Genomic DNA, 57,671 nt, shown 5'->3' with positions numbered 1-57,671 from the left:
CAGTCAGTATCATTATTGGTCGCTATATGCGGCGTGCTATTATTGAGTAATTGGGTTGGACAAGGTTTTAATCCGATTGCTGCGTTACCTGGTATGCTCATATTATTTGGCTGTTGTGTCGTTGGCATACTACTAAAACGAGTCATTCCAATTAATGTGCCTGCTATTGCTTGGATATCTATTGTCGCTATTTTGATATCGCTGCCGCAGTTTCCATTTAGTGACTATGTTTTAGTCGAGACTGATAAGCTGGGTGTGCTACAACTCATTACCCCGGTACTAGCTTACGCAGGTTTCGCTATCTCGCAAATGGAGGTGGACTTATTCAAAAAGTCTGGCTTTAAGATTGCTATTGTAGCGCTGCTAACCTTTACTGGTACTTTTTTAGGCTCGGCGATTATCGCACAGGCTTTGTTGTAAACAGCGATAAGTCGTGTCGCCCGCTTACAAAGCTTTCATCCATGACTTTAGATGTTGTAATAATTCATGCGGGCCTTGGGATAGATGACGACCCAACCGAGTTACAATATGAGCTTCACCGCTTGCCAGTAGCGCATTGTCTATAGGGATTGCTACCAGATGTCCGTCTTTCACTTCTTTGGACACTACAAAATACGGTAGAAAGGTAAATCCCATATTTGAGCGGGCAAAATTCTTTAGTACAGCGAATGAGTCAGTGGTTAGAATGGGGTTAAATCGAATTTTTTGTTGAAATTCGGCCATCGCTAGTAACTGACGTATGCCAAAACGACTTTCAGCCAGCCCCACTGGGTATTCTAGAAGCTCCTTCAACTGCATCGGTTTATCTTGATTGGCTAACGGATGGTCAGGGGACATAATAATATACATTGGCTGACAACTTACAACCTGTGAGCGGATGCGTGGATGACTGCTGGGATGGAAAACTAGACCGATATGTGCTTCATCTTCCTCAACCTGACGAATCACTTCGTTTGATCCACCAGTACTGATTGAAAGCGTCAGCGCCGGATATAGACGGGCGAATTCAGATAGTGGGCCCAACATCAAATCCCCAACAAAGCCATCACCCATAGCTAATTTTATATGTCCCCGTTGTAATCCCAACAACGCCTGTAATTTGGAAACACAATTCTCTTCAGCGGAGAGCGATTCCCGATAAAACTGCAAGAGAATACTACCAGCTTCTGTTGGCGTTACTCCTTTACGATGCCGTTCAATAAGAATGCATGCTAATTCTTCCTCTAACAGAGATATTTGCCGGCTAATAGCCGAGGGAGCAATATTGAGCTTATCTGCTGCCGCCCGGATTGTACCCATAGTTACAGCCTCATAAAGATAGGATAACCGCTTTCCATTAATCTCTGTCATTACTTCCTCTTGCTCTGTTCTTGTTCTCATTAAATAAGTGCAGCATTTTGACCCACGGATGCAGCAAAGATGGCCAGTGTCGATATACTATTTAGTCGGCCCTGTAAAAGTTCCGGTAATGTATCAAAAATTATGCTGAGTAAATATGCTGATTAAATAATGGAGGGGTGCCAGCTAAAGCAAAGATGTTATATTTGAGGTTATGAAAACACAAATATAGCTTAATTGCCCCGACTGATGCAGTCCTAGTCTAAAGAGAAACGGTATAAAAAGCTATGGGAAGTAAAACTACTAATGCAAAGGCTGTAAACGTCTTTTACGTTTAAATTTACTATACATAAGTATATTAGATTGAATAATTTGGGCAGTCCAACTTCTTGCAGCATTAAGCATTAAGCATTAAGCATTAAGCATTAAGCGTTACTTTACTTATTAACAAAATTATTCCATAAAGGCCATAGCTTGTGGGGATAGTGGTATAATTAGTCCTGACAAAACATAACGTCATCAGCTGTATGCCAGCTACGCTTTAGTTAAATAAGGATTAACTATTTAAATAGTGCAGTTGCAAAGCTTAATACCTCCCAATTTTCTAAAGATTTGAAAGCACTCAACGCATAAAAAATTGAATAATCTAGAGAAGGTTCTGGTAGTTCATACTCAAGTATCTGCTTTTATTTTAGATTTATAGTGTTTTGACAGGTTTTGAAAAATAGTGATCAATATCCGACTCAGTTAGCTCTTTTAATTTGCTCGGAACCCATTTTGAAGAACCATCTTTATCAACTAAAACGGCACGAATACCTTCATAAAAGTCAGCTGTATCCATGAAATGAATGGCCATGTCCTTTTCCATCTCAAAGCATTCGTTAAGGGATTTATCTTTTCCATTTATTAATTGCTGCAATGTAACTTTTAATGAGGTAGGCGACTTTGAAAGAATGTTATTTAGTTCTTGTGTGGCCCACTCATTACCATTAATTGAATCACTTCGTAAGTTCAACCACTTCTGTATTAATAGCATTCAAGACTTTAGGTCGATTTATTTTTAACCAACCAATACCGTTTTTTACTTCTGATGTAACAACCATTTGTATCCCCTTATTCGTTATATTGTTTGAGCTACACGAGATTAAACTTGTTCTAAAGTCATTATAAAAAATAAAGCATGATGACCGCTATATATCTAAATCAGTATAACGATAACCATGCTTTGAATTGAGCTTACTAACAATTAAAAAAATTTACCCTTTAAAATCAGGTTTACGTTTTTCCATAAAGGCGTTAACGCCTTCGACCATATTTTCTGTTTCGAACAGCTGCGCCCACTGTTCGGCTTCTATCTCCAAGCCTTTTTCTAAAGTGGTTGTCATGCCTTCATTGACGGCTATGAGCGTCGCTTTGACAGATTCTGCGCTTTTATTAAGAGCAATAGATTCAGCGAGTTTTTTGCTTTCATCCATTAATTCAGTAAGCGGTACTGACTTATTAACCAAACCAATTTTTTCCGCTTCTTGACCACCGATAAATCGACCTGTAAGGATCAGCTCTAAGGCTTTGGCTTTGTTAGTAATACGGGCTAGTCTTTGAGTACCGCCGAAACCAGGTATCAGACCTAGATTTAACTCTGGTTGACCTAACTTTGCCTCATCAGCGGCAAGACGCAAATGGCAACTCATAGCAAGCTCTAAACCGCCAACCAAACAAGCACCATTAATTGCCGCAATAACAGGTTTGGTAGATGCCTCAATAGTATTCATAACGGCCTGAGCGTCTTGTGATAGTGTTTTGCCTTTTTGAGAATCATTAAACGCTTCGGTGAACTCTTTAATATCTGCACCAGCGACAAACATCTTACCCGTACCGGTTATTACGATTACCTTAATGCTTTGATCTGCTTGCGCCTGTTTGAAACATTTAGATAGTCCGTTGAGTGTGGTTGTACTTAACGTGTTGGCAGGTGGATTGTTGATAGAGATATAACCCACTTGGTTTTCTATACTGAAATCAATATTTCCAAAAGTTTGGTTTTGCATTGTTCACTCCGTTTAGATTGTATTTACCTGCATATGAAAAGCCATAGCAGATCTTTTTGATAGCTGAATACCTAGTAGTTAAAGGTAGAGGCAGCAAATTCCAGCCTTTAGACTGACAGGAGGATGATTAGAATTTAGAACACCTAAGCAGATGTTCTAGGATAAATGTTCTACAATATGGTCTAGCGCTGCCATTAGTACGATCCTTCAATTTGAGAGTCATCGACCGAATCCACAGTATCTGCTCTAGCATGACTGGTATCATAGAGAATGGCTTTTATAAGGGACACTCCCATGAGCACCATGACAAAACTAAAAGGTAGGGCACCGATCACCATAGCCGTTTTGATCGCGCCGAGTCCTCCGCTAGTCAGTAGAACTCCAACCACCAAGGCTAGTATCACGCCCCAAAAGATAATATGTGGACGGCCTTTTGGACCTTCGTTACCCGCTGAATTAATTGTATTGATAACTAGAATGGCCGAATCTAAAGTGGTAACTAAGTAGGTCAATAGTAAGATCAAAACCAAGATCGCCATGGCCCATGCGAAACCTGAGGACAACATCACATCCAGCATTGCCAATAGTTGAGCTTCTTGACCTACTCCTGAAATAGCATCACCAGCGATACCGTTAAGCGTTAAATCAATCGCGGTACCACCTACCACTGAGAACCAGATAAAACACATCAGAGCGGGTAGGACGACGGTACCAAATAGATAAGATCGAATACTACGACCCCGTGAGATACGCGCAAAGAACACCCCAACGAAGGGACCAAAAGCAATCCACCATGCCCAATAAAATACTGACCAGTCTTTTTGCCAAGTGGCAAGCGTGTCGCCGACTTGTGTGCCGTCTGGCTGCCAGACCGTAATTAGTAGCTCAGGAAGCGCGACGACATAGTCGAATAGACCTACGAAAAAAGCTTGTAAGCCAAAGAAGGTCGAACCAAATATTAAGAAAAATGCAAACAAAACAAAGCTCAAACTCATATTGATATTAGATAGCCATTTGATACCTTTACCGACCCCAGAAAGCGCAGATAGGGTCGCAACACCAACGATGACGGCAAGGGCAACGATGATAGCTGCTGTTGATGATTTGCCATCAGCGTTCAGTAACCAATCGCCCAATCCAACACGGTGCATGCTAGATACAAATTGCTCAACTCCAAATCCTAACGTTTGTGCAACGCCCAAAATAGTAGCAATGACGGCGACAATATCGATGGCATTACCAAGTTTGCCTGACAACCTCTTACCAAATAACGGCGCTAGACCTGAACGAATGGTGAGGGGTAGCTTACGTCGAAAAGCAAAGTAGGCCATAGATAATCCGACTAGGGAATAACAAATCCATGCGCTAAACCCCCAATGTAGAAAGGCCCATTTATAAGCATAGCGAACATTGTCAGCACCAGAACCTGTCGCCATACCCTGAATAACTTCAGGATTATTGGCAAAGTGATACATCGGCTCTGCGGTTGCAAAGGTCAACATACCAACGCCAATACCAGCTCCAAAGATCATAGAAAACCATGAAAAGTTGGAGAACTCAGGCTTATCCTCTTTATCTCCTAAAACCAGCTTTCCATAGCGCGGTATAACAGCCAGAACTAAAGCTAAAATTAAGAAAAAAGCGACGGAAAAGATATACCAGATTGAAAAATTATTAAGTAAAAAGCTATTGATTGACCCCAAAACAGCCATTGAGTTTTCTGGAAATACGACGGCCCAAACGATGAGCAGACCCAGTAAAATTTTAGCGGTAATCGTAACGTCTTTATTAAACCCCTCATAAAAACCTGATGTTGCGACTTCAATTGGCAACTTAGTCAAAGGTTTTTTATCTGTACGTTTCATGTCTAATCCTTTAGATAGTCTTTCACTCGTTTATTTAAATAGGTATCAAGCATTACAATCCTTTATTGACTTGATACCTATCGTTTCTTAACTCGGTAAAAACTCACTGCTCCAACTATCGCTCAGCTCACCACTCGCAATACTGGCTTCAATCTCTGCCTCGCTATAACCAAGCTCCAGCATTATTTGACGCGTGGATTGCCCAAACTTTTCAGGACGAGGTAGTGCATATACGATGCTATGCGAAGGACGAATAGCATAGGGATCAAGCTGCGTCACCTTATGACCACTGGGATGATTCTCATAAATTGAAAAAGAATAACTACCACGATCAGTACCTGACGTGCCATCTGCTACGCGACTATATTCAGCGCGTAACGCATTGATATCAGCACAGACTACAGCCGCAATATCAGCCGCTTGCAAGCGCTCAATCCAATCATGAGCGGGCGCTTTTTGAAAGGTATTCGATAAAAATACCGCACGCTCATCTTTGTCAAGCTCACTAAACCCTTCTAAGCCCTCAACGTTTTCAAAGTTTTTTACATCGACTTCATAAGCATTTAATAGTAAGTAATTCCCTGAAGACGTATAATAAAAGCGCGTTAACTCATCGTGGCCATTGGTTTCACGGCCTGACGGCTCATCGAACAGACCACGTTTTTCAAAGTCATAACAATAGGGGATTTGAAGTAAGGCACTGTTTGCGACTAACGAGGTACAACCGCGTCCAATACGACCTGTACGATATTTTTGATATAGCGCCACGCCAATACTCATCGCGCCACCAAAGCCGCACATCACATCAATAGTACCGACGTGAGCATGCTCCTCTGGCGTATCCATCGCGCCGCCGCAGCGTAACATGATGCCAGTAGACGCCTGTACCACATCGTCGTAGCCTATAAAGTCACTACATGGACCTTTGCGGACACCACTAAAACAATCAAGCTTGCAGAAAATGGCTTCTGGATTTAATGCTTTTAAGCCTTCAGCATCCAGTCCCATTTTCTCAATTTGCGTGTCGGTCGCATTCCAAACAATGACGTCAACGGATTGGACTAACTTCTCAAATACTTCTCGTCCTTTTCCGTAACGAATATCAGCAAGTATGGAACGTTTACCTGTCATTTGAGACATACCATAAATAACAGTATTCCAACTGTCATAAAATGGAGAGGCAGGATCAAGCTTAATGACTTCTGCTCCAAAACGCGCTAAATAAGCTGCCGAATGGGGACCAGCAATTACATTACAAAGATCAAGTACCTTGACGCCATCTAGCCAACCACGTTTTTCATTAAGATTATTGACTGAGGGCAACTTGGTTTTGATAGCCTTCAGTTCTCTAAACGCCGTATCAAAGTCAGTAGGCTCTGGGGGCTTGGGTTGTAACATCATCTCACCACATTCTTCTAACCAAACAATGGGGCCTGGCTGAATCATCCTGCCATAGGTCGGATCATCGACCTCAATCATGAGTCCTGCGGTTTCAGCATGATCATCACGGATCCATTCTTGTAGCCAACGCTGCGGCGCTCCAGGTATACCGCGTTTCCCAAAAATCTTTTGCCACTCTTTTGAGGTACGCTGTAAAAAAGCACCTTTCATTTTTTCAGCAATACGATCTGCCCAATGCTTTGGCATAGGATAAACGCCAAGCGAGGTATCAGACGTCCACTGACTTGAAGGCAAATAGGTATCTTCTTCTTCGGTCAAGCCTTCATCAATTAGTTCATCGTATAACCCTAAGACTTGCAAACAACGCTTAGCATGATCCTTATGGCTAGGGCATACTACATAGAACATACGCCCATCTTTACACATATAACTGCGGTAAAAAGGATCGAGCAACTCTTGTAGTGCTTCGTAGTCCATGTTCATAGGAATACCTTCAACGCGGCGGCGTTGAATCTCAACTTCACGTTGGGTCAAGTATCGCTTAGGTAGATCCTCGATCTCTATTGAGTTGTAGCAAAGGCCTTCCATGACCGCCGCTGCAAGAGGAACTTCAATAGCATCGCCGAGCCCAGTATTTTCACGTGCTTGTAGTGCAAAAACGACTGCGGAACCTGCCAGCATGGCACCATAAGCAGAGGGAAGCGGGAGAGGAGAAAACGATGGGTTGATTCCCATTAGTACACGGTTTAAACCCATGTCAGTAAACACACCTGAGCTCGCTGATACAATGCTTTCATAGGCACGTAGCTCACGGCGCTGTTCATCATTCGATGCAAATCCAGGGATGGACAAGGTGATCAATTGCGGACGTTCTTCGCGCAGTGCTACCAGATCGAGCCCCATTTCTGCCATTTTCCCAGGACGGAAACCTTCAATAACGATGTCACTTTCCAAAATTAATTGCTTAGCCTGTGCTAGTCCTTCATTTGTTTTAAGATCGAGTCTCAGCATCAATTTATTACGATTTAATACAGCATTAGCTGGACTTTGCCATTTTGGACCTGACGGTGGGTCTATATGGACCACGGTTGCGCCTAAGTCGCCAAGCATCATACCTACAGCAGGCCCAGCGATATATTGACCAAAATCGATTACTTTGACACCGACGAGTGGCAATTCATGAGTTGCTTGCATAGTCATCCATCCTTAGAATTTTATTATGCTATTACTATTAAAAATTAGAACTATTAAAAATCAAAATTTAGTTAGGAGCGATATCATAGAGACCAGTAGCTACTAAACTATATATTCAGAGTGCCTGCGATCCATTCACCAGTGGGGTGAGAAAGAAGCAAGCACAAATTGTTCACATACAAACTACTGCGTTTAAGAGCACTTATAGAATAATGCTCTTAATAGGGGATATGATTAAGTTGGCATAGAGAATTGCTTTTCATCTCTCACTGCCGCGCTTGGCCAGCGTTGCGTTATGGTTTTGCGTCGAGTAAAGAATCTCACGCCATCTGGCCCATACATGGCCAAGTCGCCAAATAATGACCGTTTCCAGCCACCAAAGCTTTGGGATGCTACAGGTACCGGTAGTGGAATATTGACACCAACCATGCCGACTTCAATATTATCGATAAAGTGACGCGCCGCTTCTCCGTCTCGGGTATAAATACAAGTACCGTTACCATATTCATGTTCATTAATGAGCTGTACCGCCTCGCTCATGGTCTGAACACGGATGACCTGTAAGACAGGACCAAAAATCTCGGCTTTGTAACTGTCCATTTCTTTAGTGACATGGTCGATCAGTGTCGGACCGACAAAAAACCCGTGTTCATAACCTTCTGGAGTAGCATCAGAGCCATCAATAACCAATTCTGCACCTTGATCGGCAGCACTATTGATATGCGCTACTACTTTAGATTTATGCGCCTTGGTAATGACAGGACCGAAGTCGTTGTTTTTTTCTGAATGAACGCCAAATTTTAGTGCTTCAATAGCAGGCTGCAATGCTGCAATCATCTTATCGGCCGTTTCATCACCGACAGCTACTGCAACACATAACGCCATACAACGCTCTCCTGATGAGCCGAAAGCTGCACCTAACAATGAGGTCACTACATTATCTAAGTCCGCATCTGGCATAACAATCGCATGGTTTTTTGCACCGCCTAAAGCTTGACAGCGTTTGCCTTGTGCGGCAGCGGTCGTATAAATGTATTCAGCAATAGGGGTAGAGCCGACAAAGCTCACAGCTTTAACATCCGGATGATGCAAAATAGCATCGACAGCTTCTTTACCACCATTTACTACATTGATTACACCTTCTGGAAGACCGGCTTCTTGCAATAGCTGGGCAATAAATAGCGTAGAGCTTGGGTCGCGCTCAGACGGTTTTAAGATAAAAGTGTTGCCACAAACGATAGCCATAGGGAACATCCATAGTGGCACCATTGCAGGGAAGTTAAAGGGTGTTATACCAGCGACCACACCTAGCGGATGAAACTCACTCCAAGAGTCAATATTTGTGCTGACATTACGACTGTGCTCGCCTTTGAGAAGCTCAGGTGCGCCGCAAGCATATTCAACGTTTTCAATACCGCGTTGTAGCTCGCCTGCAGCATCGTGAACAATTTTTCCATGCTCTTCGCCAATCAAACGGCAAATTTCATCTGCATTTTGCTCGAGCAATTCTTTGAATTTGAACATGACACGCGCACGCTTTAATGGTGATGTTTTGCTCCACGCTGGAAAAGCAGCTTTAGCAGCAGCTACCGCTTCACCGATTGTTTTTTCACCGCCCAAAGCAACTTTTTTGCTAACTTCACCAGTTGAGGGGTTGTAAACATCTTGAGTCTGGTTGTCATTATTTACTAAGCTACCGTTAATAAAGTGTCCGATAGTTTGCATAGTTTATTTCCTTTAAACATGTGTGTTATTGATGGGTTTGGATTAAATGAAGACGACTTTAGTTTTATGGGTGATTCGTACTACTGTTATCCCATAGCATGGTATAAAGCTGAGTCATTTCTTCATGATTGGGTATTCGAGGGTTGTTATTGGGTGAGCCTGACGCGAAGGCTTGCTCACACATCGTATCGATGAGGGCATCAAAATCCGCTTTTTGAACCCCAAATTGTGCCAATGTGGGAACATGAAGTTCATCGTTTAAGTTTTTTAAGTAATTGACCAAACTGACGTTTGCCTGATCATCTGTTTCGCTATGATCAGATATTCCTAGTGCGCGCGCACAGTCCGCATAACGATCGGGTGCACTAGAGATGCCAAACTCGGTAATCGTTGGTAGTAGCATGGCGTTTGATAAACCATGCGGTACATGAAAAAAAGCACCAATTGGACGACTCATACCATGCACTAAGGCAACTGACGAATTACAAAATGCAATACCTGCCAAAGTAGAGCCAAGCATCATCGCTTCACGAGCTGTTTCATCGTTGCCGTTGTGATAAGCAGTTTGGATATTGGGTCCAATTAAGCGTAGAGCTGCGAGTGCCTGTTGGTCGCTATAAGCATTACGTTTTGGGCTGATATACGCTTCGATAGCATGGGTCATCGCATCGATACCTGTATCCGCGGTAGTACGCGGCGGTACGCTGAGTGTGAGGCTATAATCGATAATGGCCGCGATGGGCATAAATCCCATACCAACACACAATAATTTTTCGTTGTTATCGTCGTCAGTGATGATGGTAAAGCGTGTGACTTCTGATCCTGTTCCAGCCGTAGTAGGTATGGCAACAATAGGTAAGCCAGTTTCATCTACTTGACGAGGGAACTTATAATCACGCATGACCCCGCCAAACTTACCTAAGATGGAAATAGCTTTAGCACTATCGATAGGGCTGCCGCCACCTAAGGCAATCAGACCGTCATAATCTTGCGCTTTGACTTGAGAGACGCCTGCTTCAATAGAGCTTTCGGTAGGTTCGGGTACCGTATTTGAAAACACATCAGCACTGATTTGAGTTTCTTTCAAAATAGCCTGAACATTATCGACATAGCCGAGTTTAACCATCATTTCGTCAGTGATAATCAGCGGTTTTTTTATCCCTAAGCTGGCCAGTATTGCTGGTAGCTTTTTGCAGGCATCGCGTCCAATTTCCATTGTCCTTGGAAGTAGAATACTGTGTGACATAGTTATTCATCCTTGAATTAATGACTTCAGATATAAGCTTGGTAGTAGCTCAATCCTGATACGCACTATTCACAAAAGTGGATAGTATTTAAATATTAATTTCACATAATGATAAAAATCTTATCGTTATGTGAAAAGTAACAGAATATTTTTATAATAGCAAGACGCAAAAGCGTAAATTTTATCGTTATAATAAATAAATTTATTCGCTGAGAGTCAGCTAGAGGTTTAAACGAAATAATGAGTAATACTAAAAAGAAGGGCTCAAGTGTTGAGCGTGTTTTACAGATAGTAGAAGTGCTTGCTCGCTCGCAAAGACCAATGAGTGTCAGCGACCTCGCTGAAATTCTAGAAGTGCCGGTGCCGAGCATGTATCGATTATTGGATCAATTGCAGGATCTTGGATTCGTTCAGTTAGATTTACCAGGGAAGGTAACTTGCGGAAAACGCACGTATAAGCTTGCCATGAATTTACTACAAAACAGTGATTTCAAAAATGAAAGATTAGCCATACTAAATGAGCTGTCAGCAAAAATAGGAGAGACGGTAGGTATTTCGATTTTACAAGACTTAGATGTGGTTTATATCGATCGCGTTATGTCGGATTGGCCGCTACAAATATTTTTACCGTCGGGCACTCATGTTCCTGTTTGGGCCAGTGCTAGTGGTAAATTATTGTTATCACAGCTATCGGATGAGAAATGCGAGCGCATCGTTGAGAAAATGTCGTTACACGCACTAACGACCAAAACTCAGACCGATAAGAAGCAATTAATGCAAACGATCGCTGCAACGCGTGAGACGGGAGTAGGTGTAGATAATGAGGAGTTTATTCCGGGTATGGTAGCGTGTGCAGTCATGATTCCCAATGGGGATCAACAATCATTTGCCACAGTGTTTACACATGGTCCGACAGTGAGAAAAAGTCTAGAAGAGTTGCTCAGCTATGTACCTCTTATGCAAGAGGCTGCTAATGAGCTATCAGTTATTTTCAATCAAAACTATGAATAAAGTTATTGACGGCATAATAGGGTGATACGTTAAGAAAAATTCTAATCTACTTTTCATTAGCTAAAATGAGTAAATTTGATAGGGCTCTCGTTAACTGGTCGTCTTTTCTCTTTATCATGACTTGACCTTAAAGGCGTTAAGAGGTTTCAACAGTAAAACCTAAAATAGCAACCGTATAGTACTGCTGCTAGATAGAAAAAACCCTTGTAGCGCGTGGCTTACAAGGGTCTTTTGTTATATGTGATTGGTGCGCCCACCAAGACTCGAACTCGGATCGATCGCTTAGGAGGCAACTGCTCTATCCTGTTGAGCTATAGGCGCATTATGGAGTGACATTGTAAAAAAAAGCCCCGCCAAAAGCAATGAGCAACGACAAATAAAAATAATGTATCTCTATGCGCCATTACTAAGGGCATCAGCCACCTGTACCGAGCTTTCATCTGCTTGAGGTTTGGCTCGCGATGTTGGGTTAAATAAGTCATTCACATCGTTTCTGTAGCCTTCAATATTTTCATAGTCATGCTGTTTTAGGATGTCTTGGCCCACACTTGAGAGTAAGAAGTTACGAAAATTCGTAGCAGCAGGATTTTCTGTTAAAATAACGCCGTCTATTGTTTCAGAATCTTTTAGCGCATAGCTAAAAGATGATAGATTTCGCGCTTCTTTATTATCGGTTGACGTTTCAGCATTTTTACGTTTATCGTCATTCTCTAAGTTGGTATCAGCGGTATCGACAGTCTCATTACGCTCAGCCTGCAACGCTTTAAAAGATGTTTGCAAAGGTGCTAAGCGGTCTTTAGTTATCTTATCATTGGCCAGAATGATGTCAGTATTGACAATAAACTTTGAGCTTCCATTAGACGCGTTGTTGCCGAAGGCCGTAGGATTATTAGAATCCCTGAGATCTGGTAAGTCTAATAGCTCATCAGTCTCTACGTAGCGCGCCAACACTTGTAGCTTAGGATAGCGTGATTCAAAGCGGACGATGACATCATCTAGCGGAACTTGTAATCTGTCTTCTGCTTGCACATATAAGGTTCTAGTAGTAGCTGAGTTGTCATCATCAGTAGAGGTATCTTCGTTTGTACTTGCCATAATTGGGAGAGGGTCTATATTTTTACGATTACTGCTCCATAGCCAAGCAAAAATACCAATAAAAATAGCGAGTATTAATAAAATCAGCCCTGCCAATAGTAGCTTGTAGTCTTTCATAGGTTACCGCTCATCTTATATTTTAATATATGGTTCAAATTTTCTTAGTGGTTTTTTCTTTTAAATGGTTTAAGCTTTTTGTTTAAAGTCGATGATGCAATACCTCGTTGGTTAGTTCCGCTAACATATTATCGAAGGCATCCTCTTCAATACAAGATTTGGCAGACTCAAGTGTCTCCGTTTTTCCAATAGGGTTTACTATGTCTGTTTTTACATTATCTAGAGAATGATTTTTCAAATCAGGTGTTGTTGTACTGGATTGATGAGCGGCTAGGGGTGATTCACCGTTACTAAGTAGCTTTTTTAACCATTCAAAACCATGAACTTCCCACCACGCTTCAAAGCGAGGTAATGTGCTTCCACGTATGGCGGTCGGTAAGTTTAATGTACGTAGGGTTTGGGCTAATATCGGATCGGTAATGATTTGATTGCGACTAAGATAAAGCGACTTTGTGTCCCCATCATAGGTTTGCCGGCGTTGCCAAGCCGCATGATCGACTTTCATACGTGGTAATTGCCACAACTCACCACGAAAATAAACGACATAAAGCCGTTTTTCAGGATGAGTAAAAATAGCATCAATGGGACGCAGTGGCATAATAGGCAGTCATCTCGTATTTGAAGTTAAAAGGGTGTAGATATCAGTCAAACTCATGGTAATGTATAAAAACTGGGCGACACTGACTGACGCAAGCGACTATGTGACTGAGTACTACGCTAGTAAATTTCTAGTAACAATGGCACACTATGATACAGCGTGTTTATCTGCATTTATGATATCAAATGAGAGTGGCTTAAATCAGCAATCAGTCACAATTATTCATAATCATCAAATGTGGTCATCTTAGCAGAAATATATAATTGGCACGACAGGCAATCTTGGCTAATCAGTGTTGTCGTTGCTGCATTATATTTTAAAAGCCATAATATCAAGAAAACATCTGTTTAGATATAATGGCTTTACACTATCTTGAATGATCTTTGCAGATGTTCTATCAAACCATCTTGACCGTTTAGACTTCTTTATACCATCTCCCGTTGTATCGCTACTATCGTAGCGTGCAACAGGTATTATTTATGCTATTTTAATTAGATTATTGTTTATGTTTACAATTATTCAGTCCCATCGTACCGAGACTTTAGTTGAGCAGTTACTAGAGGCTTATAAATCCAAAAACCAACCCATATTTGAAGAGTTTGTCGTTATTGTGCCGTCGATGGTACTTGGTGATTGGTTGGATAAGTCTATTGCAAGTCAAGCAGGTATCAGCACGTTAGTCACAACGACGTTTTGGGGGCAGTATCAGTGGACATTGATGCAAAAGGTATTGGCTGAGTACAACGTTTGGCTAGAGGAGCATCAACGCACGCAGGAGATTATTACGGTTCCAGAGGTGGCAGTACTGACAGGATCGGTGATGCAGTGGCGTCTGTTCGGTTATTTTACCTATTATCAAGCACAGATTATGACGGATGATAAGCATCCGCTCTATCCGTTATTATCAGCACTAATAGATGATGAAGCAGATCGCAGCCAACAAGAAGCGCGGCTATGGTCATTGGCGACTGATTTTTCGCGAGTATTCGGTCGTTATTTGAACCATCGTGAGGAGTGGCTAACCTTATGGTCTCAGGATAAAGCGGTAGATGTAGAGACGTTGGTGGCTGAAAAGGACAAGCTGACGCTAGAGTTTGATCAGTATGCTGGCATGACACCTGAATGGTTGGTTGCGCATTATGTAGAGCTAGAAGCGGCGCAGCGACATTTATGGCGTCTGTTATTTGCCTCTGTTTATGAGCATCGCTCTTCTATTGAGCGCCGATTTTGGGAGGTTATGACAAAAGATAGCAGTGAGACGGGCGTCGATATTAAGTCAATCTTGCCAACGCAATTGCACATTTTTACTATCCAGCAGTTGCCGCAAAACGAGCTAGACTTTTTACAGCGGTTGTCAAAGCATCTTGATATTACTTTGTTACACTACAATCCTTCGCAATTGTTTTGGGCAGATATCGTCGATAAGCAGTGGCTACAGCGCCAACAGGTAATCAATCCTGAAAGTGTGTTTTTGCGTGATTACGGGCATACCTTATTATCACGTCTCGGTAAACAATCGCGTGAGACCTTTGCGATGCTGGCAGGGCTGTCTGGTAATGAAGATAAAGACGGCTTTGTACTGGACTGGCAGGATAGGTTTGATATAGAAGATGAGGAGCAGACTCCTTCAATCAGTAGTAGTGAAGAGCGTCCGATGAGTTTGCTTGCACATCTTCAGCAAGATGTGTTGATGCTTGATGAGGGTGCGACCCAGCAAGTCACAGCAGGACGACTTAGTGCTGCACTTGGGGCGCAACTGGCACTCAACCTAGAAGATTCAGAAAACCAAGCCGACGTTGATAGCCTTAATAGTAATGAAGTAAATAGCCTAAGCAATGATAATCATCATTCAAACCAGCACATAGAGCAATGGTACAGCGACGATGCGCTAAAGAATAAATACCATGAGCAACCACGCCAATGGAACATTTCTCAATATGATAATAGCCTAAGTATTCACTCTTGTCATAACCTTCAGCGCCAACTTGAAGTGCTACGCGGCATGATTGGGCGCTGGCTTAATGAAGCTAATGATGATGGTAGCACACGCCAACTATCTGACATCGTTGTGCTACTACCAGATGTTGAACGTCACCATGATTTGATTACATCAGTATTTGTACAAGGCAGAGGACAAGATGGTCTGACGCTACCTGCCAAAGTTACGGGTGTGGTTGATAAGTCGATTCGTCAACTATGGGAAGCGATTAGCGGGTTTTATAGTTTACTTGGCAGTGATACGGCACGTTTTGAGGCGGCAGTGGTCATGGATTGGTTGATGCTGCCACCACTATATGAGAGTCTTGGTCTAACCCACGAGCAGATGAGTCGAGGCTGTGATTTGCTGGAGCAGGCGGGGTTTGTACGCGGTTTTGATGAAGCACATTTGCAGCAGACGTTAGACACTGCCGACTATGACTACCGTTTTAGTTTTGCGCACGCCTTGGATCAAATCGCCTTAGGCTTAGTTATGCCAGAAGTTGGTATCAGTGACTGTCTATATCCGGACAATTGGCAAGACAGCACCTTGGCAGAAAAGACCGTTCCTATTTCTGCTATTAGTTTAAATGATGCACCTATCGTTGAAGCCTTGTGCCGTGTCCATGCTGGGCTTAATATGTGCCGACATGATTATCAAGCAAGTTATCAAGCTGAAGACTGGTTAGACCGAATAGAAAACAGTATCATTCACCCATACTTTGGCTCGCTTGATCAAACTCGCCCCATGCGTGCCATTTTCAATGCTATGAACGGTTTTAAAAGCAGCTTACGAGCCAACCGTCATTATCAGCGTTATCATACTCAAATAGATGCCCAATCAGACACCGAGCTTACGTCTAGCTCTGCATCTACCAGTACTGGTGAGTTAAATGCTGCTCAAGTAGAGGCGCAATTATCGAGAGTAAGCACATTACCATTAAAGCTTAGCTTTATGCTTAGCAGTATTGAGGATGAGCTAGAAAGCCAGCAAGTCAGTGCTGAGCCGACAGGGGTCATTACTTTTGGGCGTTTTGGTGCGCTACGTAACGTGCCGTTTGGACTGGTGGTGATGCTCAATATGGATTTGTCTGAGTTTCCTAATCGCGATCGGGATAATCGCTATGATTTGATGAAAGCGGGACTGGCCAAGCGCGGTGATAGATTTAGTGAAGATGATGACAATGGGGCATTTTTAGATGCTGTATTATGCGCGCGCAATGCGTGCTGGATTTTCTATAATGGTCAGCGTTTAACCGATACTCACGAGCATCTACCTGCCAATCCAGTCAGTGAGCTATTACAGTTTTTGCGCGGTGAAGTGCAATGGCAGTGGGATCCTCTAAAAAGTGTTCAAAAATACGCGCAGGATGATTTAACGGCTCAACTGCAGCGCTATCTACCCGAGCTTATCGAAAAATGGCTCGTCACGCGTCATCCAGCGCTACCTTTTGCAGATGAAGTCTTTGTACAGCCCGATTCTCCATCCACCCTGTCATCCACAAATCCAAATGATGAAAATGATCTTGAAAGAGACAATGAGCAGGATAAAGGTCGCGAGCTCATTCAGTCATTAGAACATGCCATGCAAAGTGAAAAGCTCTATCAAAAAAGTACCAATGCGCCTGCAAAAGTCTGGCAAGCGGTATTTGAGCGCCTGCAAGCGCAAATTGATACGGAAACACCGAATCGAGCTATCAAAGTCGTGCTACCTAGCAAGGATGAGTACGCTGCTATTGCTGCTGCCATCACTCAGCCTATTGATCTAAACGCTGAGCAAAATGAGCTCCTTTTTGATGTTCAGCAGGTCGATATGCAGCACTTGTATTATGAGGTACGTCATCCGGCAAAGCACTTCTTAAAAGAGCAGCAAGTGCATGTAGTGTTGCCAACAGAAGATACGCTGCATCAGGAGCCGTTGGCGCTGACAGGCTTGGGTGCTTATGCGGTGAATGCGCAGTTGCTCACTGACTTATACGCCAGTTCGTATGCGGATGATGAAAAGGAGCGCCAGCGCACAACGAAGCATTTAAGCGACTTACTATTTGATCGAGTTATGCCAGCTGGTGTCGCTCGGCAGTCGACCCTGCAGTATCAGCAATTAAAGATTACTCAGCAATGCCAAGACTTTGCCGAGCAACTAACTGCGTTGGGTATTGACGTTCATACTGGTATGAACAGTGAGGTAGGTACGGAGCAGTGCCTGACTTTATTGACCCCATGCGCAGAAAAAATGGTCAGTGTGCAAGCACCTGCTATGAATGCGCAAGGTCAATTGCAAATCAAAGGGGTTGTACCGCTAGAAATTAATACGCCAGATGACTCAATTTCACCTAAGCTTTGGCTAAATATCTTACCTAATAGCGCTCGTACCCAGCACTTATTACGTTTCTGGCTTTCGCATGTGTATTGGCAAGTGTCGCGGCGTACGACCGAAGCCCAAGTCACTGATAACGATGGCAGAAGTATTTGGCGCTTTAGTAAAGGTAGCGATGAATACAAAAAGTTCAAAGGTAAAGCGAGCTTTGCACTTGCACCGATAGACTATAATACGGCTTTAGCGGAGCTGCTCAAATGGGTTAGGTTTGCACAGATTGCTAGTACGACACCGATGACCGTACTGCCTGTACACGCGATGACTTATTTAGAAAAGTTGAGAGAAGCTGAAAAGAGGGATGCAAGTTATCAGCCAAAGCGTAGTGATTTTGAGGGCTGGTTATGGGCAGGCTTTAACAATGACGTCATCTATGACACCTGCGCCCAGCATGAGATTTGGCAGTATATATTACAAAACCAAGATGCCTTTACTGCGTTAACCGATGCTTTACCATCTTTAGCCCAGCCCTTATTTGAGATGATGGTTAACGCATTGGAACCTTTATAAAATCTACTTTATTGACTTTTTTACAGTACCAATTTGCACTTTTACAGCATTGAACAAGTGATTTTTTATGGATCAGTATCATAACGACAGTAGCAGTCTTAATAACAATCTTAATAGTATGAGTCATGAAACGGATGCTTTTGTCAGCACGGCAGCCGTTAGCGTCAATGAGGCTGATAAAGTGGTCGAAAGCTCTGAGCAACCACCTGCGGTTCGAGTACCGTTAACTGGTAAGTACTTAATAGAAGCTTCCGCCGGTACAGGTAAAACATGGACGCTAACGGGCATTGTCCTACGCTTACTGATAGAGGCCAAACGCGCACCTGAGCATATTATCGCTACTACCTTTACACGTGCAGCCGCGGCTGAAATGCGCGAGCGTATCCATGTACGCTTGGTTGATTTTTATCAAGTACTGCAATGGCTCAATAAGCTGCAAGCTGATACCCATACTCATCCAGTTCTATACCCGCAATTTAACAGCACCAAGCAAAACCCGCAATTTAACAGCACCAAGCAAACAGAATCAAAATCCGCTGATAACGCTAAAAAAGATAAAAATACGAATAAAGTAAGTCCTGAGCAAAAGCAAGCGCGCTTGCAGTGGTTAGAGCAGCAAGCCAAGCTGGCAGGAACGGCGGATCTTGTGACAGATCCTATCAACAGCCATCTGATTGAATACCTTTTGGATCATACAGAAGACTATCCTTTAGCGGATGCTATCAGGCGCTGTGCGTTGGTACTGACAACGTTAGATAAGCTGTTTGTTGGCACGTTAGACAGTCTGTCGCAAAAATGGTTGTCTGAATATAGCGCGGAGACAGGACATCAGCAGGGTATGCAAATCAGCGATGATGAGCAGACGGTGATAGAGAGTATCATTCATGATGCCGTACGTGCGCATCACAGTTATATGTACTATCAGCAGCCCAAGATTTATCAATTACTACAGCATACCAATCGTTTGACCACGCCCGCCGATCATCTAAACGTAGCGCAAAAGTCACTGCAGTTTATCTCCACACCTATTGAGCCTGTTGATTTAGGCGAGCCAATAGACTTTACCGCTTACCAGCAAGCACTAGATAACTTTAAAGACTGTGATTTAACAGATATAGCGCCGTATTTTGATAAAGACTATCGTAAAGCACAGGGAATGACTTGGAATGCAAGTCTAGCTACCAAAGTAGAGCATATAGGTAATATACAGACTGCCATTCAACAAAACGGCGCCGCGTTCTTTACCCACTTGGATGATGAAACACAAAAATTTTATGATGCCCTGCCTTATGCATTTATCAGTAAAGACGAGGGCGGTAAAGGTTTTAATAAAGGCAAAGAGCTTGCGCGCCAGGCCTTTATCAATCTAGATAGCATACAGGCACTAAAAACGCTACATGATTACACCCAGCAGATCGAGCTGTATCTTGATGGGCTCATCGAAAACCTCAATCGTGATATAGCGTTAAAAGTAAGACAAAAGTTACCATCGATCTTAGAAGAGCGGCGTGAGACGACTTTTGCTCTACAGATGGTACGGCTAAACCAAGCCTTAGCTGGCAAACAAGGGCAGCGGCTGGCACGTTACATTCGTCATCATTATCCTATTGCGCTGATTGATGAGTCGCAAGACATCAATGGTGAGCAGGCGCGTATGATTGAACGTATCTATCTGTCTGGGATGGCTGACAATAAAGACCCTCGCACGCAAGACAGAAGTCGTGGGTTTTTATTATTGGTTGGTGATCCTAAGCAGGCGATTTATGGCTTTCGCGGTGGTGATGTGGCCAATTATAACGCTATGAAGACACTATTTGATGATAAGCATATCATGAGCTTAAATGTGAATCGTCGTTCAAATGAGCGCTTAATCACGGCACTGAATCATTGGTTTGGGCGCTCAAAACCTGCTACCGATGCGGATGAGTCGATAAGTTCAGGCGTTGTCGATGAGTTAGCACAGTTAGGTAAGGGTATTTATTACCAGCATATCACTGCAGTTAAGACCGAGTCGCGCTTATCTTGGCAGCAATCAACTGCTGAACAATCTATAAGCTTATCTTCTGAAATTGCTTCAATCGCATCAAATAGCCCAGTTAGTGTTATTCATCTGCCTTATGATAAAGAAGCCAAGCACAATGCTTGTGAGCTGACAGCTGTACATATCGCCGCTCTGCTTGGCAGTGATCAGACCATAGAGGGACGACCATTAAAACCAAGCGATATTGGTGTATTGGCTCGTACCAAAAAAGATCTAAAGCAAGTTGAGGATATGCTCGCCAAACTTGACGTGCCGACACTAGAGACGGCGGAGAACAACGTCTTTGATACTCCCATAGCCGCAGACCTAGCAGCATTACTAGAAGCTATGCTACGCCCACATCGCCGTGACATTATCAATCGAGTATTAACCAGCCATTTCTACCAATTAAGTCTCAACGATGTGCAAGCACTGATGCAAAGTGTGGATGACGACAGCATAGAACAGCTAAGCGCTGAGCAAGCGTTTGCTACGTCAGATACAGACAGTGAACAAGCGTCACTAAGACGTCGTTATCAAGATTTTCAAAACTACATAAAGATAGCGGCTAGCAAGTGGCAGCATAATGGCATCTTATCTGCACTGCATTATTTATTTGGCCACAACCCAGTGGTATATAAAACAGAAAGCCGTACAGAGCACCCAACAGAGCGTCAAAGCATTTGGGTAAGCCTTGCAAACTTAGAAGATGGCGCACGTTATCTTATGGATTTACGTCATCTGATGGATATCTTAGCTCAGTATGGGATGCATATTGGTGAGCATGAGATGCTGGCATGGTACAAAAAAAACATGAATAGTAAGCGAATTCCTGAATGGGCGAAGCAGCAGCCATTGCCGACTGAGTCAGGCGTCCAGTTGATGACTATTCATAAGTCTAAAGGGTTAGAGTTTCCAGTGGTATATGTCATTGGTATGGATGGAGCTAGCAAAAAAGCCGGTGATAATAGTAAACACAATTTATTCTTATTCGATCATAAGAGTACTGATAGTAGCATCAATAACAATGATAACGACAAAACCGAGCGTCGTCTGTCTGCTTGTAAAGGCAAGCCGCATAGTAAGTCGGCAAAAGGAGAGGCGCCAACGGATTATTACGCTCAGTTTGAAACGACCGAAAACTATGAAGAGCTTAGACGCTTAGCCTATGTGGCTTTTACTCGTGCCAGCGAACAGCTGTATATGGTATTAGCCGATAGCTACAATAAAACGGGTGCTGAGCGTAAGCCAAGCCTTAAATGGCTAAGCTGTGCAGATCATAAGTTCACGCTACCAAAGCGTCTATACGACTATATTGGCTGGCTAGAATATAGTACCGTTGCACGTGATGCTGAGATTATAATTAAAGCTAACGAAAAGGCTGCTAAGGCTGATGGTCATAAAAATAAAAACGATGCTCATACGTTGCCGCGTATTAACTATCAAGATGCCTACGCACAGATTCGAGTAGACTATTTTAGGGGTTGGGCAAAAACCAGCTTTACTGCTTTGTCTCGGCAGCTGAGTGAGCAAGACAAAGCCTTAGCCGTCTTTGATGATGGTATAGAGGATGACTTAGATTTAACAGACAGTGTAGATTTAATAGATAGTATGAATTTGTCGGCTGCCTCTACATCTGAAAATTTAACTAACGCAGAAGGTAACGAGAGTAGCGGGAATAACTCTGCTTTAATGACGGCAGATAACATTCGCTTTCGTTTTGTAAGGGGTGCCAATGCGGGGACATTTTTGCACCAAATTTTTGAAAAGATAGATTTTAATAATGACAGTAAATGGTCGGCGATTATTGATCAAGGTATTCGTCAATATCAGCTACCAGTTAGCTACACCAGTGCAACCAATCAACAGCGTTCAGCACAAGATGCACCCACAAGCATAGGTAATGATAAAAGTTTAGGTGGTAGTATAGTGTCTACAGAAGATGGCAGTCAGCTAGCCGTTGCTCATGATGAGCTTGTGACATGGATATCAGACGTACTAGCAGCACCACTGCTCGCATCAGGGCAGCCGCTGCAAGCTATTTCGCCCAAACAACGCATCGCTGAGCTGAGCTTTAATATGGGATTGGCTGATGACTTTACCCCTGAGCGTATTAATAAGGTTTTTAAGCAACACCTACCTGACGATCCTGATAAGCATATAGAGCTAACAGCGCAGTTCTCTGACCATATCTATCGTTATTTGCGCGGTGAGATAGATCTAGTATATGAGTACGCAGGCAAGTTTTATGTGGTGGATTATAAGAGCAACTACCTAGGAAATAGCCTAAGTAATTATAATTATGAAAACCTCAGTGCAGCAATGAATAAAGCAGGTTATTGGTTACAAGCAGCCATCTATCAAGTCGCGTTACACCGTTTTTTACGGTTACGCTTGCATGATTATGAAGGCAATGAAGAGCAGTATCTAGGCGCGGTAGAGTATCTGTTCCTACGCGGTATTGACTCTCAAAATAAGCAGAGCGTTGCGACTGTAAATATCGATAGCAATGTTACTAACAATACTAATAATGATGTTAAAAGCTATGGCCGTATCAAATGGCAAATACCTTTTGCGCTAGTACAGGCGCTTGATAAGATGTTTGGCACTCCTAAAGCATATAGTTAACACACTTTAGAATAGGTACAGTGCTGCTGGTATTAATTTCGCGCAGACAGAGGCTGCGCGAAATTAATACCAGCAGCACGTGGGATAGAGTGCGCCAATTTTATTTAAGATAAACTATAGTAAGATTATAAAATAATGATAAAAATGGATGAATAATGAGTAAATCAATACCTGAGTTAGTAGGTAAATCTACAAACATCACACAACGAGTAGCAAGTAGTGGCCAAAATCAAGGCGCTATCGATATTGGCAGTAGTTGGGCAACTACCATTAGTCAATATTTATTGCAGCGAAAAGGGCAGACGCAGGCAGCCTATCAAGCTCAATTACAGCCTGAAGTTAACGATATAAGCCCTACCACACAAGATTGGTTGTTTGAAGCCATTTTTGAGGTGCTTATACAGCGCTTAGAAGAAGGTCATACCGTCGTCACGCTTACAAACGATGATAGCGAAGTAAACTTGGCGTTAAGGGCCGATAGCTATACCAAGCTCTTTAGTTGGCAACAGCAGCTATTACAACCGTTATTGCAGCCATTGCTCACTCATGCTGAAGCCATCTTGGATCAGGTAGTTGATATTGATTCGCTTATGAGCAACGAGCACGCTTTATGGAATACAGTGCTATTGCAATCGACACTATCGCAATACGAGCAACAAATTTTGCAGCAACGATATATAGTAGCGATTAAACTTTATCAGTATTTAAGAGCAATGATAGCGTCTGACGCAGAAGTAACATTAAAGAATAGCCTAAGCAAATTTATACAATATCTAGAAAAACATCCGTTAATCCAAAACAGCTCAGACAACATCGATAAAAACGGTAATGACCATCACGACAAGCCAATCATTTTACAAATAAAAGAAAATACGCAGTTTGACAATAAAAAAATAACACTAACTTTATGGCTGCATCGTACATGGCAAGCAGAGTATGCACTCGCGCACCATATCATTCGTATTAAAGACCAATCTGTTAATGCGCTACCGATTGCATCAAATCCACTTCTAAACACCGAGCAACAGGACGCCATTCATATGGCCAATCGCTCCGCGTTTAGCATTATTACTGGTGGACCAGGCACGGGGAAGACATTTACCGTAGCTCAGCTCGTCATAGCGCTTTACCAAGCACAGTCGGAGAGTCAGATAAAAGGGGAGGCATCCGATAGTGCAAACCTTGCACTAGCTGCTCCAACGGGAAAAGCCGCTCAGCGTATGCAGGAGTCATTACAGGACGCACTACAACATGCAGGCGTAGCCATGCAGCTGCCAGAAGCTAAGACTATTCATAGATTGTTAGGTATTGGACAGGGCGGGCAGCCTCGCTATCACAAAGACAATCAATTGAGCGAGGATATTATCATCGTAGACGAAGCGTCTATGCTTGGCGTAGAGTTAGCGAATTATTTAGTCAGTGCAGTCAAACCAAAAGCTCGGTTGATCTTGTTGGGAGATGCCAATCAGCTGGCGGCAGTAGATGCTGGGGCAGTGCTGGCGGACTTATGCCGTATACCAGCATTACAAGATGTGCATCAGCGTTTAGAGGTTAGTCGCCGTTTCACAAAGGAATCTGGCATCGGTAAGCTTGCAAAGCTAATCAATCAAGATGCTAGTGAGATGGGGAATAGTATGACAGCCGTTTGGCAGTTGATGCATGAGGATAAAGATTTAGATTTTTATCATTTGGCTCATACACCATCAATGCAATCGGACAATAATATAGTTAATAAAGATAGTACAATAAGAAATAGCCTAAGTAATTATAAATTTTATTCACAAACACTCAAAAATTACAAATTATATATAACCCAAACCAATAAAGTATTAGCAAAAGTAAAAACAGCCAAATCCATGCCAACGACAGAATATAACGCAACTTTTAATGAGCTGATTTCACTACTTAATCAATTTAGGGTACTTACTGCCGGACATTATGGACGCTGCGGAGATCATTCTATTAATCGCTACCTAAGTGAGCAGCATCGCAATCAATTAAAACTACCTTTATCCAAATCTCCTTGGTATCACGGTCGACCTATTATGGTTTTGCAAAATAATTATGAACTCGGCTTGTTCAATGGCGATATTGGTATCTGTATGCAGACTGGGGGCGAGGGATTACAAGTATTTTTTGAAAACAAAACACAAGGCATTTCAGTAAATATGTTTAGTGATGAGATGGTTGCGACCGCTTATGCAATGACAATTCACAAATCGCAAGGTTCTGAGTTTGAGCATGTCGCTATTAGCTTTGATGATCATAACGTGCGTCTACTTAGCCAAGAGTTAATCTACACAGCAGTAACGAGAGCGAAAAAAAAGGTATCGATATTTAGTACGAAGAGTGCGTTTACTCAAGCACTAAAAACACCAACGGTGCGCCAAACTGGATTAGGCTTACAGTTTGAAAGTTCAATAGAGCAGATGTCAAACGCTGATACTACTAATTAATCTTACCTTTATAGCCAATAAAAAAGCATCCAATCTGGATGCTTTTTTATACGGGATATCTAAAAACTAATATTATAGTTTGTCTTCTTTAATAGCGTAAATGCCGGGCAAATGACGCAAGTAACCATGAAAGTCCATACCGCAGCCATAGACATAACGGTCAGCGACATTAATACCGACAAAATCTACATCGAACTCCGCGACTTTTCGATCATGTTCTTTGTTGAGTAGTACACAAGACGAAATAGAGAGCGGCTTTTCTTTACCTAGCTCTTCTACGATTGCCTTTAGAGTAATACCTTCGTCAAAAATATCATCAATTAGTAATACGTGTTCGCCTTCAAGACTCACATCAGGTTTGAATTTCCAATCAAGATCATTGGTACCTTCATTACTACGATAACGTGAAGCATGAATATAATGCATACGATGGTAAAAGGTGAGATGAGTCAGTAGTTGACCGGCTGGAATCAGTCCACCATTCATAACTACCATAACGATCGGATTTAGGCCAGCGTAATGAAGATTAAGCTGGGCAGCAAGACGCTCATAAGCGGCTGCTACTTCAATACTACTAATAAGGCACTCTGAGTTGCGCAGGGTTTTTTCAATTTCTTGGTTACTGATTTGGGTCATGAGTGGCGCCTTCAATGAAAAGTGCTGCTTATTTTAGCAAGTTTTAATGATTTTTCCCAACGAGTTATCGTTTTAAAATACAATTTTTTATTTTTTCTGCCCATTATTCGATGAGTCAGCCATTTCTATCAAAAAAGGACGGTAAAAACGAGCTAAGCGGTTTAGTCCAGCATCAGGTAATTGTGGTAATAGTTTGTTTAGAGCCATGCCCATACCTTTATCAATACCTGCTTTGGCAACCGGTATAGAATTGCGTTTAATCATGCCAAGCTTAAGCGTTTCAGTAAATCTAGTAATAAAGTGAGTTAGCGCTTCTTCATTCATAGTTTCAAGGGCTATTTTAAATCTGTCTTTATCGACATTGTCAGGCGTAATCGCATCAAATCCTTCTATGATAGTATCCGCAGAGGATTTCGGTAATTCAAAACCAACACGGCGAACACCTTCATTATCTACAAATATCGTTTGATCTTTTAAAAAGTTAAAACTTGGTAGGACATCCTGGTTTTCGTCTTTACCAAGTAGGACGTTGAGTAGTGTCTCTGTCGCGCGTTCGATGGTATTTACAATTTTGCGCATCGCTACTTGGCGGTCAGGGTTTGGAATGACATCTATCAAGCTAACCAATAAGTTGTCGTTTAGTTCGCGAGCAATTTGCTGGGTAAGATCATTACGATAAGGGTAATAAGCTACCTTTTCGTCTGATGCGATGATACGCTCAGCCTCATCAATCATATCGTTTAATTTAGCCGATGGCACAAAACCGAAATAGTATGTCATTTTATTCCTCTTGGGTGTTTTATCATATCCAGCGTCAGTATAATCAAATATTTATATGAGAACATCTTAAACCAATAAAAAAGTGCTCTAACGCTTTTATGTATTTGCTTTAGCGAAAGTGAAGTATAAGTATGGCTTGCATTTTAACAACTATCGCCGTCTAAACTGAATTAAGACTACGTTTATACTACTGTGTAACAAATATATCAGTCGTTACACTTTAGGTCGGACAAGCTAAAACAAGCTCTAAGAAGCCAAGCGCAGATGTATAAGGCGTACTTCATAAGACAGGGCTATTATCCACTGCCAGCACTAGCTAGTTGAGCATATAACGATAAAGTAAAAAAAGGTTAGGAGGATTTATAACTTGGTCCGCTTTGCCTTATCTAGGGAGAGATAAAATGAATAGTGCTATTGTATTATTATTTGGAATCGCTGCAATGCTTTGCGGCTATGTGTTTTATTCAAAATTTATTGCAACCAAAATTTTAGCTTTAGATAATACTCGTCCCACGCCAGCCCATACAATGAAAGATGGGATAGACTATGTACCTACCAATAAGTATGTACTATGGGGGCATCATTTCACCTCTGTCGCAGGTGCAGCACCTATCATTGGTCCTGCCATTGCCGTTATTTGGGGCTGGGTACCGGCTGTGCTTTGGGTCGTGTTTGGGACGATATTTATGGCTGGCGTTCATGATATGTCGGCCATATGGGCAAGTATGCGTAACCGTGGTCAGTCTATCGGCTCTATCGCTGGTACAGTTATGGGCACGCGCGTTCGTAGTCTCATGATGGTAGTGATATTTTTACTATTGTTAATGGTTAATGCCGTGTTTGGTGTGGCTATTGCCAATATGCTCATAAAAACACCGTCAGCTGTCTTGCCAGTGTGGGGAGCACTAGTTGTCGCATTTATTATTGGACAATGTATCTATCGCTACCAAATCAGCTTGGGCTGGGTGTCAGTGATTGGAGTTGTCGCATTGTATACGCTTATCTATCTTGGCCCTATGTTTCCAGTTGTATTACCTGAGACCGTCTTTGGACTACCTGATAATGCCGTTTGGATCATAATTTTATTTAGCTATGCTGCAATTGCTTCTTTATTACCAGTATGGATGTTATTGCAACCACGCGACTATATTAATGGATTGCAGCTATTTGTCGGTTTGATTTTATTGTACGCGGCTATCTTTATCTCAACGCCTAATATTGTCGCGCCAGCCGTCAATACTGATTTGCCAATAGGCACACCGTCCATCATGCCATTACTCTTTGTGACTATCGCTTGCGGTGCTATTTCAGGATTTCATGGCCTGGTCGCGACAGGTACAACCTCTAAACAAATTGATAAAGAAGAAGACGCACGTTTTGTGGGTTATTTTGGTGCACTTGGCGAAGGTATGCTGGCACTAGGGGCTATTCTTGCTGCTACTGCAGGTTTTGCGACACTTGGTGATTGGCAGGCAGTCTATCAAAAGTTTGGTGATGGCTCGGTTGGCGCATTTATTGATGGCGGTGCTGCGATTCTCAACGCAGGCGTCGGTATTGACTTGGTCTTATCACAAACGATGCTTACAGTGATGGCAGCTTTGTTTGCCGGTACGACAATGGATACAGGTGTCCGACTTCAGCGCTACATTTTCCAAGAATTTGGTGAGTTTTATAATTTGCCGATTTTGAACAAAAGTGTCGTTGCCACTTTATTAGCAGTCGGGTCATGTCTGTTATTGGCGTTTGGTGCAGGTGGTATCGGTGGTGAAGGTGGTATGATTATTTGGCCACTATTTGGTACTACTAACCAGTTGATGGCAGCATTAACCCTTATGATTGTAACCGTTATCTTGTTACGTAATGGCAAGACGGTTTGGTACACTCTTGCGCCACTATCCTTCTTATTAGTAATGACGGTTTTTGCACTGTTAATCCAGCTCAAAACTTTCTACACAGATGGTAACTGGCTACTCATTGTTATGGACATCGTCATTATGATTGCAACGATCTTGGTTACTTTTGAGAGTTTATCGGTATTGCGCCGTGAATGGTCATCGCATAAAGGCAAAAATGAGACTTAAATAAATCTAAAATACTTGAGTGAAACAAAACGCTAGCAGCCATTGCTGGCGTTTTTTGTATCAAGTAAGCATGATATATTTAGAGTGGCTTTTAATAGCAGAGCATTATATAAAAGGGCATTATATGAAAAATAAAGAGACTAAAATTCAGCCTTTATGGCAAAGATTCCTAACAGGACTCAATGAGTTCTACCATGCGCCATATCGGCAAACAATGGCGCGGGCTGCCCGTGATGAAGAAGATTTGTTTATGCTAATGATGTTCGCTGAGAGCCTTGGTATTGATAACCCAGCCAGCTTTTATACACTTGAGCTACAACCACTGTTTTTGGAGAACTTTCATGAATGGCATATACGAATGGGTATGGAGAAATGTCCTTTTGACCATGTCGGCTGTTGCTAAATGAGAAAATTTTATGGCTCTACAACCATCAGATACGCTAGCCACGCAGTTAGCGACCCAGCCGATTATATTTGTCGGTGGCAAAGGCGGTGTGGGTAAGACGACGACAGCTGCTGCACTTGCCAGCCATTATGCTACTCAGCAAAAAAAGACCCTGATTATATCGACTGATCCAGCACATAGTTTGGGCGATGTATTAAATGTAGCGCTCAGTAATGAGAAGACAGCAATTACCCCTTACCTTGATGCGCTTGAGCTCAATCCAGATATTATCGTTGATAACCATTTTGCGCAGGTTGAGCGTACCATTAAAGGTTACGCCAGTCCTGACATGATGCCCAAAATCCGTGAGCATCTGCGGCTATCAAAGTCGGCACCGGGCGCACAAGAGGCGGCCATGCTCGAGTCGATGTGTCAGCATTTGGTAGCGGCAGCGGATGCTGACTCTGATAAAAGGTACGAGCATATTATATTTGATACTGCACCAACGGGACATACCTTGCGCTTATTGGTATTGCCAGAGATGATGGGAGCGTGGACGGATGGATTATTAGCCCAGCAGCGACGGCAGTCTAAATTACGCTCGGCAGCGACGAGCTTAGACTTAGATAACAACAATTATAAAAACGATGATAAAAACAACGTCGCCAATCCCTTTGTCAAGCAAAAACCAGATCGCTGGGAGCAGGCAGTAGCCGTACTCGAAAAACGCAAGCAGTTGTTTCGTGAAGCAGGGTTGTTACTCCATGACCGTCAAAAAACAGCTATCGTGTTGGTGATGACTGCTGATGTACTACCACTGGCTGAAACCAAGCGCGCCATCGGGCAGTTAGAAGAAACCAAGCTCACGCCAGCGGCAATCGTGGTCAATCAGCTCATAACTCCTACGCAAACCGATGAGTTTTGGCGCAAACGCGCTGATAGACAACAAGGGCTCATGAAAGAGATAGAAAGTAATTTTACAAACTATCCAATCTATCCCATTTATTTACAGCAGACAGATGTACGTGGTAGTGAAGCATTAAGTGCGCTATTGACCTAGTCCATTTGCAAGTTATCAGCACTGCGCGCCTGCAATTTATTTGAAAGTGACCATGCAGCATCCATACGCAAACTTTGTGCTTGCTCAGACTTACCACTACTGAGTGACGACCATTGCGGCTTACCACGGGCTTTTTTTAGCTCACTTGGCAGTTTATGGGTTGGCCAAGGGGTAAACGGGTTGTTTTCATCATCAGCAATTTCATTATCGTCATCAGTCGTTATTTGCTCTTTAGCATATAACAGCTGCGTCGCATCAGTTGCAGCATGACCGCGATGACGCACAGCAACTAGTAAGTCCATAGCACGGGTAGCAAGGAGGGTTAGGGTGGCGGGATCAATGTACAAACGCTTCACACCGGATAGCTTGTCCGCGATACTACCCGTATTAGATAATAGTCCACCTGCTATGCCACCTATCGCGGCGCCCAATCCTAAAGTCGTACCCAACGCTGCTGCATCAATACCCAGTCCCAATAACGCGCCAGCCGCCGCACCAGAAGTCGTACGAATACCATAACTTTTGAGTAATTCAGGATCAAACGGATCTTGTTGATAAGCTTGCAACTCAAGCGGGGTCGCTGCTACGGCATTATCATAAAACTTATAAAGATTTAATAACTTATGCTGCATGCTGCGCTCGCTTTGGCGAACGGCTTCTTGCATCTGCTGTAACACAGGCATCGGATCATCATCTTCATTGATTTCTTGGACGAAGGCGGCGACATTTAATAAGAAATCCGCAATGATGATATTGGCCTCATCGTACAGACGTGCCCAGTCTTCAGTCCGGCGCTCCATCAATTGCTCAAGCATCTCAGCATGGGTGAGCATAGTGGCCAGATTCTGCCAAAGTCGCATTTCATCGGCAAATTCAAAAGCCACAGAGTCAAAACGGGTGGAGATATGTAAATTACGCCGTGCCAGCATGGTTTGCCATTCATCAATATTGGCATCTTGGCTATCAGTAAAGTTAAATACGGGCATAACCGGAATTGCCGCCCAAGACAAAACGGTTAACTCATCTTTATATTTACCAAGCACAGGCTCACGCGCATCGACCACATAAATGGCCATATCACTTGCCAGCAGCTGGCGAATAACTTTAGCCTCTTGGCTATAATCCTCACTACTACCTAAAGCATCATCACTTTGTGCAATATCTGCTGCCAAAAACTGCTGCAAACGCTCAATACCATCACGGCGACTGGCGGTATTATCCTCAAGCCAATCCATCAGACCAGACGCATCTTCCAAGCCTGGGGTGTCGTACAAGGTGACCAGTACGTCACCTGTTTGGCTATCTGTTAATTGCGCACGCTCAACATGACGCGTAGTCGCCGCCGCATTTTTTACTTCACCAAAGTAGACATCACGTAGCAAAGTGCGCAGTATTGAGGTTTTACCTGTATTGGTATGTCCAACGACCGCCAGTTTTAATGGCTCGCCACTAGAGATTGTGGTTTTATTGGTTGTTTTAGTCACACCTTTAGCTGGCAACTCAGCAATATTCCCCTGCTGCTCTTTGCTGATCTCGATAGGTGGCGCGTCTTCGATAGATTTGGTGTTAGACGTATCATAAGCCTTGTCTGCAAAGAGACTTTTCGGTTGACTGTCAGAACTATTATTATTGTCGTTATTCATGGTAGGGTCTTATATTAAATATTATTGGTCGATTGCAGCTTTTAGCTTTCGGATAATAGCACTTAGTAACATCTCATCAATCTCGGTTAGTTCATTTAATCCGTAATCATACGTTTTTAGAATCATCGCTTTTTGATCTCGAGTAAGATGCACCGTTATATCACCGTCTTTTATCATGTCTCGATAGTCTTCTAATGTGACTTTTTTACCATGTTTCATATCAGCTCTCCTCTTTAGCTTCGATTCGGTAAATATTCTATGAAATATCGCTCTTTTCATACAATACCTCCTTACCTAAGAGTCATTGTAACCAGACGGACCTATATGGTCTGTATAAGCTTTGAACGTAGCTCTAAGCGGAACTAGGTGGACGAAACAACACTTTTAGCTTGTTTTTTAACCCCTTAGCACGAAAGAAACGTTGCCACGTACGATAAAAGACATCAAATATTAAGCGGCCAATATTATCGTGACTGGCTTCGCCAACTGCGCCATATTCTACTGGGTGGTTCACCGTGTCTTCTTCTACGTAAGTGCCAAACCAACGGTCGAAAACAATGATAACGCCGCCGTAATTTTTATCAATATACTTACCATTGGCTCCATGATGAGCACGGTGGTTGGATGGGGTATCAAAAATATATTCGACCCATCTTGGGAATTTGCCAACCGTTTCGGTATGGATAAAAAATTGATAAGTTAAATCGAGCGCGTAAAAGAAGAACACCCAAACCGGATGGACGCCAAGCAGCATCAAGGGCACAAAAAATAGCCACCAGCCTGTAACTGAATACAATAAGCTTTGGCGCATAGCCGTTGATAAATTCATTTTATCATCGGAGTGGTGTACCACATGCGCTGACCAAAACCAATTGACTCGATGCGAGGCGCGATGAAACCAGTAGTAGCTAAATTCGACCGCGATAAATATAGGAATGGCCGTTAACCATGTGACTTCAATGGTAAACAAGCGATATTGGTATAGCCATAAGCAAATAGGCAGTACGACAAGTGCTTGAATGACCAGCTCAAAGCCCAGATAAGAGCCGCCTAAGCTAAAGTTGGTCATCGCGCGCCGCCAACCAAAGGCAGAACCACGTCCACGCTTAGATTGATAAAACCATTCGGCTAAAAACAGTAAAAAAAATGGCCCACCCAGTAATGGTAATAGCCACTCCTGCCAATGAGCAGGTAGAATGCTGACTAGTACAGACTGCCAAGAGTCAGGCGCTATGGCTAAAATGCTATTATTTAAAGCTTCTTTGTAAGCCTCTAGCATTTGACCATATTGACTCAGGTTGATCAGATCACCATTAGCTTCAGTCATAACATCCTACTTATTTATTGACATTTATCGTCCTTTAAATCTTAATATGAATGTAACATCAGTAATAAACCAGACTTTATCATAGTCGCATAAGTCATTTGTCTATTATTAAACTTGATTGGTAAGTGATAAACGCATGGCTACTGGTTATGAATGTGCGCGATCAATGACTTTATATTAACCCAATTTTTCGTTCTGCTAAAGCCGTCTGCCATTGTTGATAACGGATAGCCTGAGGCTCTTTTGGATCTGTAGTCTCTACAAGTTTTGATGTTTTATTATTGTTCAATAATTGGACGATAAGGCCATTTTTTGCCGAATTGGCAATACGGTCAAGCTTTCGCAGCGTACCACGATCAGGCAACGCCTGACTATGAATACCTAGCACTACTTGTACTGGATTTTGCTCCAAATAAGTCGTTAGGCGATCCATATCATCGCGATCATCAACGATACCGAAGTTTTCAACCTCGCTATCTGTGCTATTAAGACCTGCCTGCCACCAGTTATCCTGCTCTGATGGATACTCAAGTAGTGCAACCAGCTTCTTGCCAGCACTAACGCTTGCCTTGGGTGCTACTGGTGCTGGTGCTTCGCTGAAATCATCGGCATCGACCACTTGACGCTGCCAAAAGTTAATAATTTTTTGATAATAGGGGAGTTTGATATCCAAGCGCATTTTTTTGCGCCGAAACATTAGCGCACAAAACACCCAAGCGATCGCACGCGGGACGATACCATACATAATTAGGCTACCAATTAATAGACTGGCCCATTGCCGCGCGACAGATAACGGCATAGCATCTGTTACCAGTCGGCTCTGAATAATAGCAGCGTTATCTGGCACATCGAAGCCGACCATACTTGGTAACCAGCCAAGTACTTGCGTCAAACCAATCAGCGCCTGATCTGATAGTAACGTCGACTCCCAGCTAAAACTATACTGACGCACAATCAATAAAAAAATAATCGCAAACATCATGCCCGTCAGTGTTGCCAGCCACAATTGATGACTAAACCGACCTAGATACCAACGCATACCACTATGCTGCAATTGACGCTCGTATAAATCAACAGCCGCTTTGGTGACGTCGTCTTTACCACGTATCAGATAGCTGGGACTCACAAAGTTTGCAAACCAACTTGATGACTGACGACCTTTATTCATCAAAGTCATCACTAGCCAGCCAACAAGCATAAGTGTATGAAAACCCAACAAGCATACCAATACATAGAAGAAATTGACGACCTTGGTCTGCAATAAAGCAAATAATCCCAAAAACCCTGACACGCACCACAGGGCGCTCATAACTATCATGATGCCTTTAATGCGGCCGTCGATTTTCCCTAGCACCCGTGCAAGATTGCCATTGCTGTCGATACGTGACGCACGCCGATGCAGCTTTTGAATCGGCTTACCGTCTTCTGCTTGTAGTTTTTCGGTCACCAATAAAGGATCAGTTGTGAAGACATGCTGCTCGGTCTCAAGCGTACGTACCAGCTCAGTTAATTGGTCTTGTGGTGATAGCATGGTGGGGAGATATCCGTGTCAGTAAAACAAATAATAGGTCGTTTAAATGAATAGTGAATCAAACGTATTGTAGCGCATTTGGCAAGATTATTATTTAGCATTCATTATGCTTAGACCATATATCTTTGCCTACAAACAAATAATTGTCTCTAATTAACTGACATGCAGTATGCTATGTTAAAGATAAGAATAAATAAAGTTGCAAAGGAAGGAAGGTGTCATATGGACAATAAAACTTATCTTATCATCGGCGGAACTGGTGGCATTGGTCAAGCGATGATCAGACAGCTGGTGCAAGCGACTGCTAGTGATCAAGGCAACAAAGACAACAATAGCACACGCATTAAGGTCTTTTCTACTTACCATAAAAGCGTTCCCGACTTTGAAGCGGATAATCTGCACTGGCTACAGATGGATGTCTGCGATGAGAGCAGCATCAAACAAGCCGCTGACGATATAAAGCAGCAGAGCGCGCATCTTGATTGGGTCATTAACTGTGTGGGTCTATTACATACATCAAGCAATCAACCAGAAAAGGCACTTCGGCAAGTTGAAACGGAGTTTTTCTTACAAAATATGCAAATCAACGCGTTAGCAGGGCTGCTGATAGCCAAGCATATCAGGCCGCTACTTGCTAAAGCCAAGCACAGTGCTGATAAACCGGCGATATTTGCGACCATATCAGCACGCGTGGGCAGTATTAGTGACAATCAACTAGGCGGTTGGTATAGCTATAGAATGAGTAAGGCTGCGCTAAATATGGGTATGAAAAACCTAAGCATTGAATGGGGACGCTCATTAAAAGACGTCTGTATAGTGGTGATGCAGCCGGGGACAGTCAACACGCAATTGTCGGCACCGTTTCAAGGTAATGTCGCAGATGGGCAGTTATTCTCGCCAGCCTATAGTGCAGAAAGTCTATTGGAGGTGCTGTCCGGTATGACCGCTGCCCAATCTGGTAGTTTTGTCGATTGGGCAGGGGAGTCAATTCCTTGGTAAAGTAGGACTTGAAAAAGCAGGTTATTAAAATAAAAATAGGGTGCGTCATGTTTTAATCAATGACACACCCTTTTGATTTTTTGACTTATAGACGTCTAATCCATAAAAAGCCAATTAATCATCGTCTAATTAATGACAAATAAGTCCATAAACTCATGAACAGGCGTTTGCTCTAATCGATCTTGGTCATCGCACAGCTCAATAATTTCATCACAACGACTCTCGATAAATCGAGTAGCCAGACTGGCGCGAAACTTTGCTTCTAATACAGGGATGCCTTCTTCGCGGCGGCGTTTGTGACCGATTGGATATTCAACAGCGACTTTATCGGTACTAGTGCCATCTTTAAAGAAAATTTGAATCGCGTTGGCAATCGAGCGTTTACTTGGGTCGTGATAGTCTGCTGAGTAACGCTCGTCCTCTTCTACCACCATTTTGCTACGTAGCTCATCGATTGATAGATGCTGCTCATGATAGTCGTCTTCATAGTTTTCTGCCATGAGATCGCCGGTTAATAGAGGGACAGCGACCATATATTGTAGGCAGTGATCACGATCGGCAGGATTGGCAAGTGCGCCTTCTTTTGAAATAATTCGAATTGCCGAGTCATGTGTAGTTAGTACGATTTTTTCAATATCATCAATTCTATCTTCTATGCGCGGATGTAGAATAACTGCTGCTTCACAGGCGGTTTGTGCATGGAATTCAGCGGGGAAACTTATTTTAAATAAGATATTTTCCATCACATAAGTACCAAAGTCACGCTGGAATTTAAAGCGACGCTCGTCTTCAGGCTTGAGCGCAAGGTCTTTATTGGTATGGCTAAATAACACATCATAAAAACCCCATTGCGGCGCAGTTAACGCACCAGGGATTCCCATCTCGCCGCGACGTGTGATATCGACCAAGCGTACTGCACGGCTGGTTGCGTCACCTGCCGCCCATGATTTACGGCTACCCGCATTGGGTGCATGACGATAGGTACGTAACGCTTGACCATCAACAAGGGCTTGTGAGATAGCCGCCATAATACGCTCGCGTGGTAGGTTATATAATTTGGCAACGACAGCGGTTGATGCAAGTTTGACTAAAAATACATGGTCAAGACCCACGCGGTTAAATGAGTTTTCAAGCGCCATGACGCCTTGAATTTCATGCGCCATGATCATCGCCTCAAGCACTTCACGCATGGTCAAAGGCTTAAGGTTGCGGCTAATGTTTTGCTGACTGATGTAATCGGCTACCGCAAGGATACCGCCTAAATTGTCGGAGGGATGACCCCATTCGGCAGCAAGCCATGTATCATTATAATCAAGCCAGCGCACCATACAGCCAATATCAAAAGCGGCTTTGATAGGATCTAGTCGATGGGAAGTGCCAGGGACGCGCGCGCCATTAGGTGTTATCTGATCGGTGCATTCAGGCCCTAGATGCTTGGTACATTCAGGAAAACGTAGTGTCAAAAGACCGCAGCCTAGCGTATCCATCAAGCAGTGGCGCGCAGTAGTCCAAGCATCAGCACTATTGGGAGAGTCATCGATAGAGTAGTTGAGAACATAATCGGCGATTTTTTGAATCTCATCATCATATTCTGGACGGACATTGCTTTCTACATTAGACATAGTCGTTACCTCTTCCTTGAGTCAGATAATTTTTGACTATTGACCTTCTATCATAATCATCGTTTACAAGACCATAGTCATGACTCAAAAGTAGCACAATCAATATAGAACAACAGTGAAGTCGTGTAAAAAACTGATAGCTTAAGTCATCAAGTAAATTAAGCCTGCGATGAACAAAAGACTCAATATTAAAAGCAAAAAACTCAACAATTTGGTGACAAATCCTGAGCTTTCAGAGCCAGCTGGTTTTTGCTTTTTTATTTTTCCTTTTTTTAAAACAGGTAAGACCATGGTGATATGTTCGATATTGTCTTCAAGATATGTGGCGCCTTCAGGGATAAACCCTAAAGATTCGTAAAAGCTAAGCAAATAGGTCTGGGCTGAGATAATAATCGGTTTTTTGCCGTACTTTTTGCGGCAATGCTTAATGGCATGCGTCATGATTTGTCGTGCCAAACCATAGCCTCGATGATCGTTTAATACCAGTACTCTTCCGATAGCAGGCATAGAATGGGCTGGATTGTCTAAAGATTTTTTGGGATTAAATTTAGGGCCGATGATGCGACAATAACCAACCAGCGCTGCATCTTTATGAGCGATCAGATGCAAACAATCAAAGTCTACCTCATCCATATCTTGGTAAGGACAATTTTGCTCGACAACGAATACCTGCGAGCGGGCTTTTAAAATATGATAGAGATCGACCGAAGTTAGCTCATCAAAGGTTTTTATAGAAAATTCACAGGTCATAACTTATGGTTCTTAAACTTATGGTTCTTAACGTTTCAGACGTTTTTGATTTACTTGTACGGTCTTTGCATAAGGACTAATGCCCTTATCTAAGATTTTAATTGTTTCTTCATCGATGTCATTATCGAAGTTATTAAAAGCATTGTGATGTCCCAACATAAAGCTTTGACAATTGCTTAGCCACTTATTGAACAAGATCGATTGTGAGGACAGAATTTGCAAATTTATATCACTCATAGAATCTACAAAGGCTTTTTGCTTTTCTTCAACCATAGAAAATATTTCTGTTTGTTGCAGTTTGGGGTTCATAGGAGAGGTAGCAAGCATCCACATTCTAGAGGCCATGATTTGTGGCACAGCGACACACATCATCACGGTTTTTTGTTGAAGCTTTATTGCACTTACTGAGTTCGTTAGCATTTTTTTCTCAATTAAAAAATAGTGGTAAAAATAGTAGGTGAGCTATTATTTTAGATATAACAATCATCAACATACTCGAAAACAATCTAACATTATATAGGCTTAACCGTGCAGCGTTTGACTAATTTTGTCCAAGTTTAAGCTATCTGACATGGCACTAAATATCTCGTAATACTTACCGCCTTTATCATACAGCGCTTCATGCGTCCCAGTCTCAACCACTTGACCATTTTCTATTACTACCAAATCATCTGCATCGATGATCTGCGCGATATTATGCGACACCATAATCACCGTACGATCTTGCTTGATCAGATCTAAGCTTTTTTTGACCTGTTGACTGGCAATGGCATCGAGGCTGGCGGTTGGCTCATCCAAAAATACAATCGGTGGATCTTTTAAGAACATACGAGCCAGCGCAATACGCTGCTGCTGACCACCTGATAGCGATTTGGCCGTACTCTCGTAACCGTCTGCTAATTGCATCACTTGTTCGTGAATAGAAGCCTTTTTGGCTGCAACTATAATGTCATCCATAGTCGCACTCATATTGCCATAACGGATGTTTTCACTAATAGTGCCTGAGAAGATATGATTACTTTGTAATACCAGACCGATATTCTGACGTAAGTCATGAGTATCACAGTCTTTTAGATTATGACCATCTAAGCAAATCATGCCAGCATCTGGCTCATAAAATTTGACCAATAGATTGATAATGGTGCTCTTGCCCGCGCCGCTAAGCCCAACAAGCGCGGTGATACGGTTAGGGCGAATCTCAAAGCTGACATCTTTTAGCGCTTGTGTGCCATTGGGGTAAGTAAAGTCAACGTTGTTAAGCTTTATATGACCTTTTAAGTCTTTGGTGCTCACGCCCGTGACATTTTCAACTTGTTTATCATCTTCTAAGATATCAAAAAAGCCCTCAGCGTAAGTTAAAGCGTTATTGATCTGATCATAGATGCGATGCAGCTGGCGAATAGGGGCGGCGACGTTTTGAAATAGCATAACGTGAAATAAAATCATGCCAATGGTCATTTGACCCTGCAAGACAAAGTAAGAGGTCAGCAAGATGATGACCACGACGCCGATTTGTTCAATAAAGGTTTTCACCGCGTCATAGATAAAGCCAATACTGCGAATACGCAGCTGATTATCGGTCATCTCTTTTTGAATCTTTAGATGCTTTTGGGCTTCAATAGGCTCGCGGACAAAGGATTTGACCACACTAATTGAGTTGATAAGCGAAATAACCAGTCCGCTTTTGGCCTCTCGAAAGCTACGCATCTGCCGGCGAAACCCTTGCAGACGTCTGGCTTGTTTTTGACTAATAAAAAAGTAAATCGGAATAATAAACAGCCCAACCAGACCAATCCAAAAGTTGGTCGAGAACATAATAATGAGCGAGACGATGGCGCTGGCAAACAGTGGCAGCATATCGATAAAAAAGTTTTGTACAAGACTGGTGAGACTACTCACGCCATAGTCAATACGGGTTTGTAATTTACCACTGTCATTCTCGCTACTGGTATAAAACGCCATGCGATAAGTCAAAATGCGCTCGATAATCTTTTGTGATAAATCCCGCGAGAGATTGATGCGAATCTTTTCACCATAAAAGCGCTGCCCAAATGAGATAAATATCGACAGTATCTCTTTAGTCAGTAGTACCGCACTGATAATGCCAAGCATACGTACGCCCGCTTTCCAAGGCTCGGCAAGTGTGGCAATCTTAGTCAAAGTATCGACAGCATAACGCAACACAAAAGCATTGACCTGCGCGGTAAAGGATCCAAGCACCGTTAAAATCAAGGTGGCAATGATTAAAAGCTTATAAGGCGCGGCAAACACCGCCAGTTTTTTGAGGATATTCCACAATAAAGCGCGCCGCTCAGTCTTTTTGACTGGCGGCTTTTTATCGAATGGTGGTTTGCTGAGATTAGGAGTGTTTGTCATTTTGGTAGGGTAAAGTAATCGCACTCAAAAATCTACATCAGCAAGCTTGCTCCACTAGATTTTATCTAGCTCTCTTAAGATGGTATCTACGCCTACTATTATTTTTAAAACGCATCTGCTGGTACAAAAACTTCTCCAACCATAATACGGCGGGCTGAGCGACTCATCGACACTTTTTTGGCTTGCCAGCGGCCGTCGACTTGTTCGGTTTTACCGCCGACCAGTAGCGTCCCTGATGGATGACCAAAACGCACCTCGGACAGCTCGCCACCGCCAGCCGCCTCATTGACCAATGTCCCTTGCGTGGTGGCCGCTGCCGCAATGGCGACCGCTGCGGTACCCATCATCGCATGATGCAGCTGCCCCATACTCATGGCTCGTACCACTAAATCGATATCATTTGCATTAACTTCTTTACCACTTGACGAGGTATAGCTTTGTGCTGGTGCTACCCACGCAATTTTGGGGATATGTTGGCTCGCTTGTGCCTCACTCTCATCTTTAAACAATCCCATCGCCACGCCGCCACGCGCACGTATTTTTTCTAACTTGGCTAATAGTTCGTCATTACTATTAATATCGCCTTGTAATTCTGTACCGCTAAAGCCTAAGTCTTCCGCTTTCATAAAGATAGTGGGGATACCTGCGCTAATAAAGGTCGCTTTGACGCTGTCTTTATCGAGGCCACAACCAGAGACATCAAAGTCATCGACGAGGTTATTAGTCGGAAACATATCACTAGAAGAATCAACAGGATCGATAAATTCAATTTTGACCTCAGCGGCGGGGAAGGTGACGCCGTCCAATTCAAAATCACCGGTTTCTTGTACTTGCACCTTGCTATCTGCGTCTTTGTATACAGGCACATGAGCAATGATGGTTTTGCCGATATTTTCTTGCCAGATACGCACTTCACAAACACCGCTGTCCGCGTCCTTATCGATGCTACTAGAGATTTTATCTGCAGCAACTAAGCCCATGTTAATCGCACAAGCACCCACGGCGGCAGTTAAGTTACCGCAGTTACCTGCCCAATCAATCATGGTCTTTGCGATATTAACTTGTCCAAATAGGTAATTAACGTCATGATCAGCTTGTTTTGCTTCAGACAAAATCACCGTTTTTGACGTGCTAGAGCTGCCATTACCTAAACCGTCGATTTGCTTGCCATAAGGATCTGGGCTGCCGATAACACGTAGTAAGAAGTTATCTCGCGGCGAGCCTGCAACTTGGCAACGCTCAGGTAAGTCGGATAATTTAAAAAACGTGCCTTTTGACGTGCCGCCGCGCATATAGGTGGCAGGGACAGAGATTTGTGGGGCGAATTTTGGTTTTGATTGGGTGGCTTGTGTCATTACTAGGAGTCCTTAATATAATTATGATTTGATTCTGTATTATTGGTAATATAAATAAAGGTGAAAATAGAGAAGATTATGACAACAAATAAAAAGCACAAAGAAAGCTCAGCTAAAATTAAACGTATTATGCAAGATAACCCTGACTTGTCTTATGAGTTTGTGCGTCAATTACTCATCGCTAAAGATGAAGTTGAGGCTGGTCGGGTCGAGCCTTACAAATCTGGGTAAATATTATTTAGTCTTAGAATTTAACTTGCTACTTTCATATTGCTCAACAGACTTAGCCAAATGGGCAGCATTAGCAGATGACTTTAATAAATACAGCGTCTCCATCAAACCATTGTAATGAGCACTCGACATAACAACCGCATCATTATCGTTTTGACGATTTATGACTACTGCATCGGTACCATTATTCACCGTATCTAAAACGGCTTTGAAGTCTTTATTAGCTTCTGTAAAACAGATAACTTTCATTAAATCTCTCTTAATATAGAAGAATTTTCTGAGTCATATAGTCATTACTATTTTAGCTCAGTACGCGTTATTGTAGGCTGTGGCTTTAGCCCAGCTACGAATTCTGCAAACCTTTCACTGCTACCTATTACAAAAAAGCCGATGCCATATAGACACTCTATACAACATCGGTTATTTATAACTTATAAGCTAAACCTTAAACGTTTAAGCCACTTCACCCGCTAAGAACTCTTTGGCAAAGCGCTGCAGCATACCGCCAGAGTTATACATTTTCACTTCATCAGCGGTATCTAAACGGCAGATAACGGGCGCTTTATCGACTGTGCCGTCTTTGCGATGAATCACCAGTGTCATCTCGCCGCCCGCCGATACTTCACCTTCGAGATCAAACACTTCGCTGCCATCGATGTTTAGCGTCTCACGGTTGGTGCCTTGTTTGAACTGTACAGGAAGAGCGCCCATACCGACGAGGTTTTGACGATGAATACGCTCAAAATCTTCAGCCACGACGACTTCCACACCAGCGAGACGCACGCCCTTGGCAGCCCAGTCACGGCTAGAGCCTTGGCCATAGCCGTCACCTGCGATGATGATGAGCGGCTGTTCACGATTCATATATGTCTCGATCGCTTCCCACATACGCATCACTTCGCCTTCAGGTTCCACACGAGCCAGCGAGCCTTGAATGACGTTGCCGTCTTCGTCACGTACCATCTCATTGAGCAATTTTGGATTAGCAAAGGTGGCACGCTGCGCGGTTAAGTGATCGCCGCGATGCGTGGCGTATGAGTTATAGTCTTCCGCTGGCAATCCCATAGTATCGAGATACTCGCCAGCTGCTGAATCACCCATAATCGCGTTCGATGGTGACATATGGTCGGTGGTGATGTTGTCACCAAGTACCGCTAGTGGACGTAAGCCTTTAAGACGGTTCATCGCCGCCATCTTACCTTCCCAATAAGGCGGACGGCGGATATAAGTGCTCATCTCACGCCAGTCGTACTGAGGGTCGATGACCGATGCTTCATTACGACCTGCCTGGGCTTTGGCTTCATCAAACATTGGGATATAGACGGCATTATACTGCTCAGGTTTGACAGCTTTAGCCACGATAGCATCGACTTCGCTATCCTCAAACCAGATGTCTTTTAGATAAACATCGTTGCCATCTTGGTCTTTGCCGAGTGAGTCTTTTTCGATATCAAAACGGATATTACCAGCGATAGCATACGCCACAACCAAAGGCGGCGAGGCGAGGAACGCTTGCTTGGCATACGGATGGATACGACCATCAAAGTTACGGTTACCTGATAACACGGCGGTACTAAACAAATCGCGCTCGATGATCTCTTGCTCGATCTCTGGGTCGAGCGCACCGCTCATACCATTACAAGTGGTACAAGCAAAGGCGACGACATCAAAACCCAGTTTTTGTAGCTCGGGCAATAAGTTGGCTTCTTCTAAATACAGCTTAACGGCTTTTGAGCCTGGCGCGAGTGACGACTTGACCCAAGGCTTACGAATAAGGCCTTTTTCTACTGCGTTACGCGCGACGATACCGGCGGCCACCATGTTGCGTGGGTTTGAGGTATTAGTACAGCTAGTAATAGCGGCAATGATTACTGCGCCATCTGGCATTAGCCCATCTTCTGGTTCTGGTAGTTTTTCATTTTCACCGTGGGCGATGCCTTCCTTGACAAGGTCTGTCGTTGATACGCGCGCATGGGGACGTGACGGTCCTGCGATATTACGCACAACTTTTGATAAATCAAAATGCAGCACGCGCTCATATTCAGCATCTTTTAGGCCATCCGCCCACAGACCAACTTGTTTGGCATAAGCTTCAACGATTTTGATTTGCTGCTCTGAGCGTCCGGTGAGACGCAGATAATCAATGGTTTGCTCATCGATAGAGAACATCGCAGCAGTTGCGCCATACTCTGGCGTCATATTGGAGATAGAAGCACGGTCGCCAACAGTCAGATTGCGCGCACCTTCGCCGTAAAACTCTAAGTAGGCTGAGACCACACCTTCCTCGCGTAAGAACTCAGTCATTGCTAGCACTAAGTCTGTACCAGTAATGCCTTCTTGCAGCTTGCCTGTTAGCTCAACGCCAACGATGTTTGGCAAGCGCATGTATGAAGGGTTGCCCAACATCACGCTTTCAGCTTCTAGCCCGCCGACACCGATAGAGATAACGCCAAGCGCATCGACCATCGGGGTGTGACTATCGGTACCGACCAAGGTATCAGGGAATGTGATGGCATCGCCGTCTTGGTCAGCCACCACTTGTACCACTGGCGACATTTTTTCAAGGTTAATTTGGTGCATGATGCCGTTACCAGGCGGTACGACGTTGACGTTATCAAAGGCGTATTGGCACCAGTTGATAAAGTGAAAACGGTCTTCGTTACGGCGCTCTTCGATCGCGCGGTTCTTCTCAAATGCGTCTTCTTCAAAGCCTGCATGCTCAACCGCTAAAGAGTGATCGACGATCAATTGTGTCGGTACGATGGGGTTCACTTTGGCAGGATCACCGCCCTCGCTTGCGATAGCATCACGCAGTCCTGCAAGATCAACAAACGCAGTCTGCCCTAAGATGTCGTGGCAAACCACGCGGGCAGGATACCAAGGAAAATCAACCTCTTGCTTACGGTAGATATGCTGTGACAGTGCTTCGGTCAAATCCTCTGGCGGACAGCGGCGCACGAGGTTCTCGCATAATACCTTTGAGCTAAACGGCAGCTTGGCATAAGCGCCTGGCTCAATCTCATTAACTGCTTGCTCGACGTCAAAATAGTGCAGGTCCGTACTGCTTCCATCCAAAGCTGGTAATGGCTTTTTGTACTGCTCATTCATGGTTTGCGGATTAACTTGCGTTAAAGGCTGCTTGCTATCATTGCTCATGGCGTGCTTTCCTTTATAAGTGAAATGGGTTAAGAGAAGGTATAAAAAGATAATTTACTTAGCAAAAACTATTATGGTGAATAGGGTTTTGCTAAGTAAATGTTATAGCAATTTTAGAGAGTTATAGGGTGCGCCATACGCACCCTATAATGAAACAACCAATTAAATAACGATGATTAATTAACCACGCTCAGCGATAGGAGGTACGTCTCTTGGCTCTTCACCGATGTATTCCGCACTTGGGCGAATAATACGGTTATTAGCGCGTTGCTCAAAGACGTGAGCTGCCCAGCCAGTCAGGCGCGAGCAGACAAAGATTGGGGTAAATAGCTTGGTTGGGATACCCATAAAGTTATAGGTTGAGGCATGGAAAAAGTCAGCATTACAAAACAGCTTTTTCTCACGCCACATAACTTCTTCACAGCGCACAGATACTGGATATAAAACCGTATCACCAACGTCCTCAGCCAGTTTTTCCGCCCATTCTTTGATGATGACGTTACGTGGATCAGATTCGCTATAAATAGCGTGACCAAAGCCCATGATCTTGTCTTTACGCTCAAGCATAGCCATCATCTCTTTTTCGGCTTCATCTGGTGAGCTAAAGTCTTCAATCATATCCATCGCCGCCTCATTAGCACCGCCATGCAAATGTCCGCGCAATGAACCAATCGCACCCGTGATACAAGAATGGATATCTGACAAGGTAGAAGCACAAACGCGCGCAGTAAAGGTCGAGGCGTTAAACTCATGCTCTGCATACAAGATAAGTGAAACGTTCATCACGCGCTCGTGTAACTCATTTGGCTTCTCGCCTTTGAGAAGATGCAAAAAGTGACCACCGATAGTGTCATCATCAGTTTCAGTCTCGATACGCACATTGTCATGGCTAAAGCGGTACCAGTAGTTGATGATCGATGGGAACACCGCCAGCATACGATCTGTTTTATCATTTTGCTGCTCAAAGTCGGTTTCCATCTCAAGATTACCCAGCATTGAGCAACCAGTACGCAGTACATCCATTGGATGGGCGTCCTTTGGGATACGCTCAAGCACATCTTTTAGTGCTTGTGGTAGACCGCGCAACTTTTTGAGTTTGGCTTGATAAGCATCAAGCTCACTTTGAGTTGGCAGGTTGCCATAAAGCAGCAGATAAGCCACTTCTTCAAAGATGCATTGCTCCGCCAAGTCTTTGACATCATAACCACGATAAGTCAGACCTGATCCTGATTTGCCGACAGTTGATAATGAGGTCTTGCCAGCGACCTGACCACGTAGTCCTGCGCCTGATAGTTGTTTGCCTGCTGCCATGATTAAATTCCTTTTGTTGGTAGCTTGTTGTTAAGGTGATTGGGTTAAATAGCGTTCACTGTTAAAAGTGCTTGAAAAAACAAGTTTGTATCTTACTTATTTTTTCTTACTTATTGTCAGCAAACAGCTTGTCTAGGGTTTGCTCAAACTCATGATAGTTCAAGAAGTCATAAAGCTCCATGCGCGTCTGCATCGTATCGACGACATTTTCTTGGGTGCCGTCATCTAAGATATGTTGATAAACGTTTAATGCCGCTTTGTTCATCGCACGGAATGCTGATAATGGATATAGCACCATATCCACACCTACGCCATGTAGCTGCTCAGTGGTGTACAAGTCAGTTTGACCAAACTCAGTCATGTTGGCTAGGACTGGAATATCTAATACATCGGTAAATTTACGATACATCTCAATGTCAGTTAAAGCTTCTGCAAAGATCATATCAGCACCGGCTTCTTGGAAAGCAACCGCACGCTCAACCGCAGCATCAAGCCCTTCAACTGATAGCGCATCAGTACGCGCCATGACCACAAAGTCAGGGTCTGTTTTGGCATCAAGCGCCGCTTTTAGACGATCGACCATCTCTGAGATACTAACGATTTCTTTATTAGGACGATGACCACAGCGTTTTTGCGCGATTTGATCTTCGATATGTACGGCTGCCACGCCTGCTTTTTCCATTTTTCTTACGGTTTGGCTAATGTTAAATGCGCCGCCCCATCCTGTATCGATATCAACTAGTAGAGGCGTGTCGACGGCATCAGTGATACGGCGCGCATCTTCTAGCACGTTATCAAGGCTAGTCATACCAAGATCAGGTAGACCAAATGAGGCATTAGCGACGCCGCCACCAGATAGATAGATCGCTTGATGCCCCACTTGCGTTGCCATCATTGCCGTGTAGGCATTAATAGTACCGACGATTTGTAGCGGCTGATTATTATCGTTCTGTTGCTTCATGGCGCTGCGAAAGCGAGCACCAGCTGATAATGAGGTCATTTAAGAATCCTTAGGTGGAGGGTTAATCTTGTTGTCGTCAGATAAAACCTTAGTCAATGTTTCGTCTGGTCAAATTTTTATTAACTTAGAGTATACGCATTTGGTCTTAATTTGGAAGGGATCATTGCTAACACAAAATTAGCAATGCTTTATTATAAATTAAGTCAAGTTAATAGTATTCATTTATTGAATAATACTATCTATATATTGAAGTTATTTTCATTCTGTTATGCATATTAATAAAAACAACAATTTTTAAATGGTTTGTTTTGAAATATATAGTTACATTTATACTAGTTATAGTCGACTGTCATAGTCATGTTACAGAGCCCTTCGCGTTGTAGTTATTTTATATGTCTGATAATAAAAAAGCCCTTATAGTTAGAAACTATAAGGGCTTGGCATGTTGCGGTATCTGTTACAGCTTTGACAAAGAACTTAACCAAATAATCCAGCGAGATTGGCTAAGAACAATAAAGCAAAACCACTTAAAAACAGCAAACCTGCGATCGAATAAGCGTTCATACCAAATGATAGCTTTTTATGATTTTTGACCAATGTATAATTTAACCAACCAAAAATAGGGGCAGAGACAAAGGCAGATATCATGGCAAACTTAAGCATCGCGCCCAATTGTCCAGTGAAGAAAGTAATAATCACCAGACCACCGCCGATGGCATAAGTTGTCCAAAAAGCTATCTGCTTTTTATTGATTTCATCTTCGCCTTTTATCAAACGCCAGCACTCAGCATTGGCACGGCCATAACCATCTGCACAGGTAATGGTCGTCCCAAACATACACATAAAGGCGACGAACGCGACCAGCAGTCTGGACCATTCACCAATAGTGGCTGTGTACATGTTGATCAGCTGATTAATATAAGCACCGCCAACCAGCTCAATCTCTTGCCCTGAACCATACTGTACGAACACACCAAGCGACAAGAAAAATAAGGCCAAGATAGCAGAAACTAAAAAGCCCACATTAAAATCAAGTAAGCCTTGGCGATAAGTGGTGTTGTCCGTCTTTCTTTTGGCAGAGGTCCACATGGAGGTAATGGCGGCAAACTCTAATGGCGCAGGCATCCAGCCCATCAGTGCCACAATAAACCCTAACGTTGCTAAGTTCCAAGGAGAGGCGGGGATAAAGTCGGCAGTCATCACAGTTGGTTTGCCAGCAGCGATGATTACAGCAGCGACAGTCGCTAGAGTCAAGGCAATCATGATCCATTTGGTCACGCCATCTAATAACTTATAGTGGCCTGCAATCAAAAACACCCAACAGATCACAACGATGATGAGCGATAGACCCATGGTTGAGATACCAAAGGAGGCGGGCAACATAAAGCCCAATATGACCGCTGCAATCAAGGACACGGCACCAGTACTAATTACCGCAGATAAGATAGAGAGAATGAAGTATACCCATAGGTAAGCTTTTGAGCGTTTGGCATATCCTGCAATCAAGCTTTCGCCTGTATCATAGACGTATTCGGTGCCAAAGCGGAAAAACGGGTATTTAAAGACGTTGGCAAGGATAATCATAATGGCCAGCTGCCAGCCGTATATGGCACCTGCCTGCGTCGATGAAATCAGATGAGAGCCACCAATAGCAGCAGTCGCCATCAAAATCCCTGGCCCAAAGATACGCCAGCTAAAGCCTTCTTGTTGAGCGGTGCTAACCGTGTCAGGGTTATCAATTGGTCGTGTGGTCATAAATACCTCGAGATGGTTAAAACGGCAAATCATCACTTACCTGTGTCAGCTTGCCAATGAACATTAAAAAATCGTTCTATGTAGGGTGGGTTAAAATGTAAAACGATTCATATCGTATCGACTTTAGCATATCAATACTATTCAGGATAACAATTATTCTAGTTATCATTACTATTTTCTTGTATGGCTATTCCTGTTGGTTATCATAATAAATAGCCAATATCAAGTATTGGTATCGTTTATTTTTTAGCGGTTCTTTATACCACAATACGCATCCAATATAAGATAATTTTAGACTATTATTATACGTTACAGCTTTGACCCAAACTTCTGGCGTCGATAAGTAATACCACGTTGTTCATAGACGGTATAGATTGCATCTAAGAGATTGGGGATTTTGGGGTGAATAAAGTCTTTTAGTGTATGTAAGTACACAGGAGAGGTGATATTCTCATGAATCAAGCGCTGATAACTGATTTGTTCGGTACGTACCGTTTTTAGGCTGGCAGGTACTAGGGTAATACCTTCACCTGCCGCCACGAGTCCAAGCGCAACTTGTAAGTCGCTCACCTCGGTCGTCATGAGCGGGGTGATGCCGTACCTTGCAAACAGGTGCAACAAAGGTTCGGTGACAGGTTCGCTAACCGATAACGGTTTGCTGTCTGTCTCACTACTTTTGTTAGACAAGGTTGTGGCTGCAGTAGTAGATACGGGTAAATGAGTTTGATGATATAGAATTAGGCGGTTGTTTGCTAAATCAATCAAGCGCTGGTCTGTGGTTTGAGCAAGTGGATGAGCTTTGGGCAGTGCCACCAAATAGCGTTCATGGTGCAATAGAATTTGCTGTATCCATGCATCTTGATGAGCAAAACGCCCAAAGCCGATATCAATTTCACCCGATTTTAACGCTTCTACTTGTTGATATGAGCTGATATCTTTAAGATTAACTTCAATATCAGGGTTCTGCTGTTTTAAGGATGCGATGATATCTGGCAAGTGCCCATAAAGCACCGATGGTACAAAACCTATGTTAAGTGCCATACTGGGCGCTGACAAACGTTGAGTCATGCTGGTGATGGTGTTGAGCTCTGTCAATACTGCACGGACTTTATCATAAAAGAATTGACCAGCTTCAGTTAACTGTAGAGGCCGATGATAACGATCAACTAGTATCACGTCCATATCAGCCTCTAGCTGTTTTAGCTGGCGACTAAGACTAGGCTGTGATAAGCCTGTTTTTTTGGCAGCAGCACTAAAGCTTTTGAGCTCGGCAATAGCGATAAAGGCGTTGATTTGCTTTAAATCCATTGTTTATAGTCCTATCATAGTAGTTTTTCTTCTTTGATGGGATAAAGAGCGTTATCCGCAAATCAATTAAATGATCAATATCATAGCGCAATTATGATAACGCAATTTTTACAAGCACTTAATATTAACGGTATTACTTGGTTTATTAACATATGAATGAATTAGATAACGGTAACTTAGAAGACACTAATTTAGATAATAAAGAATCAGACAATAACAACCTGAAAAATAGTGACTTGGACCAAAATACGCCAAATGCAAAAGAAAAGTCATCTGATAACGCCTACAGAAAAACCAACAAAAACAGTGATATCTACGAGCGTTTTATTAATCGCATGCAGGGTATTGGTGAATCTAATATTGCCCAAAATTTAAGTAGCGCCAATTTTAAAGAAAAATCATCTCATGCAGAAACTGTATCTGAGCCTTTAGATAGTTCAGAGTGGCAACTCTCTTTAGAGACTGAACAGACCTCAGATAATGATCAAAAAATCGAAGCTCAACAACTAGAGACCTCTAAAGCAAATACAGAAAATACTGATGATGCGCTGGAGCTGTCTTTACTAGACTTACATGAAGAGCCTACGCCTGACAATGAAAATGATAACGTGCCAGCACCTGTAACGACACCTATATCCCCAACTGATTTAGAAATAGATGCTGATATCAAACAGACAAGCGTACCAGAAGATAAGCAAATTGGTAGCCTAAAGCTCAAGCTATTGATTATTGGTATTGTGTGCGGATTACTGCTTAGTGGTCTTGTGGTTACCCTACTTACTATGACAGATATATTTGCTAACAGTGAGTCAGCTACAGAAGTCTCAAATACAACAGTGGTGAGCGCTGACGAGCCAGAGGCTGCGAGTGTGGAAGCGCTGGCTGATAAAAAGGCAACAGGGAATGCTGAAACTAAGGATATAAGCGATACAAATTTATTAGATAACACTGTAACTACAGATGAATTACCCGCAGACGATCCGGTAGATAAATCTAAGTTAAGCGATGAACAAATACAGGATACGCCGTCAAAGACTGCTACAACAGACGTAATGGCCAAAACAGAACCAGCTATCGACACCAGTAATGATGCCAGCGATGTAGAAGCTCGCCGCACTAAAACTGATAATAATGAGCCGACGATTAGTTATGAAGATTTTGCAGAGGAGGCACAAAGTACTTTATATCGCGAAACGAACAACTAGTCATTGCGACGTATAATCAAATTATAAGCATTTAAAATAGGGTTTATAAGAAATGACTTTGGATTTATAGTGAAAATAGTTTCAGTTAAAATATAATATTAATGTCTGTTCTTTATGAATAATAAGAAAACTTTGTCATAAAATAACAAATACCAACAAAACTATTTTAACAAACTTTTGTAATTAAACTTTGTCATTAATAAATATCTATTTTCGTCTAGAAACGAATTTAATTTAAAGGAAATTTAGTCGTAAATTAGTAATACTCAAAGGTAGACTGCTAATCTATTGGTATTAAACACGCTCTATTATTGGATGATTATTATTCAATAATAGAGCGTGTTTTTATATGGATGATATCTTTTCGATATTTATAAACATGCCATATTCTTTATAAGAAATTGAGTCTCTTATTTATAGAATCGATGGAAAATTGTTCAATAATATTCTTAATGTATTTTTTGTATAGAGTAGTAATAAAGAATTACACCGTATTTACATTTTGCAAGCTTGTAAACATATTCACTTTGACGAATAATGGCCGAAATTGTTTTTAAAAGCTAAGGAGCAGGCTATGAACAAAGTGTTTAAAAAAATATGGAGTAAGTCGTTAGGATGCATAGTAGTAGTGTCCGAGAGTGCGAAAAGTGCTGGCAAGACTGGCGGTGTGACTGGTAGTGTCAATCAAGATATATCTTTTGTTGGCTCATCCCACTGTTCACCCAGTTATCCAGTATTGACCCTGAAAGCTTTGGTTCTTGGTATGACAGCGATTAGCGCTACTGTCTGGGCCGATACTGGGTTTGATAATACCGATCCTACTTACATTAATTTAAATAAAAGCAGTGATGATGTGGATCTTGATGAATATCCATTTCCTTCATTCAGTACTGAAGTCGGTTTTGATAACTGGGCAGGGGGTAGATTTAGTAGTGCTTTAGGTGTTGACAACAATGCTTCAGGAGATTGGAGCAGTGCTTTAGGTCTTAATAATACAGCGAGAGGTAATGATAGTAGTGCTGTAGGTAGTAACAATAACGCGCAGACTTGGGGGACCGTTGCAATAGGTAATGGCAATGCGGCAGTAGAAGAGTATGGTGTTGCGATGGGTGCTGGTAATAGAGCGTCGGGTTTTTTTAGTAACGCTCTAGGTCGTGGCAATGAAGCATCAGGTATGTATAGTAGTGCATCAGGTAACGAGAGTACGGCATCGGGCGAAAACAGCAGTTCGGTAGGTTATAGCAATGAAGCCTCAGGACTTGATAGCAGTGCCCTAGGTAATCAGAATACGGCTTCAGGTGAGGGCAGTAGTGCGTTAGGTCGTCTTAATACAGCATTGGGAGATTATAGCAACGCCGTAGGGTATAAAAATGAGGCGTCAGGTAAATTTAGTAGTGCCCTAGGTACTTCTAATGAAGCATCAAGAATTAATAGTAGCGCGCTTGGCGTTAGCAATAAGGCACTAGGCGTTGATAGCAGTGCTTTAGGTCGTAGTAATACAGCATCAGGTGATGTTAGCATTGCGGTAGGTGTTAGTAATACTGCACAGGGCGGTTGGAGTAGTACAATGGGCTCTGGAAATACTGCATCAGGCGAATACAGCAGTGCGGTAGGTTTCAATAATGAAGCATCGGATGACTTTAGTAATGCAATAGGATCTGCTAATAAGGTATCAGCACGTAATAGCAGTGCGATAGGAGTTAGTAATACAGCACTGGGTGTTGATAGCAATGCGCTAGGACGCTCTAATACGGCAACGGGTGCTGCTAGTAGTGCAATAGGTCGTTCCAATATTGCATCAGGTAATGCAAGTAGTGCGATAGGTTACAAAAATGACGCAGATAGTGAATATAGCAGTGCGCTAGGCTCTTTTAATAAAGCAACGGGTATTAATAGCAGTGCAGTAGGTCGCTCTAATATAGCATCAGGTAATGCTAGCAGTGCAGTAGGTCGCTCCAATATAGCATCAGGTAATGCAAGTATCGCGATAGGTTATAAAAATGACGCAGATAGTGAATATAGCAGTGCGCTAGGCTCTTTTAATAAAGCAACAGGTATTAATAGCAGTGCAGTAGGTCGCAATAATACGGCATCAGGTTATTATAGTAGTGTGTTTGGCAGCAACAGCCAAGCTACGGCAGCACGGGCAACTGCGATTGGTCATAACTCGTTGGCAGACGAGAGCGATACTATTTCAGTGGGCCGCGCGGGTAGCGAAAAACGTATCACCAACGTTGCCGATCCACAAAATGCTTATGATGCTGCAAATAAGCGTTACGTCGATGATCAGATATTGGTGATACAAAGAAACTTCTCATTCGCAGCGCAGCCAGCTATGGCTCAAACAGCGACCATACAATCTGAATTTATCGAAAACGACATCAGTATGTTTGCAAGAGCGGTTGCTATTGACGATAACACAAGAATGAGGTCTATAGATGCTGATTCTACAATTACTGCTACTAGCGCCAATAGCGCAGCATGGCAAGGTCAAGGTGAGCAATCTATTGCCATTGGTGATAGGGCAGAAGCAAGCGGTTTGCAGTCCATTAGTATAGGTACAGGCAATCAGGTCACAGGAGACTATTCTGGTGCGATTGGTGACCCAAATACCGTCAGCGGCAATAGCAGTTACGCTTTGGGTAACGATAACACGGTGTTGGGCGATAATACTTTTGTGTTAGGTAACAATGTTAATACTTCAGCTGAAAACGCAGTGGTATTAGGCAATAACTCTAGTTCTGTTAGCTCTGATCTTGACCGTCACAACACCGTATCCGTTGGCTCTGCTAGTAACCAACGTCAAATAATAAATGTCGCTGATGGCACTGATGAGCATGATGCCGTAAATGTGAGTCAACTACAAGCTGAAAAAACGCACGCTATCGAAACGGCCAATGCGTATACCGATACCAATATAGCGACTTTAAATAACAACTTTCAAAGCTATGAGTATGAAAATGAAAGACGTTTTCGTGAGGTCGATGAGCGGTTTGATCGTCAAGGCGCGATGAGTGCCGCCATGTTAAATATGGCTACGAGTACAGCAGGACTAGAAGGTAAAAACCGCATAGGTATAGGCGCAGGTTTTCAGGGATCTGAGCAAGCGGTTTCTGTCGGCTATCAACGCGTGATACATCCCAATGCCAGCGTCAGTGTCGGCGGCGCTTTCACCAAAGATGAGACATCAGGTGGTGTAGGCTTGGGTTATAGCTGGTAGCAATTAATGATACACAATAAAGGGATATTTATTTATCCCTTTTTTTATAGATATAAGCTGTTATCGCATTTTATTATAATATAGTTTATAAAACACATAGTCGATACCGAATAAAACCGATACGTTGTAACGTGATGCGTAAATTGTTTAGCAGTAGTAAGCATGTTTTTGATGTAATGATTCTTGCAAATGTGCAATGAGTAGTTTTAACTTCTGATCCGGTTGCCTTGCCTTAGGATAGACCGCATACAGACCCAGTCTCTTTCGTGTAAAACGTTGTAAAATCTGCGTGAGTGTATTTTTCTGCATTTCCTCATAAACCAGCACCTGTGGTAAAAAAGCGATACCTAAATCGCTAAGTATAGCTTGTTTAATTGCACTAAGATGATTGCTATGAAACCGACCATAGACAGGCATTAATTGCTTTGTACCGTCTATATATAATGGCCATACGTTATTGTTATTAGAAGTATTATCAAACTTATAAACCAAGCACTCATGACTCTCTAATTCTTCAGGCGTTTGAGGGGTACCATACTGTTTTAAATAGTCTGGAGTCGCACATATTACCCATTGGCTGTCTATCAGGCGCTTTGCGATAAGCGAGGAGTCTTCAAGTTCAGCGGTTCTTATGGCCAGATCAAACCCTTCTTCTATCAAACCAACCAATCGATTGGTGATCTGCAAATCTACCGATATTTCTGGATGTTGTTTACAGAATTCGGCAATGGATTCGCTCAATACTAAATGAGCAGAGACCACAGGCATGGTTATACGTATGTTGCCTTTCATATCCTCACTATAACCCGTTACGGCGTTTTCGGCTTCTTGAAAGGCAGATTTAGCGATTTTAGCTTTGTTATAAAGCGTCCTGCCTGCATCGGTTACGCTCAACTTTCTGGTGCTTCTATAAAGTAGCTGAGCATTTAAGTTTTCTTCTAATCTTGCAATACGCTTGCTTACCACTGAGTTCGTTAATGACATTTTTTCCGCGACTCGAGAAAATGAGCCTTCATCAACAACTTGGACAAACAAAACCATATCGTCAGCTTTGACCATATTTGAGCTCCAATTGGTGTAATGCGGTCTAGATTATAGCAAAAAAAGAAAATGACATTGTCATTTGATGCAATATATCACTCTATTAATAAAGCGTAGACTATTTTAAAATTTTTTGAACATTAGACCATGGACTCATTGAAGCTGTATGACTCTATCTGAAAGACAGCTTGGGTAAATTAACAGTCCCTGTTTGCAAGTGTTTCATACAATTTGGTCATCATTGAGCCGTCAAAACAAGGGCTTAGATGTTAGATGGCTAGTATTCAAGGAAGATTAAGCGACAAAAAAAGGATATGATTTTGAATCAAACAATATATGGCCTACTGGCATTACTGCCAATCGTTCTCTGTGGTGTTTTTTTGATAGGCTTGCAATGGTCAGCCAAAAAAACAATGCCAATTATTTTAGCGGTGACGGCCGCTTTGGCTATTTTCATATGGGATATGACACTTAACCGAGTGTCATCATCGATCATTCAAGGTTCAGTCATTACGGTCTCAGTACTGTGGATCGTCTTTGGTGCTATTTTTTTACTCAATACGTTGAAACACACTGGTGCCATTGCCGTTATCCGTGCTGGGTTTACCAATGTATCGCCAGATAGACGGGTACAAGCCATTATTATTGCATGGTGTTTTGGCACTTTTCTTGAGGGTGCTTCCGGTTTTGGTACACCAGCTGCGATTGCCGCGCCTTTACTGGTGGCGATCGGCTTTCCGGCGCTAGGTGCAGTATTAATGGGAATGATGATACAAAGTACGCCCGTATCATTTGGTGCTGTGGGTACACCGATCGTTATTGGTGTAAATAAAGGATTAGATACCACCGCTATTAGCGCTCAACTGGCACAAGAAGGGTTACAGTGGGGCGATTTTTTACAACTGATTACCGGTCAAGTTGCCATGATTCATGGCGCTATTGGTACGTTTATGCCACTCATTATGGTGATGATGCTGACTCGCTTTTTTGGTAAAAACAAAAGCTGGAAGGAAGGTTTCGCTATTTGGCCATTTGCTATTTTTGCGGGTTTGACATTTACGATTCCTTATACATTGACAGGCATTTTTTTAGGACCTGAGTTTCCCTCTCTTATCGGTGGTTTAGTCAGTATCGCTATCGTCGTCAACGCTGCTAAAAGAGGGTTTTTAGTGCCCAAAACATCATGGGACTTTGCACCGCAAAAAAACTGGCCGAGCGAATGGATGGGAAAGTTAGTAGTTAGTAAAGAAGATTTGACACCAAGTTCAGATGGCAAAAAAATGTCAGGGGTTATGGCATGGTTTCCTTATTTGCTGGTTACCCTTTTATTGGTAT

General features: G+C 42.8%; 40 protein-coding genes and 1 tRNA gene (2 of these 41 cut by a window edge). 13 read left to right on the top strand and 28 right to left on the bottom strand.

The annotated features are described in order from the left end of the window. Positions 1-420, top strand: the 3' end of a protein-coding gene (locus tag Q0895_RS10615; RefSeq protein WP_299188711.1) for a DUF3100 domain-containing protein. It extends 891 nt beyond the left edge of the window; 420 of the gene's 1,311 nt are visible here — the last part of the coding sequence; the start codon falls outside the window, past its left edge; the stop codon is at positions 418-420. Positions 421-444: 24 nt separating this feature from the next. Here the strand turns inward: Q0895_RS10615 and Q0895_RS10610 are convergent, their stop codons facing one another. From Q0895_RS10610 to Q0895_RS10580, 7 genes are all read right to left on the bottom strand, one after another. After that, positions 445-1,350, bottom strand: coding sequence for a LysR family transcriptional regulator (locus tag Q0895_RS10610; RefSeq protein ID WP_366139945.1), 906 nt, complete (start codon positions 1,348-1,350; stop codon positions 445-447). Positions 1,351-2,035: 685 nt separating this feature from the next. Then, entirely contained in the window at positions 2,036-2,374 is a 339-nt protein-coding gene (locus tag Q0895_RS10605; RefSeq protein WP_299188709.1) for an enoyl-CoA hydratase/isomerase family protein, read from the bottom strand. A gap of 220 nt (positions 2,375-2,594) precedes the next feature. Next, complete coding sequence (locus tag Q0895_RS10600; protein ID WP_299188707.1) at positions 2,595-3,386, bottom strand: enoyl-CoA hydratase-related protein; 792 nt, start codon at positions 3,384-3,386, stop codon at positions 2,595-2,597. 194 nt (positions 3,387-3,580) lie between these two features. Beyond that, the gene (locus Q0895_RS10595; RefSeq protein ID WP_299188705.1) at positions 3,581-5,251 is read right to left on the bottom strand and encodes a BCCT family transporter; all 1,671 of its coding nucleotides are present in this window, start codon (positions 5,249-5,251) and stop codon (positions 3,581-3,583) included. An 87-nt stretch (positions 5,252-5,338) separates the two neighbouring features. Continuing rightward, entirely contained in the window at positions 5,339-7,846 is a 2,508-nt protein-coding gene (locus Q0895_RS10590; protein WP_299188702.1) for a CoA transferase, read from the bottom strand. Positions 7,847-8,080: 234 nt separating this feature from the next. Then, positions 8,081-9,571 (bottom strand): CoA-acylating methylmalonate-semialdehyde dehydrogenase, encoded by a 1,491-nt coding sequence (locus Q0895_RS10585; protein WP_299188700.1) that lies wholly within the window; start codon positions 9,569-9,571, stop codon positions 8,081-8,083. A 64-nt stretch (positions 9,572-9,635) separates the two neighbouring features. Further along, complete coding sequence (locus Q0895_RS10580; RefSeq protein ID WP_299188698.1) at positions 9,636-10,817, bottom strand: iron-containing alcohol dehydrogenase; 1,182 nt, start codon at positions 10,815-10,817, stop codon at positions 9,636-9,638. A gap of 240 nt (positions 10,818-11,057) precedes the next feature. Between Q0895_RS10580 and Q0895_RS10575 the strand changes: the two genes are divergently transcribed. After that, on the top strand, positions 11,058-11,828 hold the full coding sequence (locus tag Q0895_RS10575; protein WP_299188697.1) for an IclR family transcriptional regulator: 771 nt from the start codon (positions 11,058-11,060) through the stop codon (positions 11,826-11,828). A 245-nt stretch (positions 11,829-12,073) separates the two neighbouring features. Here the strand turns inward: Q0895_RS10575 and Q0895_RS10570 are convergent. The 3 genes from Q0895_RS10570 to Q0895_RS10560 form a co-directional block, all read right to left on the bottom strand. Next, positions 12,074-12,149: transfer RNA gene (locus Q0895_RS10570), tRNA-Arg, on the bottom strand. Between the two features lie 72 nt (positions 12,150-12,221). Continuing rightward, positions 12,222-13,040, bottom strand: a complete 819-nt coding sequence (locus Q0895_RS10565) for a hypothetical protein (protein WP_299188696.1) — start codon at positions 13,038-13,040, stop codon at positions 12,222-12,224. Between the two features lie 82 nt (positions 13,041-13,122). Further along, a complete protein-coding gene (locus Q0895_RS10560) occupies positions 13,123-13,638 on the bottom strand; it encodes a hypothetical protein (protein WP_299188695.1) in 516 nt (171 codons plus the stop codon). 505 nt (positions 13,639-14,143) lie between these two features. Between Q0895_RS10560 and Q0895_RS10555 the strand changes: the two genes are divergently transcribed. The 3 genes from Q0895_RS10555 (at position 14,144) to recD (ending at position 25,603) form a co-directional block, all read left to right on the top strand. Next, positions 14,144-18,499: an exodeoxyribonuclease V subunit gamma gene (locus tag Q0895_RS10555; protein ID WP_299188693.1), complete on the top strand. Its 4,356-nt coding sequence runs from the start codon at positions 14,144-14,146 to the stop codon at positions 18,497-18,499. A gap of 67 nt (positions 18,500-18,566) precedes the next feature. Further along, on the top strand, positions 18,567-23,147 hold the full coding sequence (locus tag Q0895_RS10550) for a UvrD-helicase domain-containing protein (RefSeq protein ID WP_299188692.1): 4,581 nt from the start codon (positions 18,567-18,569) through the stop codon (positions 23,145-23,147). Between the two features lie 155 nt (positions 23,148-23,302). Continuing rightward, positions 23,303-25,603, top strand: a complete 2,301-nt coding sequence (recD, locus tag Q0895_RS10545) for an exodeoxyribonuclease V subunit alpha (protein WP_299188690.1) — start codon at positions 23,303-23,305, stop codon at positions 25,601-25,603. A gap of 72 nt (positions 25,604-25,675) precedes the next feature. Here recD and Q0895_RS10540 read toward each other — a convergent pair whose 3' ends face one another. Further along, positions 25,676-26,239, bottom strand: a complete 564-nt coding sequence (locus tag Q0895_RS10540) for a hypoxanthine-guanine phosphoribosyltransferase (RefSeq protein ID WP_299188688.1) — start codon at positions 26,237-26,239, stop codon at positions 25,676-25,678. Between the two features lie 87 nt (positions 26,240-26,326). Beyond that, positions 26,327-27,019, bottom strand: a complete 693-nt coding sequence (locus Q0895_RS10535) for a hypothetical protein (protein WP_299188686.1) — start codon at positions 27,017-27,019, stop codon at positions 26,327-26,329. Positions 27,020-27,420: 401 nt separating this feature from the next. Here Q0895_RS10535 and Q0895_RS10530 point away from each other — a divergent pair, with 401 nt between their 5' ends. From Q0895_RS10530 to Q0895_RS10520, 3 genes are all read left to right on the top strand, one after another. Further along, positions 27,421-29,100: a carbon starvation protein A gene (locus Q0895_RS10530; RefSeq protein ID WP_299188683.1), complete on the top strand. Its 1,680-nt coding sequence runs from the start codon at positions 27,421-27,423 to the stop codon at positions 29,098-29,100. A gap of 124 nt (positions 29,101-29,224) precedes the next feature. Further along, complete coding sequence (locus tag Q0895_RS10525; protein WP_299188681.1) at positions 29,225-29,503, top strand: cory-CC-star protein; 279 nt, start codon at positions 29,225-29,227, stop codon at positions 29,501-29,503. 13 nt (positions 29,504-29,516) lie between these two features. Then, the gene (locus tag Q0895_RS10520) at positions 29,517-30,545 is read left to right on the top strand and encodes an ArsA family ATPase (RefSeq protein WP_299188679.1); all 1,029 of its coding nucleotides are present in this window, start codon (positions 29,517-29,519) and stop codon (positions 30,543-30,545) included. Here the strand turns inward: Q0895_RS10520 and Q0895_RS10515 are convergent. The 4 genes from Q0895_RS10515 to Q0895_RS10500 form a co-directional block, all read right to left on the bottom strand. Further along, positions 30,542-32,188, bottom strand: a complete 1,647-nt coding sequence (locus tag Q0895_RS10515; protein ID WP_299188677.1) for a DUF3482 domain-containing protein — start codon at positions 32,186-32,188, stop codon at positions 30,542-30,544. The genes Q0895_RS10520 and Q0895_RS10515 overlap by 4 nt on opposite strands. Positions 32,189-32,209: 21 nt before the next feature. Further along, positions 32,210-32,407: a hypothetical protein gene (locus Q0895_RS10510; RefSeq protein WP_299188675.1), complete on the bottom strand. Its 198-nt coding sequence runs from the start codon at positions 32,405-32,407 to the stop codon at positions 32,210-32,212. 133 nt (positions 32,408-32,540) lie between these two features. Then, positions 32,541-33,515 (bottom strand): sterol desaturase family protein, encoded by a 975-nt coding sequence (locus Q0895_RS10505; RefSeq protein ID WP_299188673.1) that lies wholly within the window; start codon positions 33,513-33,515, stop codon positions 32,541-32,543. Positions 33,516-33,687: 172 nt separating this feature from the next. Further along, positions 33,688-35,046 carry a DUF2868 domain-containing protein gene (locus Q0895_RS10500; RefSeq protein ID WP_299188672.1) on the bottom strand — a complete coding sequence of 453 codons (1,359 nt, stop codon included), beginning with the start codon at positions 35,044-35,046 and terminating at the stop codon, positions 33,688-33,690. A 222-nt stretch (positions 35,047-35,268) separates the two neighbouring features. Between Q0895_RS10500 and Q0895_RS10495 the strand changes: the two genes are divergently transcribed. Continuing rightward, on the top strand, positions 35,269-36,045 hold the full coding sequence (locus tag Q0895_RS10495; RefSeq protein WP_299188671.1) for an SDR family oxidoreductase: 777 nt from the start codon (positions 35,269-35,271) through the stop codon (positions 36,043-36,045). A gap of 125 nt (positions 36,046-36,170) precedes the next feature. Here the strand turns inward: Q0895_RS10495 and Q0895_RS10490 are convergent, their stop codons facing one another. The 5 genes from Q0895_RS10490 to prpF all read right to left on the bottom strand — a co-directional run bounded on the left by Q0895_RS10490 (position 36,171) and on the right by prpF (position 42,148). Then, entirely contained in the window at positions 36,171-37,667 is a 1,497-nt protein-coding gene (locus Q0895_RS10490) for a bifunctional 2-methylcitrate dehydratase/aconitate hydratase (RefSeq protein ID WP_299188669.1), read from the bottom strand. 141 nt (positions 37,668-37,808) lie between these two features. Next, positions 37,809-38,417: a GNAT family N-acetyltransferase gene (locus Q0895_RS10485; protein WP_299188668.1), complete on the bottom strand. Its 609-nt coding sequence runs from the start codon at positions 38,415-38,417 to the stop codon at positions 37,809-37,811. 27 nt (positions 38,418-38,444) lie between these two features. After that, positions 38,445-38,837, bottom strand: coding sequence for a hypothetical protein (locus Q0895_RS10480; RefSeq protein WP_299188665.1), 393 nt, complete (start codon positions 38,835-38,837; stop codon positions 38,445-38,447). Between the two features lie 102 nt (positions 38,838-38,939). Next, positions 38,940-40,793, bottom strand: coding sequence for an ABC transporter ATP-binding protein (locus Q0895_RS10475; protein WP_299188663.1), 1,854 nt, complete (start codon positions 40,791-40,793; stop codon positions 38,940-38,942). Positions 40,794-40,897: 104 nt separating this feature from the next. Then, complete coding sequence (prpF, locus tag Q0895_RS10470) at positions 40,898-42,148, bottom strand: 2-methylaconitate cis-trans isomerase PrpF (RefSeq protein ID WP_299188660.1); 1,251 nt, start codon at positions 42,146-42,148, stop codon at positions 40,898-40,900. Between the two features lie 78 nt (positions 42,149-42,226). Between prpF and Q0895_RS10465 the strand changes: the two genes are divergently transcribed. Next, the gene (locus Q0895_RS10465; protein ID WP_299188658.1) at positions 42,227-42,379 is read left to right on the top strand and encodes a hypothetical protein; all 153 of its coding nucleotides are present in this window, start codon (positions 42,227-42,229) and stop codon (positions 42,377-42,379) included. A gap of 3 nt (positions 42,380-42,382) precedes the next feature. Here Q0895_RS10465 and Q0895_RS10460 read toward each other — a convergent pair whose 3' ends face one another. The 6 genes from Q0895_RS10460 to Q0895_RS10435 all read right to left on the bottom strand — a co-directional run bounded on the left by Q0895_RS10460 (position 42,383) and on the right by Q0895_RS10435 (position 50,870). Continuing rightward, entirely contained in the window at positions 42,383-42,628 is a 246-nt protein-coding gene (locus tag Q0895_RS10460) for a type II toxin-antitoxin system Phd/YefM family antitoxin (protein ID WP_299188656.1), read from the bottom strand. 204 nt (positions 42,629-42,832) lie between these two features. Then, positions 42,833-45,487 (bottom strand): Fe/S-dependent 2-methylisocitrate dehydratase AcnD, encoded by a 2,655-nt coding sequence (gene acnD / locus Q0895_RS10455; protein WP_299188797.1) that lies wholly within the window; start codon positions 45,485-45,487, stop codon positions 42,833-42,835. Between the two features lie 228 nt (positions 45,488-45,715). Continuing rightward, positions 45,716-46,846: a 2-methylcitrate synthase gene (gene prpC, locus Q0895_RS10450; protein WP_299188653.1), complete on the bottom strand. Its 1,131-nt coding sequence runs from the start codon at positions 46,844-46,846 to the stop codon at positions 45,716-45,718. 106 nt (positions 46,847-46,952) lie between these two features. Next, positions 46,953-47,846 (bottom strand): methylisocitrate lyase, encoded by an 894-nt coding sequence (gene prpB, locus Q0895_RS10445; RefSeq protein ID WP_299188651.1) that lies wholly within the window; start codon positions 47,844-47,846, stop codon positions 46,953-46,955. 438 nt (positions 47,847-48,284) lie between these two features. Next, the gene (locus Q0895_RS10440) at positions 48,285-49,562 is read right to left on the bottom strand and encodes an NRAMP family divalent metal transporter (protein WP_299188649.1); all 1,278 of its coding nucleotides are present in this window, start codon (positions 49,560-49,562) and stop codon (positions 48,285-48,287) included. Positions 49,563-49,871: 309 nt separating this feature from the next. Continuing rightward, positions 49,872-50,870, bottom strand: a complete 999-nt coding sequence (locus Q0895_RS10435) for a LysR family transcriptional regulator (protein WP_299188647.1) — start codon at positions 50,868-50,870, stop codon at positions 49,872-49,874. Between the two features lie 152 nt (positions 50,871-51,022). Here Q0895_RS10435 and Q0895_RS10430 point away from each other — a divergent pair, with 152 nt between their 5' ends. Further along, complete coding sequence (locus tag Q0895_RS10430) at positions 51,023-52,075, top strand: hypothetical protein (RefSeq protein WP_299188645.1); 1,053 nt, start codon at positions 51,023-51,025, stop codon at positions 52,073-52,075. Between the two features lie 574 nt (positions 52,076-52,649). Beyond that, the gene (locus tag Q0895_RS10425) at positions 52,650-55,295 is read left to right on the top strand and encodes an ESPR-type extended signal peptide-containing protein (RefSeq protein WP_299188643.1); all 2,646 of its coding nucleotides are present in this window, start codon (positions 52,650-52,652) and stop codon (positions 55,293-55,295) included. 147 nt (positions 55,296-55,442) lie between these two features. Here Q0895_RS10425 and Q0895_RS10420 read toward each other — a convergent pair whose 3' ends face one another. Then, positions 55,443-56,354 carry a LysR family transcriptional regulator gene (locus Q0895_RS10420; RefSeq protein WP_299188641.1) on the bottom strand — a complete coding sequence of 304 codons (912 nt, stop codon included), beginning with the start codon at positions 56,352-56,354 and terminating at the stop codon, positions 55,443-55,445. A gap of 302 nt (positions 56,355-56,656) precedes the next feature. On the opposite strand from Q0895_RS10420, the gene Q0895_RS10415 reads away from it, so the two are divergent. Continuing rightward, positions 56,657-57,671, top strand: the 5' portion of a protein-coding gene (locus Q0895_RS10415; protein ID WP_299188639.1) for an L-lactate permease. Its footprint extends 689 nt past the window's final position; only the first 1,015 of its 1,704 coding nucleotides appear in the window; the start codon lies at positions 56,657-56,659; its stop codon lies beyond the right edge, outside the window.

The sequence above is a fragment of the uncultured Psychrobacter sp. genome (assembly GCF_947495825.1).
Taxonomy (GTDB): domain Bacteria; phylum Pseudomonadota; class Gammaproteobacteria; order Pseudomonadales; family Moraxellaceae; genus Psychrobacter.
Note: the sequence above shows the minus strand (reverse complement) of the source record. Positions and strands in the feature narration are given on the sequence as shown.

Excerpts from the sequence above, each read along its gene's own strand:
- Q0895_RS10560 (WP_299188695.1), bottom strand. The coding sequence starts at position 13,638 with ATGCCACTGCGTCCCATTGATGCTATTTTTACTCATCCTGAAAAACGG.
- Q0895_RS10420 (WP_299188641.1), bottom strand. The coding sequence starts at position 56,354 with ATGGTCAAAGCTGACGATATGGTTTTGTTTGTCCAAGTTGTTGATGAA.
- Q0895_RS10585 (WP_299188700.1), bottom strand. The coding sequence starts at position 9,571 with ATGCAAACTATCGGACACTTTATTAACGGTAGCTTAGTAAATAATGAC.
- Q0895_RS10465 (WP_299188658.1), top strand. The coding sequence starts at position 42,227 with ATGACAACAAATAAAAAGCACAAAGAAAGCTCAGCTAAAATTAAACGT.
- Q0895_RS10515 (WP_299188677.1), bottom strand. The coding sequence starts at position 32,188 with ATGAATAACGACAATAATAATAGTTCTGACAGTCAACCGAAAAGTCTC.
- Q0895_RS10425 (WP_299188643.1), top strand. The coding sequence starts at position 52,650 with ATGAACAAAGTGTTTAAAAAAATATGGAGTAAGTCGTTAGGATGCATA.
- Q0895_RS10510 (WP_299188675.1), bottom strand. The coding sequence starts at position 32,407 with ATGAAACATGGTAAAAAAGTCACATTAGAAGACTATCGAGACATGATA.
- Q0895_RS10490 (WP_299188669.1), bottom strand. The coding sequence starts at position 37,667 with ATGTCTAATGTAGAAAGCAATGTCCGTCCAGAATATGATGATGAGATT.
- Q0895_RS10480 (WP_299188665.1), bottom strand. The coding sequence starts at position 38,837 with ATGCTAACGAACTCAGTAAGTGCAATAAAGCTTCAACAAAAAACCGTG.
- Q0895_RS10535 (WP_299188686.1), bottom strand. The coding sequence starts at position 27,019 with ATGACATACTATTTCGGTTTTGTGCCATCGGCTAAATTAAACGATATG.
- Q0895_RS10440 (WP_299188649.1), bottom strand. The coding sequence starts at position 49,562 with ATGACCACACGACCAATTGATAACCCTGACACGGTTAGCACCGCTCAA.
- Q0895_RS10555 (WP_299188693.1), top strand. The coding sequence starts at position 14,144 with ATGTTTACAATTATTCAGTCCCATCGTACCGAGACTTTAGTTGAGCAG.
- Q0895_RS10500 (WP_299188672.1), bottom strand. The coding sequence starts at position 35,046 with ATGCTATCACCACAAGACCAATTAACTGAGCTGGTACGTACGCTTGAG.
- Q0895_RS10485 (WP_299188668.1), bottom strand. The coding sequence starts at position 38,417 with ATGACCTGTGAATTTTCTATAAAAACCTTTGATGAGCTAACTTCGGTC.
- Q0895_RS10590 (WP_299188702.1), bottom strand. The coding sequence starts at position 7,846 with ATGCAAGCAACTCATGAATTGCCACTCGTCGGTGTCAAAGTAATCGAT.
- Q0895_RS10520 (WP_299188679.1), top strand. The coding sequence starts at position 29,517 with ATGGCTCTACAACCATCAGATACGCTAGCCACGCAGTTAGCGACCCAG.
- Q0895_RS10550 (WP_299188692.1), top strand. The coding sequence starts at position 18,567 with ATGGATCAGTATCATAACGACAGTAGCAGTCTTAATAACAATCTTAAT.
- prpC (WP_299188653.1), bottom strand. The coding sequence starts at position 46,846 with ATGGCAGCAGGCAAACAACTATCAGGCGCAGGACTACGTGGTCAGGTC.
- Q0895_RS10600 (WP_299188707.1), bottom strand. The coding sequence starts at position 3,386 with ATGCAAAACCAAACTTTTGGAAATATTGATTTCAGTATAGAAAACCAA.
- Q0895_RS10475 (WP_299188663.1), bottom strand. The coding sequence starts at position 40,793 with ATGACAAACACTCCTAATCTCAGCAAACCACCATTCGATAAAAAGCCG.
- Q0895_RS10460 (WP_299188656.1), bottom strand. The coding sequence starts at position 42,628 with ATGAAAGTTATCTGTTTTACAGAAGCTAATAAAGACTTCAAAGCCGTT.
- Q0895_RS10495 (WP_299188671.1), top strand. The coding sequence starts at position 35,269 with ATGGACAATAAAACTTATCTTATCATCGGCGGAACTGGTGGCATTGGT.
- Q0895_RS10435 (WP_299188647.1), bottom strand. The coding sequence starts at position 50,870 with ATGGATTTAAAGCAAATCAACGCCTTTATCGCTATTGCCGAGCTCAAA.
- Q0895_RS10595 (WP_299188705.1), bottom strand. The coding sequence starts at position 5,251 with ATGAAACGTACAGATAAAAAACCTTTGACTAAGTTGCCAATTGAAGTC.
- Q0895_RS10575 (WP_299188697.1), top strand. The coding sequence starts at position 11,058 with ATGAGTAATACTAAAAAGAAGGGCTCAAGTGTTGAGCGTGTTTTACAG.
- Q0895_RS10540 (WP_299188688.1), bottom strand. The coding sequence starts at position 26,239 with ATGACCCAAATCAGTAACCAAGAAATTGAAAAAACCCTGCGCAACTCA.
- Q0895_RS10505 (WP_299188673.1), bottom strand. The coding sequence starts at position 33,515 with ATGACTGAAGCTAATGGTGATCTGATCAACCTGAGTCAATATGGTCAA.
- acnD (WP_299188797.1), bottom strand. The coding sequence starts at position 45,487 with ATGAATGAGCAGTACAAAAAGCCATTACCAGCTTTGGATGGAAGCAGT.
- recD (WP_299188690.1), top strand. The coding sequence starts at position 23,303 with ATGAGTAAATCAATACCTGAGTTAGTAGGTAAATCTACAAACATCACA.
- Q0895_RS10530 (WP_299188683.1), top strand. The coding sequence starts at position 27,421 with ATGAATAGTGCTATTGTATTATTATTTGGAATCGCTGCAATGCTTTGC.
- prpF (WP_299188660.1), bottom strand. The coding sequence starts at position 42,148 with ATGACACAAGCCACCCAATCAAAACCAAAATTCGCCCCACAAATCTCT.
- Q0895_RS10430 (WP_299188645.1), top strand. The coding sequence starts at position 51,023 with ATGAATGAATTAGATAACGGTAACTTAGAAGACACTAATTTAGATAAT.
- Q0895_RS10565 (WP_299188696.1), bottom strand. The coding sequence starts at position 13,040 with ATGAAAGACTACAAGCTACTATTGGCAGGGCTGATTTTATTAATACTC.
- Q0895_RS10605 (WP_299188709.1), bottom strand. The coding sequence starts at position 2,374 with ATGCTATTAATACAGAAGTGGTTGAACTTACGAAGTGATTCAATTAAT.
- Q0895_RS10580 (WP_299188698.1), bottom strand. The coding sequence starts at position 10,817 with ATGTCACACAGTATTCTACTTCCAAGGACAATGGAAATTGGACGCGAT.
- prpB (WP_299188651.1), bottom strand. The coding sequence starts at position 47,846 with ATGACCTCATTATCAGCTGGTGCTCGCTTTCGCAGCGCCATGAAGCAA.
- Q0895_RS10525 (WP_299188681.1), top strand. The coding sequence starts at position 29,225 with ATGAAAAATAAAGAGACTAAAATTCAGCCTTTATGGCAAAGATTCCTA.
- Q0895_RS10610 (WP_366139945.1), bottom strand. The coding sequence starts at position 1,350 with ATGACAGAGATTAATGGAAAGCGGTTATCCTATCTTTATGAGGCTGTA.